Source organism: Kitasatospora sp. NPDC058046, from assembly GCF_042885595.1.
GTDB lineage: Bacteria > Actinomycetota > Actinomycetes > Streptomycetales > Streptomycetaceae > Kitasatospora.
Window position 1 is genome coordinate 111731 of record NZ_JBHVRS010000018.1, and the last position, 56066, is coordinate 167796.

The 56066-nt window shown below is 74.3% G+C and carries 50 protein-coding genes (1 of these 50 cut by a window edge); 28 read left to right on the forward strand and 22 right to left on the reverse strand.

Annotation, left to right across the window (positions count from 1 at the left end; translation table 11 throughout):
* The first annotated feature begins 59 nt into the window (after window positions 1-59).
* The 3 genes from ACFVU7_RS30655 to ACFVU7_RS30665 all read left to right on the forward strand — a co-directional run bounded on the left by ACFVU7_RS30655 (window position 60) and on the right by ACFVU7_RS30665 (window position 4128).
* Window positions 60-650 (forward strand): lytic polysaccharide monooxygenase, encoded by a 591-nt coding sequence (locus tag ACFVU7_RS30655; RefSeq protein WP_117485023.1) that lies wholly within the window; start codon window positions 60-62, stop codon window positions 648-650.
* A gap of 227 nt (window positions 651-877) precedes the next feature.
* The gene (locus ACFVU7_RS30660; protein ID WP_049659082.1) at window positions 878-1975 is read left to right on the forward strand and encodes a hypothetical protein; all 1098 of its coding nucleotides are present in this window, start codon (window positions 878-880) and stop codon (window positions 1973-1975) included.
* A gap of 209 nt (window positions 1976-2184) precedes the next feature.
* Window positions 2185-4128 (forward strand): glycerophosphodiester phosphodiesterase, encoded by a 1944-nt coding sequence (locus ACFVU7_RS30665; RefSeq protein ID WP_388048304.1) that lies wholly within the window; start codon window positions 2185-2187, stop codon window positions 4126-4128.
* Window positions 4129-4281: 153 nt separating this feature from the next.
* On the opposite strand, the gene ACFVU7_RS30670 is transcribed toward ACFVU7_RS30665, so the two are convergent.
* Window positions 4282-6594, reverse strand: a complete 2313-nt coding sequence (locus ACFVU7_RS30670; protein WP_388048306.1) for an LPXTG cell wall anchor domain-containing protein — start codon at window positions 6592-6594, stop codon at window positions 4282-4284.
* Between the two features lie 296 nt (window positions 6595-6890).
* Here ACFVU7_RS30670 and ACFVU7_RS30675 point away from each other — a divergent pair, with 296 nt between their 5' ends.
* Window positions 6891-7064 (forward strand): hypothetical protein, encoded by a 174-nt coding sequence (locus ACFVU7_RS30675; RefSeq protein ID WP_158077773.1) that lies wholly within the window; start codon window positions 6891-6893, stop codon window positions 7062-7064.
* Between the two features lie 84 nt (window positions 7065-7148).
* On the opposite strand, the gene ACFVU7_RS30680 is transcribed toward ACFVU7_RS30675, so the two are convergent.
* The gene (locus ACFVU7_RS30680; RefSeq protein WP_388048308.1) at window positions 7149-9995 is read right to left on the reverse strand and encodes an ATP-binding protein; all 2847 of its coding nucleotides are present in this window, start codon (window positions 9993-9995) and stop codon (window positions 7149-7151) included.
* A gap of 341 nt (window positions 9996-10336) precedes the next feature.
* Between ACFVU7_RS30680 and ACFVU7_RS30685 the strand changes: the two genes are divergently transcribed.
* The gene (locus ACFVU7_RS30685) at window positions 10337-11404 is read left to right on the forward strand and encodes an alpha/beta fold hydrolase (RefSeq protein WP_388048310.1); all 1068 of its coding nucleotides are present in this window, start codon (window positions 10337-10339) and stop codon (window positions 11402-11404) included.
* 120 nt (window positions 11405-11524) lie between these two features.
* On the opposite strand, the gene ACFVU7_RS30690 is transcribed toward ACFVU7_RS30685, so the two are convergent.
* Window positions 11525-12124 carry an RICIN domain-containing protein gene (locus ACFVU7_RS30690; RefSeq protein ID WP_380779403.1) on the reverse strand — a complete coding sequence of 200 codons (600 nt, stop codon included), beginning with the start codon at window positions 12122-12124 and terminating at the stop codon, window positions 11525-11527.
* Between the two features lie 23 nt (window positions 12125-12147).
* The gene (locus ACFVU7_RS30695) at window positions 12148-12765 is read right to left on the reverse strand and encodes an RICIN domain-containing protein (protein ID WP_388048312.1); all 618 of its coding nucleotides are present in this window, start codon (window positions 12763-12765) and stop codon (window positions 12148-12150) included.
* Window positions 12766-12878: 113 nt separating this feature from the next.
* On the opposite strand from ACFVU7_RS30695, the gene ACFVU7_RS30700 reads away from it, so the two are divergent.
* The gene (locus tag ACFVU7_RS30700) at window positions 12879-13859 is read left to right on the forward strand and encodes a helix-turn-helix domain-containing protein (RefSeq protein WP_388048314.1); all 981 of its coding nucleotides are present in this window, start codon (window positions 12879-12881) and stop codon (window positions 13857-13859) included.
* Window positions 13860-13957: 98 nt separating this feature from the next.
* Here the strand turns inward: ACFVU7_RS30700 and ACFVU7_RS30705 are convergent, their stop codons facing one another.
* The 3 genes from ACFVU7_RS30705 to ACFVU7_RS30715 form a co-directional block, all read right to left on the reverse strand.
* Window positions 13958-15130: a methyltransferase domain-containing protein gene (locus tag ACFVU7_RS30705; protein ID WP_388048316.1), complete on the reverse strand. Its 1173-nt coding sequence runs from the start codon at window positions 15128-15130 to the stop codon at window positions 13958-13960.
* A gap of 3 nt (window positions 15131-15133) precedes the next feature.
* Complete coding sequence (locus ACFVU7_RS30710) at window positions 15134-15292, reverse strand: hypothetical protein (protein ID WP_181970350.1); 159 nt, start codon at window positions 15290-15292, stop codon at window positions 15134-15136.
* 122 nt (window positions 15293-15414) lie between these two features.
* Window positions 15415-16134, reverse strand: coding sequence for a DUF5753 domain-containing protein (locus tag ACFVU7_RS30715; RefSeq protein WP_388048318.1), 720 nt, complete (start codon window positions 16132-16134; stop codon window positions 15415-15417).
* Between the two features lie 262 nt (window positions 16135-16396).
* Between ACFVU7_RS30715 and ACFVU7_RS30720 the strand changes: the two genes are divergently transcribed.
* Both ACFVU7_RS30720 and ACFVU7_RS30725 read left to right on the forward strand, forming a co-directional pair.
* Complete coding sequence (locus tag ACFVU7_RS30720; RefSeq protein ID WP_388048320.1) at window positions 16397-17152, forward strand: DUF6879 family protein; 756 nt, start codon at window positions 16397-16399, stop codon at window positions 17150-17152.
* Window positions 17149-17994, forward strand: a complete 846-nt coding sequence (locus ACFVU7_RS30725; protein ID WP_388048322.1) for a helix-turn-helix domain-containing protein — start codon at window positions 17149-17151, stop codon at window positions 17992-17994. The genes ACFVU7_RS30720 and ACFVU7_RS30725 overlap by 4 nt, the downstream gene beginning before the upstream one ends.
* A 156-nt stretch (window positions 17995-18150) precedes the next feature.
* Here the strand turns inward: ACFVU7_RS30725 and ACFVU7_RS30730 are convergent, their stop codons facing one another.
* Both ACFVU7_RS30730 and ACFVU7_RS30735 read right to left on the reverse strand, forming a co-directional pair.
* Entirely contained in the window at window positions 18151-18342 is a 192-nt protein-coding gene (locus tag ACFVU7_RS30730) for a DUF397 domain-containing protein (protein WP_388048323.1), read from the reverse strand.
* Window positions 18335-19198 carry a helix-turn-helix transcriptional regulator gene (locus ACFVU7_RS30735; protein ID WP_074005365.1) on the reverse strand — a complete coding sequence of 288 codons (864 nt, stop codon included), beginning with the start codon at window positions 19196-19198 and terminating at the stop codon, window positions 18335-18337. Before ACFVU7_RS30735 ends, ACFVU7_RS30730 begins: the two co-directional genes overlap by 8 nt.
* A 264-nt stretch (window positions 19199-19462) precedes the next feature.
* Between ACFVU7_RS30735 and ACFVU7_RS30740 the strand changes: the two genes are divergently transcribed.
* The 4 genes from ACFVU7_RS30740 (at window position 19463) to ACFVU7_RS30755 (ending at window position 21883) form a co-directional block, all read left to right on the forward strand.
* Window positions 19463-19828 carry an ATP-binding protein gene (locus ACFVU7_RS30740; RefSeq protein WP_117484996.1) on the forward strand — a complete coding sequence of 122 codons (366 nt, stop codon included), beginning with the start codon at window positions 19463-19465 and terminating at the stop codon, window positions 19826-19828.
* The gene (locus ACFVU7_RS30745) at window positions 19828-20088 is read left to right on the forward strand and encodes a hypothetical protein (RefSeq protein ID WP_049649547.1); all 261 of its coding nucleotides are present in this window, start codon (window positions 19828-19830) and stop codon (window positions 20086-20088) included. The genes ACFVU7_RS30740 and ACFVU7_RS30745 overlap by 1 nt, the downstream gene beginning before the upstream one ends.
* A 215-nt stretch (window positions 20089-20303) precedes the next feature.
* Window positions 20304-20825, forward strand: coding sequence for a DUF6879 family protein (locus ACFVU7_RS30750; protein WP_388048325.1), 522 nt, complete (start codon window positions 20304-20306; stop codon window positions 20823-20825).
* 353 nt (window positions 20826-21178) lie between these two features.
* Window positions 21179-21883: a DUF1062 domain-containing protein gene (locus ACFVU7_RS30755; RefSeq protein WP_388048327.1), complete on the forward strand. Its 705-nt coding sequence runs from the start codon at window positions 21179-21181 to the stop codon at window positions 21881-21883.
* Window positions 21884-22050: 167 nt separating this feature from the next.
* Here the strand turns inward: ACFVU7_RS30755 and guaD are convergent, their stop codons facing one another.
* A complete protein-coding gene (guaD, locus tag ACFVU7_RS30760; RefSeq protein ID WP_388048329.1) occupies window positions 22051-24498 on the reverse strand; it encodes a guanine deaminase in 2448 nt (815 codons plus the stop codon).
* A 719-nt stretch (window positions 24499-25217) separates the two neighbouring features.
* On the opposite strand from guaD, the gene ACFVU7_RS30765 reads away from it, so the two are divergent.
* Window positions 25218-25559 (forward strand): hypothetical protein, encoded by a 342-nt coding sequence (locus tag ACFVU7_RS30765; protein ID WP_143204695.1) that lies wholly within the window; start codon window positions 25218-25220, stop codon window positions 25557-25559.
* Between the two features lie 204 nt (window positions 25560-25763).
* A complete protein-coding gene (locus ACFVU7_RS30770) occupies window positions 25764-26630 on the forward strand; it encodes a hypothetical protein (protein WP_388048331.1) in 867 nt (288 codons plus the stop codon).
* On the opposite strand, the gene ACFVU7_RS30775 is transcribed toward ACFVU7_RS30770, so the two are convergent.
* The 3 genes from ACFVU7_RS30775 to ACFVU7_RS30785 form a co-directional block, all read right to left on the reverse strand.
* On the reverse strand, window positions 26618-27046 hold the full coding sequence (locus tag ACFVU7_RS30775; protein WP_117484976.1) for a nuclear transport factor 2 family protein: 429 nt from the start codon (window positions 27044-27046) through the stop codon (window positions 26618-26620). The two genes, ACFVU7_RS30770 and ACFVU7_RS30775, sit on opposite strands and share 13 nt — an antisense overlap.
* Before the next feature lie 99 nt (window positions 27047-27145).
* Window positions 27146-27775, reverse strand: a complete 630-nt coding sequence (locus tag ACFVU7_RS30780; RefSeq protein WP_388048332.1) for an isochorismatase family protein — start codon at window positions 27773-27775, stop codon at window positions 27146-27148.
* A 282-nt stretch (window positions 27776-28057) separates the two neighbouring features.
* Window positions 28058-28273, reverse strand: a complete 216-nt coding sequence (locus ACFVU7_RS30785; protein WP_074005380.1) for a hypothetical protein — start codon at window positions 28271-28273, stop codon at window positions 28058-28060.
* A gap of 211 nt (window positions 28274-28484) precedes the next feature.
* Here ACFVU7_RS30785 and ACFVU7_RS30790 point away from each other — a divergent pair, with 211 nt between their 5' ends.
* Both ACFVU7_RS30790 and ACFVU7_RS30795 read left to right on the forward strand, forming a co-directional pair.
* Complete coding sequence (locus ACFVU7_RS30790) at window positions 28485-30485, forward strand: ricin-type beta-trefoil lectin domain protein (protein WP_388048334.1); 2001 nt, start codon at window positions 28485-28487, stop codon at window positions 30483-30485.
* Between the two features lie 154 nt (window positions 30486-30639).
* Entirely contained in the window at window positions 30640-31680 is a 1041-nt protein-coding gene (locus ACFVU7_RS30795) for a DUF4232 domain-containing protein (RefSeq protein ID WP_388048336.1), read from the forward strand.
* A 436-nt stretch (window positions 31681-32116) separates the two neighbouring features.
* Here ACFVU7_RS30795 and ACFVU7_RS30800 read toward each other — a convergent pair whose 3' ends face one another.
* The gene (locus ACFVU7_RS30800; protein WP_388048338.1) at window positions 32117-33133 is read right to left on the reverse strand and encodes a helix-turn-helix domain-containing protein; all 1017 of its coding nucleotides are present in this window, start codon (window positions 33131-33133) and stop codon (window positions 32117-32119) included.
* Window positions 33134-33482: 349 nt separating this feature from the next.
* On the opposite strand from ACFVU7_RS30800, the gene ACFVU7_RS30805 reads away from it, so the two are divergent.
* Window positions 33483-33998, forward strand: coding sequence for a hypothetical protein (locus ACFVU7_RS30805; RefSeq protein WP_074005383.1), 516 nt, complete (start codon window positions 33483-33485; stop codon window positions 33996-33998).
* A gap of 95 nt (window positions 33999-34093) precedes the next feature.
* Here the strand turns inward: ACFVU7_RS30805 and ACFVU7_RS30810 are convergent, their stop codons facing one another.
* Window positions 34094-34906: a GntR family transcriptional regulator gene (locus ACFVU7_RS30810; RefSeq protein WP_375876341.1), complete on the reverse strand. Its 813-nt coding sequence runs from the start codon at window positions 34904-34906 to the stop codon at window positions 34094-34096.
* A gap of 217 nt (window positions 34907-35123) precedes the next feature.
* Here ACFVU7_RS30810 and ACFVU7_RS30815 point away from each other — a divergent pair, with 217 nt between their 5' ends.
* The 4 genes from ACFVU7_RS30815 to ACFVU7_RS30830 all read left to right on the forward strand — a co-directional run bounded on the left by ACFVU7_RS30815 (window position 35124) and on the right by ACFVU7_RS30830 (window position 39294).
* The gene (locus ACFVU7_RS30815; protein WP_388048340.1) at window positions 35124-36680 is read left to right on the forward strand and encodes an alkaline phosphatase family protein; all 1557 of its coding nucleotides are present in this window, start codon (window positions 35124-35126) and stop codon (window positions 36678-36680) included.
* Window positions 36681-36887: 207 nt separating this feature from the next.
* Window positions 36888-37898 carry an aldo/keto reductase gene (locus tag ACFVU7_RS30820; protein ID WP_074005386.1) on the forward strand — a complete coding sequence of 337 codons (1011 nt, stop codon included), beginning with the start codon at window positions 36888-36890 and terminating at the stop codon, window positions 37896-37898.
* A gap of 39 nt (window positions 37899-37937) precedes the next feature.
* Entirely contained in the window at window positions 37938-38357 is a 420-nt protein-coding gene (locus tag ACFVU7_RS30825; protein ID WP_074005387.1) for an SRPBCC family protein, read from the forward strand.
* 157 nt (window positions 38358-38514) lie between these two features.
* Window positions 38515-39294: a hypothetical protein gene (locus ACFVU7_RS30830; RefSeq protein ID WP_388048342.1), complete on the forward strand. Its 780-nt coding sequence runs from the start codon at window positions 38515-38517 to the stop codon at window positions 39292-39294.
* Window positions 39295-39339: 45 nt separating this feature from the next.
* Here ACFVU7_RS30830 and ACFVU7_RS30835 read toward each other — a convergent pair whose 3' ends face one another.
* On the reverse strand, window positions 39340-39981 hold the full coding sequence (locus tag ACFVU7_RS30835; protein WP_117484956.1) for a hypothetical protein: 642 nt from the start codon (window positions 39979-39981) through the stop codon (window positions 39340-39342).
* Window positions 39982-40376: 395 nt separating this feature from the next.
* Between ACFVU7_RS30835 and ACFVU7_RS30840 the strand changes: the two genes are divergently transcribed.
* The 3 genes from ACFVU7_RS30840 to ligA all read left to right on the forward strand — a co-directional run bounded on the left by ACFVU7_RS30840 (window position 40377) and on the right by ligA (window position 45049).
* Window positions 40377-41879: a phenylacetate--CoA ligase family protein gene (locus tag ACFVU7_RS30840; RefSeq protein ID WP_388048344.1), complete on the forward strand. Its 1503-nt coding sequence runs from the start codon at window positions 40377-40379 to the stop codon at window positions 41877-41879.
* On the forward strand, window positions 41880-42923 hold the full coding sequence (locus ACFVU7_RS30845; RefSeq protein ID WP_388048346.1) for a hypothetical protein: 1044 nt from the start codon (window positions 41880-41882) through the stop codon (window positions 42921-42923).
* A 65-nt stretch (window positions 42924-42988) separates the two neighbouring features.
* Entirely contained in the window at window positions 42989-45049 is a 2061-nt protein-coding gene (ligA, locus tag ACFVU7_RS30850) for an NAD-dependent DNA ligase LigA (RefSeq protein WP_388048348.1), read from the forward strand.
* Between the two features lie 129 nt (window positions 45050-45178).
* Here the strand turns inward: ligA and ACFVU7_RS30855 are convergent, their stop codons facing one another.
* From ACFVU7_RS30855 to ACFVU7_RS30865, 3 genes are read right to left on the reverse strand one after another with little or no spacing between them, the layout of a single operon-like run.
* The gene (locus tag ACFVU7_RS30855; protein ID WP_375876349.1) at window positions 45179-46495 is read right to left on the reverse strand and encodes an ATP-binding protein; all 1317 of its coding nucleotides are present in this window, start codon (window positions 46493-46495) and stop codon (window positions 45179-45181) included.
* On the reverse strand, window positions 46495-47208 hold the full coding sequence (locus ACFVU7_RS30860; protein ID WP_388048350.1) for a response regulator transcription factor: 714 nt from the start codon (window positions 47206-47208) through the stop codon (window positions 46495-46497). The genes ACFVU7_RS30855 and ACFVU7_RS30860 overlap by 1 nt, the downstream gene beginning before the upstream one ends.
* Before the next feature lie 59 nt (window positions 47209-47267).
* Complete coding sequence (locus ACFVU7_RS30865; RefSeq protein WP_388048352.1) at window positions 47268-48884, reverse strand: alpha/beta fold hydrolase; 1617 nt, start codon at window positions 48882-48884, stop codon at window positions 47268-47270.
* 191 nt (window positions 48885-49075) lie between these two features.
* Between ACFVU7_RS30865 and ACFVU7_RS30870 the strand changes: the two genes are divergently transcribed.
* Window positions 49076-49909 carry an arylamine N-acetyltransferase gene (locus tag ACFVU7_RS30870; protein WP_388048354.1) on the forward strand — a complete coding sequence of 278 codons (834 nt, stop codon included), beginning with the start codon at window positions 49076-49078 and terminating at the stop codon, window positions 49907-49909.
* A 157-nt stretch (window positions 49910-50066) separates the two neighbouring features.
* A complete protein-coding gene (locus ACFVU7_RS30875; RefSeq protein WP_388048356.1) occupies window positions 50067-51077 on the forward strand; it encodes an LD-carboxypeptidase in 1011 nt (336 codons plus the stop codon).
* Window positions 51078-51094: 17 nt separating this feature from the next.
* Here ACFVU7_RS30875 and ACFVU7_RS30880 read toward each other — a convergent pair whose 3' ends face one another.
* Both ACFVU7_RS30880 and ACFVU7_RS30885 read right to left on the reverse strand, forming a co-directional pair.
* A complete protein-coding gene (locus tag ACFVU7_RS30880) occupies window positions 51095-51514 on the reverse strand; it encodes a helix-turn-helix domain-containing protein (RefSeq protein WP_388048357.1) in 420 nt (139 codons plus the stop codon).
* Between the two features lie 84 nt (window positions 51515-51598).
* A complete protein-coding gene (locus tag ACFVU7_RS30885) occupies window positions 51599-52135 on the reverse strand; it encodes an AAA family ATPase (protein WP_388048359.1) in 537 nt (178 codons plus the stop codon).
* A gap of 238 nt (window positions 52136-52373) precedes the next feature.
* Between ACFVU7_RS30885 and ACFVU7_RS30890 the strand changes: the two genes are divergently transcribed.
* The gene (locus tag ACFVU7_RS30890) at window positions 52374-53438 is read left to right on the forward strand and encodes a DUF4190 domain-containing protein (protein WP_388048360.1); all 1065 of its coding nucleotides are present in this window, start codon (window positions 52374-52376) and stop codon (window positions 53436-53438) included.
* Window positions 53439-53583: 145 nt separating this feature from the next.
* A complete protein-coding gene (locus tag ACFVU7_RS30895) occupies window positions 53584-53811 on the forward strand; it encodes a hypothetical protein (protein ID WP_074005396.1) in 228 nt (75 codons plus the stop codon).
* Window positions 53812-53864: 53 nt separating this feature from the next.
* Here ACFVU7_RS30895 and ACFVU7_RS30900 read toward each other — a convergent pair whose 3' ends face one another.
* Window positions 53865-56066, reverse strand: the 3' end of a protein-coding gene (locus ACFVU7_RS30900; RefSeq protein WP_388048362.1) for an amino acid adenylation domain-containing protein. The gene runs 2757 nt beyond the window's last position; 2202 of the gene's 4959 nt are visible here — the last part of the coding sequence; its start codon lies beyond the right edge, outside the window — the gene reads right to left on this strand; its stop codon occupies window positions 53865-53867.

A 56066-nucleotide genomic window follows, 5' to 3' on the forward strand; every position in this document is an offset into this window, starting at 1 on the left:
CGCGCACGCGCACGCCCCGCGCCGGGCGCACACTCCATCCACCCCCACGGAGGAGCACCATGCGCAAGCGCCACCTGATCGCCGCCGCCGCGGCCGCGATCGCCCTGCCGATCGCGGCGGCCCTGCCGGCCCAGTCGCACGGCTTCATCAACCTGCCGCCGAGCCGCTCCGCGCTCTGCGGGGCCAACGCCGTCCCGTGGGACTGCGGCGACATCCAGTGGGAGCCGCAGAGCGTCGAGGGCCCCAAGGGCTTCCCGACCCGCGGCCCGGCGGACGGCACCATCTGCGCCGGCGCGGACGCCCGCTGGGCCCCGCTGGACAACCCCCGGGGCGGCAGCTGGCCCACCACCAAGGTGACGGCGGGCCAGCAGCTCACCTTCACCTGGGAGATCGAGGCCCGGCACTCCACCAGCAGCTTCAGGTACTTCCTGACCAAGCCCGGCTACGACGCCAGCCAGCCGATCACCCGGGCCGCCCTGGACCTGACCCCGTTCCTGACCGTCCCCTACAACGGCCGCCAGCCCGCCGCCACCACCACCCACACCGCGACCCTGCCCACCGGCCGCACCGGCCACCAGGTGGTCGTCGCCGTCTGGGACGTCGCCGACACCGGCAACGCCTTCTACTCCTGCACCGACGTCCAGTTCTGACCGCTCCCCGCCCGCCCCGACGGCCCCCGGCCGTCGCGTGCCCGCCGACGCCGCCGCCCGAACCCGGACGGCGCCGGCGGGCCGCCCGCCCCCGTGCTGAAGGCCCCTCCCCGTCCGTGCTCGCGCGCCGTATAAGCCGCAAATAGGTACATTGGCGACATTTGGCAGCAGTGCCAAGGCTCCGCGCGTCCACGCAAGAAGGCCGACCGCCTTCGGAAAGGGTCTCCATGCGCCCCGACCTCAGCCCCGCCGTCCTCGCCGAGCTGCGCCGGCCGCGGCCCTACCCGGCGGTGTCGATCCTGATGCCCACCCACCGCCGCGAGCCGGACAACACCCAGGACCCGGTCCGGCTGCGCAACCTGCTGGCCGAGGCGAAGGAACGCGTCCAGGCCGACCCGGAGGTCTCCCGCGCCGACCGGATCGACGTGCTGGAGCAGCTCGACCGGGCCCTGACGGAGGTCGACCTGGTGCACGCCGAGGACGGCCTGGCGGTCTTCGCCGCGCCCGGCGAGCACCAGGTCTGGTCACTCGGGCGCACCGCCCCCGCCCGGGTGGTCCTGTCCGACACCTTCCTCACCCGCAACCTGGTCGCCTCGCACGCCGCCGAGCGCCCGCACTGGGTGCTCGCGGTGGCCGCCGACAAGGTGGTGCTGTGGGGCGGCACCGAGGAGCGGGTCACCGAGGACAAGGGGCACGGCTTCCCGCTGACGCGCGTCTTCGACAACCCCGACCCCGAGCGGCAGGAGCAGATCGGCGACACCCCCAGCACCTTCCGCGACGAGGCGACCAAGACCTTCCTGCGCCAGGCCGACACCGAGGTGGGCAGGCTGCTGGCCGCCGCGCCCCGCCCGCTGTACGTGGTCGGCGAGGCCGCCGCGCTCGCCCTGCTGGACGCCGTCGGCCCGATCGCCAAGGAGGCCGCCGCCCAGCTGCCGCACGGCGGCCTGGCCCAGGCCGACGCGGAGACCGTCCGCAAGGTGGTCGAGCCCGCCGTGCGCGCCCACGCCGACCAGGAGGTCGCCGAGCACCTCGCCCAGCTCGACAAGGCCCGCGGCGCCCAGCAGTTCGCGGCCGGCCTGGACGAGGTCTGGCAGGCCGTCGGCCAGGGCCGGATCGCCCGCCTGGTGGTCGAGGAGAACTTCCGCGCCACCGTGCGCGACGACGGCGAGCACCTCGTGCCCGCCGAGGCCGGCGAGAGCGGGGCCCGCGAGGACATCGTCGACGAGGTGATCGAGCGCGCCCTGGACACCGGCGGAAAGGTCGGCTTCGTCCCCGACGACACCCTCGCCGACGCCGGCCGGATCGCCGCCGTCCTGCGCTACTGACCCGCCCCCGAGCCGCCCCGCCACCGCAGCCGCCCCGGCGGGCGGCTGCGGCGCACCCGGCCCGCCGCGCGTCCGCCGCGCTCGTACGGAAACGAACCGGCCAACCGGCGCACGGAATCCGCCATCTTCGCGCACCGCACGTGCAACGGCCACGAACGGTTCCCGGAATCGTGGCGCCCGGTTCGGCAATCGCCCCTAACCTGCGGCGCATGACACAGAGTCACCGCCCCCGCTCGGCCCGCCGCACCGGCCTGCTCGCCGCCGCCGTCGCCGCCTCGCTCGGCCTCGCCGCCGTCGCCCTGAACGTCCCCAGCGCCGTCTCCGCCGAAGCCGCCCCCGCGGCCGCCGCGGCTGGCGCCGCCCCGGCCCCCGGCGAGGTCGTCCTCGACGAGCACTTCTCCGGCCCCGCCCTGCCGGCCGGCTTCACCGCCGTCGAGGGCGACTGGAAGGTCGAGGGCGGCCGCCTGGTCGGCACCTCCGCCAACTCCGGGCAGCAGAGCCGGATCACCTTCGGCCGCCACCTGGACGACTTCCGCATCGAGGCCACCGCCCGCTTCGAGAGCGTCCAGGACAGCGCCCGCTGGACCGCCCTCGGCCTGGACGTCCCCGCGTCCGGCGTCACCCCCTGGTCGATCGCCACCATGCGCACCGGCACCACCGCCGCCAACGGCCTGGAATTCGCCCAGCGCACCCCCGCCAACGTCTGGAACGTCACCAACACCGCCGCGGCCCCCACCGCCGCCGGCACCGGCCGCGACGTGCGCATCGCCGTCGAGGTCCACGGCACCACCGCCCTCTGGATATTCGACGGCAAGGAGGCCCTGCGCACCACCCTGGTCGCCCGCAGCGCCGACGGCGGCCAGGCCCTGGTGGTCAACGGCTCCACCGTCTCCTTCGACGACCTCAAGGTCACCGCGCTCGCCCCCGGCGGCTGGCTGCGCCCGGCCGGCGCGCCGCTGACCGTCTTCGCCCACCGCGGCGCCTCCTCCGCCGCCCCCGAGAACACCCTGCTCTCCGACGAGATCGCCCGCCGCGGCGGCGCCGAGTGGATCGAGAACGACGTCCAGCCCAGCAAGGACGGCGTCCCCTACGTCCTGCACGACGACACCGTCGACCGCACCACCAACGGCAAGGGCCGCATCCGCGACCTGACCGCCGCCCAGATCGACTCCCTGGACGCCGGCTCCTGGTTCGGCCCCGCCTACGCCGGCGCCCGCGTCCCCACCCTGGCCGCCCAGCTGGAGGACCTGCGCACCCGCGGCGGCAACCTGCTGCTGGAGATCAAGGGCCAGCACAGCCGCGACGAGGTCGCCCGGATCGTCAAGGAGGTCCGCGACCACGGCATGACCGGCCGGGTCTTCGTCCAGAGCTTCGAGGTCGACGCCCTGCGCTACACCCGCGAGCTGGCCCCCGAGCTGCCTCTCGGCCTGCTGCGCGGCGACTTCGACGCCGACCCGGTGGCGGTCGCCCGCGACCTCGGCCTGTCCGCCTACAACCCGTCCGACGCCGGCCTCGCCGCGCGCCCGAACGTGGTGAAGGACCTGCACGCGGCCGGCGTCGCGGTCAACGTCTGGACGGTCGACTCGGCCGCCCGCTGGAAGGCCCTGGACGCCGCCGGCGTCGACGGCGTCATCACCAACCGCCCGGCGGAGCTCGCCGGTTGGAACAGCGCCTGGCTCCAGGGCGGCACCCCCGTCCGGCCCGCCGCGCCCACCGTGGCGATCACCTCCCCGGCCGCCGGCGCCACCCTGGACCGCGCCGCGCGGCCGGTGACCGCCGTCCAGTCCACCGGCGCCGACACCGTCCGCCTCACCCTGGACGGCAAGGAGCTGGCGCCCGGCACCGCCCTGGACGCCACCGCCCTCCCGCTCGGCGGGCACACCCTGCGCGCCGAGGCCACCGGCCCCGGCGGCCGCGCCGAGACCACCACCGGGTTCACCGTCGCCGCCACCCCCACCGGCCTGGCCGCCCTGGTGCTGACCTCCGGCGCCGACCGCAACGCCGTCGCCACCCTGACCACGATGCTCGGCCAGGGCCAGTACCAGCCGCTCGCCGCCTGGGCCGAGGACCAGGCCGGCCGCGGCGTCGTCGCCGACCGGGCCGGCCTGATCGCCGCCGACGCCCGCGCCCTGGACACCGCCCCGCGCGGCTGACCGGCGCCCCGGCCCCGTACCGCCCCGGCCCCGCACCGCCCCCGTCGGCGGTGCGGGGCCGCGGCGTGCCCGGTGGCGGACGACAGCACGGGGCCGCGCCCACGCGGGGGGCGTGGGCGCGGCCGTGGGGTCGTGTGGGTGCGGGTGCGGGGCTCAGCGGGTGCGGCGGCTCCTGCGCAGCAGGAGCAGGCCCGCCGCGACGGCGCCGAGCGCGGCGAGGCCGACGAAGGGCAGGACCGTGGCCGCGTTGCTCCCGGTCTCGGGCAGCTCGCCGCCGTGGCCGGGCGGCGGAGCGTGGGTCGGGCTCGGGCTCGGCTGCGGCGAGGTCGTCGGGCCGGGGCTCGGCGAGGACGTCGGGCTCGGGCTGGGCGACGGGCTCGGCGACGGGCTCGGGCTGGGCACGGTGACCGGGACCTCGGTGCGGCAGCGCGCGTCGGTCGAGCCCTGCGCGCAGTTGTTCGCGTAGGTGGTGGAGGTGACGGCGTTGCGCAGCACGGCGTCGGCGGTCAGCGTGGAGCGCACGGTGACGGAGTAGGTGATGGTCGCGGTGGCCCCGACCGGCAGGTCCCCGCTCCAGGTCAGCGTGGTCCCGGAGACCTGGACCTGGCCGCGGTCGGCGGCGGCGTCGTTGCCGTAGGCGGCGGAGTTCAGCACGCCGGCCAGGTCGTCGGTGAGGGTGACGCCGGGGGCGTCGACCTGGCTGGTGTTGGTGACCTGGATCCGGTAGCGGACGGTGTCACCGGGCTTGGCGGTGGTGGGGGTGGCCGTCTTGAGGACGGTGTAGCCGGGCACCGCGGCCACGGTGTTGCGCACGGTGTTGCTGGTGCGCTCCTGGGCCCGCCGGGTCTGGCTGCCCTCGAAGCGCAGGGTGGCGGTGTCGTCGAGGTGGGTGCCGACGGCGGTCGAGGCGTCGACGGTGACCTGGAAGGCGACGTTGGCCTCGGCGCCCGGGGGCAGGTCGGGGACGGTGCAGGTGACGGTCTGTCCGCCGGCCTGGCAGGCCGGGTTGGAGGCGGGGACGAAGGTGGTGCCGGCCGGGATCGTGTCGGTCAGGGTGACGCCGGTGGCGGTGTCGAGGTCCGTGCTGCTGCCGTCCTGGCGGCGGTTGGCCACCGAGAAGGTGTAGGTGATGGTCTCGCCGGGGCCGACCAGGCCGGGCGGGTTGTCGTCGGGGCTGCCCGGCGGGGTGTTGGCCTTGGTGATCCGCAGGTCGGGTTCGAGGGCGTCGAGGGCGAGCCAGGCGGCCTGCGGCTCCAGGGCGTCGCCGGCGCCGCTGATCCGGACCAGGGCCTGCTCGCTGCCGGCCGGGATCTTGCCGGTGACGTCGATCATCCGGGCGTCGTAGCCGTAGTTGTTGACCGGGTCGGGGTCGCGGGTGGTGATGTTGGTGCCGGTGCCGTCCGCGGCGACGTGGTCGATCCGGCTGGTGAACGCGTTGTCGGTGCCGACCCCGTTGGGGCCGGGCATCGGCAGGAGGGTCAGGTTCTCCGGCGTGGAGCCGACCGCCAGGGTGTCCCCGGCGATCGGCGCGTCGCCGTCGCCCACGGTGATCCCCATGGTGGCCCGCGGGGCCGTGGTGGCGGGGGTGCGGATGCCGCCGAGCGTCAGCGTGGTCGAGTTGTCGGGGTCGCGCAGCAGCTGGTAGCCGTCCCAGACCTGGAGGTAGCGCAGCGGCTCGGCCTGGTCCTCGTACGCGACGACCAGCGACCAGCCGCCCCAGCAGCCGACGTTGTTGCCGCCGTAGTTCTGCGCGGAGGAGCGGCCGGCGCACGCCTGGATGTCGGCGACGGTGTAGCTGCCCGGGCCGGCGGCCCGGACCTCGGCCGTCACGTCCTTGACCGCCCCGCCGGCCAGCAGGGGCTCCGGCGGGTTCCCGCCGACCTTCTGGTCGAACCAGTCGTAGGTGTCCGCGGTCACCTGCTGGTAGCCGCTCGCGCCCGGGACCTTCCAGGACACCTGGTTGCCCTTGTTGATGTCCCCGGAGGTGCCGCCCGCGGTGCTGGTGTTGGTCGGGTTGAACTGCCAGTACAGGCGGGCGGACAGCACGTTCGCCCCGGCCGGCAGCAGCAGCTGCGCGGAGGCGGCGTTGGGGCCCGGGGCGTTCGGGTCGACCTTGATGAACTTGGTCCGGCCGTTGTTCGAGCCCTCGGTGTCCGAGCAGACCGTGCCGTCGCTGTCGTCGCAGGTCAGCACCGAGTTGGAGGCCATCGTGAGGTTGCCGTGCGCCAGCAGGTCGACCACCGGGTCCGGGCCGATCGGACGCTGCGTCCCGGCCCCGCGCGGCTTCGGCGCGGCGGCCTCGGCGGCCCTGGCCGCCGGTTTCGCGGCCGCCCGGGCGTGCCCGGTGTGCGGCGCCCCCGCGGCGAGCGGCGGCGCCAGGGCCGCGGCGCCCGCACCGAGCACCACCGCCAGCAGCGCGGACAGGACGTGCGGTGGACGCGGCCGCAGCCGTCGGACAGGTGACACGGGAACCTCGCTGTCGGGAGGCGACACGGACAGCAGAACCTCGTACCTGCGCCGGCGGGAATCGAAGCCTGACGGGTGGTTTCTTCACCCGCCCGGGTCAGCACCGGTGGCCGGACGGCCCGGGGTGTGCCGTCCGCCGCTCCGGGGTGTGCCGTCCGCCGCTCCGGGGGAGCGGTGGGTACCCAGGATTCGGTACGGGGGATTGGGTAGCGGTACGCATTGTTCCCGCCCCGGCCCAGCCGGTTTCCTGGAACCCGCCCAAGCCGACGACCCCTCACCCCCCGGAGGTCGCCCCCATGACCCGTCGCGAACGCCTGCGGCTCTACGCCGACGCGCACTTCACCGCCCCGGACCCCGGACTGGTCCTGCCCGCCCGCCGCAGCGGCAGCGGCCTGCGCCGCCCGGGCCTGGCCCGCCTGGCCCGGCTCTCCCGGCTCGTCGAGCGCGCCGGCCACCACCGGCACGGCTGACCGGCCACCCACCCACCACCGGCACGGCCGACACCACGGACAGGGTCCCGCCTCTTGAGGGAGCGGGCGGGACCCCCTTTTTCCTCAGGAGGCCCCGTCCTCCGCGGCCAGCGCCTCGCCCAGCCCCGCCCGGCCCACCCCCAGCTTGCGCAGCGCGCTCGCCACGTGGTGCTCGACCGTACGGGTCGACAGGAACAGCGCCCGGGCGATGTCCTGGTTCGCCGCGCCCTGCGCCGCCAGCGCCGCGACCTGCCGCTCGCGCGGCGACAGCCGCTCGCCGTAGCCGCGCCGCCCCGGCGAGGCCGCCCGCCCCAGGCCCAGCTCGCGCCGCAGCCGCTGGCAGCGGGCCGCGTCCCAGGCCGCGCCCAGCGCCAGGTAGGCCCGCTCGGCGGCGCCGATCAGCTCCCCGGCCGCCGCCCGGTCGACCCCCGCCGACACCGCGGCGCCCCGCTCCTCCGCCCGCGCCGCCTCGTACGGGCGCCCGATCTCCCGCCACAGCCCGGCGCAGCGCACGAACTCCGCGCCCGCGCCCGCCGGGTCGCCCCCGTCGGCCAGCAGCAGGCCCCGGGCGAAGGCCAGCGCCGCCAGGGGGGCCGGGGCGTCCCGGCCCTCCAGGCCCGCCCCCGCCTGCCCGGCCAGCTCCGCCGCGCCCGCCCGGTCGCCCCCGGCCAGCAGCACCTCCACCGCCACCGGCAGCAGCTCCGCCGCCCGCGGCCAGGCCCCCGCCGCGCGCAGGGTGTCCAACGCCGGCGCGACCACCGCCGCCGCCCGCGCGACGTCGCCCTCCGCCAGCAGCAGCGCCGCCGGCCCGGCCGCCACCCGCAGCGCCCCGGTCACCTGCGACTCCCGCTCCCCGTACGGCTCCGCCTCCGCGAACCGGGCGTACGCCACCGCGAGCTGCCCGCGCGCGGCCGCCAGCCGGCCCAGCAGCAGCGCCTGCTCGATGCCGGCCATCGCGAGGTCCGGGAACTCGGCGCCCAGCGCGGCCAGCCGCTCCTCCAGCCCCTCCCACCGCCCGGCCAGCCCGTCCAGCCGCGCCAGCGCGATCCGGCTGTAGCACTCCAGGTACGGGATCGCCGCCTGCCGGGCCAGCCGCCGGCTCTCCTCCAACAGCCGCGCGGCCCGCCGGTCGTGGCCCAGCTCGACGGCGATCTCGCCCACGTTGTACAGCGCGCGGGTGGTCTGCCGGACGATCTCCGGCCGCTCCGAGCTGCGCGGCAGCGCCTCCAGCCGCTCCCACACCGACGGGTCGCCCTCGCGGGCCAGGAAGGTCAGCCGGGTGGCCCGTACGGCCGCCGCGACCTCCTCGTCCGGGCTCGCCGCCAGGACCCGCTCGGCCCGCTCCAGCCACTGCCAGGCGCGCTCCCCGGCGCCGTCGCGCTCGTTCATGGCCAGCGCCACCATCGCCCGGGCCGCCCGGTCCGGGCGCTGCTCCAGCTCCTCCAAGGACTCCTCGATCCGGTCGAAACCGGCCCGGTCCCCGCCGTGCACGGCCATCAGGAAGCCCAGCGACAGCCGGATCTCGCCCCGGTCGGGCACCGGCAGCCGCGGATCGGCGATGATCGCGGTCAGCGTCGCGGCGCTCGCCAGCGAGTCCACCCCGTCGGCGGCGATCCGCGCCAGCGCCAGCGCCGCCCGCCCGCGCCGGCGCGGGTCCAGGTCCGGCTCGTCCAGCAGCCGGCGCAGCAGCGGCCCGGCACTGCCGCTGTCCCCGAGCGCCACCGCCTGGTCGGCGGCGGCCTCCGCCACCTCCTGCCAGGCCGCCCGGTCGCCCAGCGCCAGGGTGTGATGGGCGATCTGCACCAGCGGCCTCGGCTCGCGCGCGCCCAGCGCCGCCACCGCGCGCCGGTGCAGGGCGCCGCGCCGCGGCCCCGGCAGCCGCCGGTAGGCCACCTGCTGCGCCAGGACGTGCCGGAAGCCGTACCGGGCCAGCGGCTTCTCGTTGAGCACCGCCGCCCGCAGCGCCTCGGTCAGGCCGTCCGCTGCGGCCTGCGCGTCGAGGCCGGCCACGGCGGCGAGCAGCTCCTCCCCGGCCGGCACGCCGAGCACCGCGGCCGCGCAGGCGATCGCGGCCGCGTCCGGGGACAGCACGGCCAGCCGCTCGGTGACGGCGTCGCGCAGGCCGCGCGGCACCTCGGACTGCTCCAGGTCGGCGGCCAGGTCCGCGGCGGTGGTCAGCGCGTCCGCGCCGCGCCGCTCGCCCAGCGTGATCAGGTCCTCCTCGGCGACCAGCGGCAGGCCCTCGCTGCGCTCGAACAGCACCCGGGTGAGGGCCGCGGTCGCGCGCGGGCCGAGCGCGGCCCGCGCCAGTTCGTGCACCTCGGCCTCGGCGAGCGGGGACAGCCGCAGCAGCGCGCCGCCCACCCCGGCCGGGCGCCGGTAGGCGGCGCCGAGCACGGGGGTGTCCGGCGGCAGGTCCTCGGCCCGGTAGGTGAGCACCAGGGCCAGGCCGGGCGGCACGTCCCGGGCCAGCAGCAGGAGCAGCTCGCGGGTCGCGTCGTCCACCCAGTGCAGGTCCTCGACGACCAGGACGGTCTCACCGAGCGCGCCCAGCAGCGCCCGCACCGCCTGCACCAGCAGCCGCAGCCCCGGCGGGCCCTCGCCGGGGGCGCCCGGGGGAGGGGGCGGGAGCCGGTCGGCGAGGTCCGGCAGCAGCGGGCGCAGCGCCCCGGCACTCGCCGGGATGCGGTCCGCGGGCGGCAGGAACGGGCCGACGCCGCGCAGCGCGTCCACCACCGGGCCGAAGGGCAGCGGCTCGCGCAGCGGGTGGCAGAAGCCGGTCAGCACCCGGCGGCCCGCGGCGGCGGCCCGGGCCGCGGCCTCGGCCACCAGGCGGGACTTGCCCAGGCCGGCCTCGCCCTCGATCAGGACGACGGCGGGCGGGCGGAGCATGGAGTCGGTGAGACGGTCCAGTTCAGGTTGACGTCCCACGAACGCGAATCCGGCGCCGGGCGATCCCGGCTCGACCGGCCGGCTCACGGCCGTCCGGCGAGTTCACGTGCGCGGCGCTCGCCGAGGAGGGTTGCGAAGGCCATGGGCACATCATGCCGTGGCCGCGCCCGGGGCTCGCCGCCGGGGCGCCGTCGCCGCCGCCTGCCTCCCACCCCGGCCCCCACCCGCAACCCAGGCCCCCTCGCCCCCACCCGGTCCTGTCCGGCCCGCTCCGGCGGGGCCCCGGGCGCCACCCACGGCAGCCGGAGGCGGTCCGGTACGTTGACGAACCGTCAGTTCGTGCTCCCGGACGGCACGTTCGCGAAGGCGGAGGAACCGGAATGATCGACAGGCGCACCTTCACCAGGGCCGTCGGACTCGGCGCGGGCACCACCGCGCTGTCCCTGGCCGCCCCGCCGCCGGCCGCCGGGGTTGCCGGGGCCGCCGGGGTTGCCGGGGTTGCCGCCCCCGCTGGTCCGGCCGGGTCCCCCGTGCCCGGCCGGACCGGTTTCTCCCGCCTGGCCCGGGTCCGGGCAGGCGTGCTCGATGTCGGCTACGCCGAGGACGGGCCGGCCGACGGCCCCGCCGTGATCTGCCTGCACGGCTGGCCGTACGACATCCACAGCTACGTCGACGTCGCCCCGCTGCTCGCCGCCCGGGGCTACCGCGTGATCGTCCCCTACCTGCGCGGCCACGGCAGCACCCGCTTCCTGTCCGACCGCACGGTGCGCAACGCCCAGCAGTCCGCCGTCGCCCTCGACGTGCTCGCCCTGATGGACGCGCTGGGCGTCCGGCGGGCCGTGCTGGCCGGCTTCGACTGGGGCTCGCGCACCGCCGACGTCATCGCCGCGCTGTGGCCCGAGCGGGTCAGGGCCCTGGTCTCGGTCGGCGGCTACCTGATCACCGACGTCGAGGCGCAGAAGGAGCCGCTGGCACCCGCCGCCGAGCACACCTGGTGGTACCAGTTCTACTTCGCCACCGAACGCGGGCGCCTCGCCATGGAGGACCGGGACAGGCGCCGCGAGCTGTGTCGCCTGGTGTGGCGGCAGGTCTCGCCGACCTGGGCCTTCGACGACGCCGTCTTCGAGCGCACCGCCGCCGCCTTCGACAACCCCGACTACGCGGCGATCGTCATCCACAACTACCGCTGGCGCCTGGGCCTGGCCGACGGCGAGCGCCGCTACGACCAGCTGGAGCACCGGCTCGCCGCCCGCCCCCGGATCGCCGTGCCCACCGTCACCCTCGACCCCGGCCGCGACCCCTTCACCGCCCCCGGCGACGGCGCCTCCTACCGCGACCTCTTCACCGGGCCGTACCTCCACCGCACCCTGCCCGAGGTCGGCCACAACGTCCCCCAGGAGGCACCCGAGGCCTTCGCCCGGGCCGTCCTGGACGCCGACCGCCTCTGACGGACGGGCAGCCGCCCGCCGGGGCTGCGTCGGGCCGGGCTGCGTCGGGCCGGGTCTCGCGGCTTCGTGGGGGAGAAGCCGCGAGACCCGGTCACCGGCGGCCGTCCGGTCGTCCGGCCGTCAACCGGACGTCGTCCACCGCTGCTCGGAGCCGCCGGTGCAGGGCCACTGGACGACCGGGGCGCCCGGCGTCGTGCTCGAACCGCCGACCGCGGCGCACAGGCCGCTCGCCCGGTTGCTGATCTGCGCGAAGCCCGTGTCCGGGTTCGAGCCGAAGTACCAGGTCTGCTCCGGCCCCTTGTCGCAGCCGTACTGGATCAGCTGGACGCCGGCGTTCGGTGAACTCGCCGGATCGGCCAGGCACTTGCCGCTGTTCTTGTTCACGATCTCGTAGCCGCCACCGGAGTTCGGCATCGGGTAGAGGCCCCAGTACTGCTCGGCGCCGCCGTAGCAGGACCACTGGATGATCCCGGCCCCGCCCGCCGTACTCCCGGCCCCGACCGACAGGCAGTGCTGGCTGTTGTAGTTCCAGAGCTCCACGATCTCCCCGTCCCTGACCGAGGGGGACGAGGCTCCGCCGCCCTGCCCCGTCGCGGTCGGCGCCGACGCCGAGGCCGGCGTCGCCCCGACGGCGAACGCGAGCGCGGCGAGGAGCCCGAGGGCCCCCGTGCCGAGCCTCGTCCGGGGGCGGGCCGCTGTGCTGTGGCCGGTGGTTGGCATGGGTGGTCTCCTCCGGGTCGGCGTCACGCGGTGCGGATGTCCCACCACTGCTGGGACTGGAAGTTCTTGACCCACAGCTGGGTCTGGGCGCCGTTGCCGGCGACGTTGATGTCGCGGTCCAGCACGGTGTTGTTGCCGTTGTTGTAGCGGACGTTGTAGATGGCCAGGTCCCCGGACGGGTGGTACCACTTCTGCTGGGTGGTGCCGTTGCACTGCCACAGCTGCACCCGGGTGCCGTTGCCGCCGCCGCCGTTGGTGTCGGCGTCCAGGCACATGCCCGGGAACCGCACGTTCTCCAGGCTGCCGTCGGTGGACAGGAACCACTCCTGCTGGGCGGTGCCGTTGCACCCCCACACCTGCACCCGGGTGCCGTTGCCGCCGTTGGTGGCGTCGGCGTCCAGGCACTGGCCGGTGGTCCCCCGGTACAGGCTGTAGATCCGGACGTAGAGGCCGGCGGTGAGCGCGCCGGCCTGGGCGCCCGCCTGGGTGCCGGGCGCCTGGCCCTGGCTCCAGACCACGTGACCGGCACCACCGGTACCACCGGCGGACCCGGCGCCCTGGGCGGACGCCGCGCCGGTGGCGCCGACGACGAGGGCTGCCGTGGCGACGGCGACGGCGGCCAGCTTCTTGTGAACGATCACGGGTCCTGTTCCTCTCGGGGCTGGACTGTGCGGTGAATCCAGCAAACGCCAAGCCGATCGACCGATCGAATGATTCGATTTCTTTCGAAGGGGCTGGCGAAGGGGGAGCGCGCGTGATCCGGATCCGCCTGGGGGCCCGGGGGTTGGGGGGCGTCAGGTTCGCGGTCTCACCGGTGGGCGCGGCGAAGGACCTGCTGCGCCTCGTCGGCTTCAGCCCGGGCACGCTCACCCCGCAGTGGCGGGCCAGGGCGACGGAGGCGCTGTCCCGCAACCGGCTGGGGCTGCTGGCCGTGGTCGGCGGGGGCGGTCCGCTCGGGTACGCGCCGGACTTCATCCGGCCGGAGCCCCCGGCGTTCCTGACCGACATCGACACGGCGCTGCACCAGATCGCGACGACCCCGCGGGAGCGGGTCCACTACGAACTGGCGGGAGCCGTCAACGGGCACGCGTGGGACCGGGGTTCCGGCCACCCGCCGCCGCGGCAGCTGCTGCGGGCCCTGGAGCGGGGGGAGGAGTACGTCGCGCGCCGCCTCGCCGACGAGATGGCGCGGTTCTGGCACGGGGCACTGGCGACGTCGTGGCCGGGGATCCGGGCCAGGCTGGAGGCCGACGTCACCGCGCGGGCGTCGGAGATCGCCCGGTCCGGGCTCGCCGAGGCGCTCAACCACCTGGCGCCGAACCTGGAGTGGCGCGAGGGCGAGCTGATCGTGCACCTGCGGACGGGCAGCATCCACCGGCTGACGGTGGACGCGGACGGGGTGATCCTGACACCGAGCGTCTTCGTCGACTGGGCGCTGTTCTGCGCGGGCGAGCCGCCCGGCGTGCCGGCCCCGCGCACCCCGCTGATCGTCTACCCGGCCGGGCCGGCGGACTGCCTGGCGCCCGAGCGGGACCACCCGCTGATCGGCGCGATGCGGCGCAGGCTGCTGGCGGAGCTGAGCCAGCCGCGTTCCACGACGGAGCTCGCGCAGCGGCTGTACCTGAGCCCGGCCACGGCCTCCTACCATCTGCAGATCCTCCACCGGGCCGGCCTCGTGAGCCGCACCCGGCAGTCCCGGCACGTCCTCTACCAGCGGCTCGGCGGAGCGGTGTAGACGTACGCCCGGTCGCGCCCCCGCCCGGTCGCGCCCCCGCCCGGGGGAGGGCGAGGGGCGCGGAGTGGGAAGTCGGCCGGGCCGACTTCCCACTCCGGTCAGTGCGGCGCCGGTACGGGGTTGTCCGGCCTGTCCAGCCACACCGTCTGCCCCTCGGGCGTGGCGGTGAGCCCGAACCGGTCGAAGCCGGGCTGCCCCCGGCGACGCCACCAGCGCCAGGCCGCCTCCACCTCGTCCCACAGGCCGCGGGGGCCGGACTGCACCACCTCGTAGGCGGTCCGGCCGGGCTCCCAGTCGGCGGTGGCCCAGGACGTGACGGCCGTGTCGTGGAGCCACAGCGTGTACGTGCCGTCGGCGTACCGCTCGGTCAGCGGGAACGCGCCGGGCACCTGCACGCCGATGGCGAACATGGCCGGCCACCCGCCGACGGCGTCGGGGGAGAGGGCCGTCGACGAGACCGCCCCGTCGGCCGGCCACGGCCCGGACAGGTACTCCAGGCTGCCGGGCCGAACGGTCCGCTGCCGGCGCAGCCGCATGAAGGCGGACGACCTGACGAACCGGCCGCTCGCCGTGCCGTCGTCACCGACCGTGAGCCGGACGACGGCCTCCCCGCCGTACTCGGGCGCCCACGGGGCGACGATCACGGCGCCGGGCCGGGACTGCTCGATCCAGGCGTACGGAATCCGGTGGACCGAACAGGTGGCGATCATCCGGTCGAACGGCGGGCCGTCGGCGAAGCCCTCCGAGCCGTCGCCCACCACGAGCCGGGGCCGGTACCCGGCGCGGGCGAGCCGGTGCCGTGCGGCGGCCGCGCTGTCCTCGTCCACCTCGACCGAGACGACGTTCCCGGCCCCCGCGCGGTGGGAGAGCAGAGCGGCGTTCCACCCGGTGCCGGTGCCGATCTCCAGCACCCGGTCGCCGTCCGCCACGCCCAGGGCGGCGAGCATGGAGAACACCATGGTCGGCATGGAGCTGGAGGAGGTGGGCACGGTGCCGCGGTCGAACCCGCTGTGCTCGCCGTCGTCCCACTGCGTGGTGAGCGGCGCGTCGGAGTAGACGGCGCCCAACCACCCGTCCGGATCGGCGAAGCGGTGCACGGACTCGCCCTGGCGCACCCCGTCCGCCCGGCCCGGCCAGATCAGGTCAGGGACGAACCAGTGGCGCGGAACGGCGTGGTACGACGCCAGCCAGTCGGGGGCGAGGGACCCGTTCGCGATGAGCGCGGAGGCCAGCCTGGCCCGGCCGGCCTCCGCTTCGTGTCGGTCGCTCATGCCTCAGTGCCCGGACGCCGGGCCGCTGCCGTCCGAGGTGTTCCCGCCCTCGTCGCTGCCGCCGCCACCGTGCTTGTTGCCGCTGCTGGAGTCGTCCTGCTGACCGCCGCCCTGGCCGTTGCCCTGGCCGCCACCGTGCTTGCCACCGTCGAACTCGGGCATGCGCTTCCCCTTTTTGCTGTCGGTCAACTCCCGTGCTGATCACGGGTGTCAGTGAGCACGTTAGGCGTGTCCGATTCGAGGGCGGGCGCGTGATTCTCGGGTATTCGAGCCGCTGGGATTCCTCACCCGTCCCCGAGAGCCCGGCGGCACCGCGCGACGACCCGGTGGGCGTCGGCGCCGTAGACGGCGGAGTCGGCCAGCGTGTCCCAGACGCGCCGGTACAGCGCCACGTTGTCCGGCTGGTCGAGCCAGAGCTCGGCGTGCCAGTCCTCGACGACGACGAGCCGGTCGTCGTGGATCCAGAAGCCGTTGGCCGGCGGCAAGGTGAGCGAGGCCTCGAACGGGACGATGCCCAGGGAGACGGTGTCCAGCCCGATCACGCCGCTGAGCCGGTCGAGTTGGGCGGCCATCACGGCCGGGGGGCAGATCAGACCGCGCAGCGCGGATTCCCACATGACGATGTGGTACTTCCGGCCCGGCCGGTACAGGCTCTCCTGCCTCTGGACGCGGGCGCGTACGGCTTCCTCGACGTCGCGCGGTGACCGGTGGAGGTCGACGAATGCGCTGAAGACGTGCCGGGCGTAGTCGGGCGTCTGGAGCATGCCGGCGACCATGGCGCCCTCCCACGCGCGCATGACCGTCGAGCGGTCGTGCTCGGCGGTCAGCGTGTCCTGCACCGGCTTGTGCCCGGCGGCCAACTGCCGCCGCCAGGAGCGGGTCCCTGACTCGAAGGCGCGCAACCTCGCCGACAGCTCGGCCGCCGCTCCGGGTTGCCCGACGCCTTCGGCCCCGGCTTCGATCTCGTCGTAGCCGACCGGCGCACGCTCCTGGTTCAGGCTCACAGTCGTCCCCCTTAAGGTCGGTCGGTCTTACCCGGAACGCCCGGGTAACCATGTTGAGCGAGTATCGGATTCGTGATTCTCGACTATGTGGACCACGAGAGTGAGGCACTGTCAGAAGAATCGGCGAGTCTCGCGAGGGTGCCGCGATGCGAGGAGCCATGGCGGTTCGGAGACGTCTGAGAATAATCGAGAATCATCCATGATGCAGAGCAAGTTGGCGTAGATCATGAGGTCTTCCGAGCTCTCGGACAGGAGAAGGACCATGGCAAGGCGGCTGCAAGTAGTGGGTAGCACCTCTGGTGTCGGGGACTGTCCGACGCTGTACGAGGACATGGACACCGGCGAGGTGCTGGTGCAGGGATACGCGGTGACGGACCCGGAGGATGTGGCGCAACTCAAGTACGTGAAGGAGGATGAAGGCTTCGTAGTCGTGCCTCGCGAACTGCTCGTGAGGTTCGCGCCGAGGGAGTCGACGACCGTGCCGGAGTTCGTGCCGCAGCAGAGGATCACCGAGTTCATCAACGATGGCTTCGAGCACACCGCGTGGCGGCTGGAGACGAGGACCGGCTATCTGTCCGACAAGCAGATGCCCTCCTACTCCGAGTTCCTCCGCAGCGGAGACACCGATGGCGAGGTCGGGCACCCCTGGTTCGAGAACGTGCGCCGCATGGTCGACAAGGGCAAGCGGTTCGAGCGGGTCCGGCTGGTGGACAACCCGCCGACCGAAGGGCAGCGGTACCTGCTGGCGTGCGCCCGAACCAACGTGGCGGCCGGTGAGGACATCCGGTACATGTGGCGCTCGGACGCCGACGCCGCCGGGCTGGCCGGGCTATCGGACTTCTGGCTCTTCGACTCCCGCACGGTCGCGCGCTTTCACTTCGAAGGGGAGCGCACCGTCGGCATGGAACTGGTCACCGACCCGTTGGAGGTCCTTCGCGCCTGCCAGGCCCGTGACGCCGCCTGGCACCACGCGGTGCGCTACGCGGAGTTCCGGGCTCAGGTAGTTTCCGCTATGTGAGCACCGACTTTCAGCAGGCACGGGTTGCTCTCGGTGCCCGGATGCGTGAACTCCGCACCGAGAGCGGCTTGTCCGGCCGCGCCCTGGCCGCGCTGTTGGGTTGGCCGCAGTCCAAGGTCAGCAAGTTGGAGAATGGAAGGCAGTCGCCCGGCACAGTGGATCTGGTCGCGTGGGCGGAGGCCGTCGGCAGGCCTGACGCCGCTGCCGAACTCGTGGGCCGACTACGGACGCTGGAGACGCAGTACCGGTCGTGGAGGCGCCAGCTCGCGGGTGGCGCGCGACCCGTGCAGGAGGCGCATGCCGCGCAGGGAAAGAAGACCGGGCATCGTCAGTCGTTCGATCCGACTCTCATTCCCGGCCTGCTGCAGACGGCTGAGTACGCTCGGGCGGTCCTCGCCCGGTACACCAGGGTTCATCCCTCGATCCGTGATGTCGAGGCGGCGGTGGCGGCTCGGATGGAGCGCCAGAGGGTGCTCGCCGATCGCTCGCGTTCGTTCCACTTCCTGGTGTGGGAAGGGGCGCTCCTGTCCCGTCTCTGCTCGCCGGCCGTGATGGCCGCCCAGATGAAGGCTTTGATGCCGTGGCTGGCGGGTGGGAACGTTCGGTTGGGAATCGTTCCTTTCGAAGCCGATCTGCAAGTGCCTGCGGGAGTCGGGTTCTCGATCCATGACGGCACGTTGGTGATCACCGAGTCCTGGCACGCGGAGATGTGGCTGGACGATCCGGCGGACGTCGCGCTCCACATCCGGGCATGGGACGCGCTGGCGGAGAGCGCCGTGTACGGTCCGGCGGCACACCGGGTGATCGTCAGGTCCTGGCGGGTGCCGCGTGATGATCACTGAGGAAGCAGGGGCCCTCTGTCGGCGGGCCCTTGCGGAGCGCAAGGATCCGCCGGGCGGCGAACAACGGTCCCCGGCGCCGGGGACGACGGCGTCGGAGCGGTTCCGGTGGGGTGTCTGCGCAGGAAGTCGGGCGGGCCGACTTCCTGCGCACAGGGTTCAGGCGTGGTGGTCGAACTCGCCGGCCTTGATGCCGTGGAGGAGAGAGGCGAGGGCGATGGGGGTGGTACGGAGGGTGAGGTGGCCCTCGTCGGACTCGCGGAGTTCGACAGCGCCGCTCACCGTACGGACCTCCACACACTCATTGGTCGCGCCGCTGTAGCTGGACTTCTGCCAGTGGGACTCAGGCATTGCTGTTCTCCGCTTCCTTCCTGGCAGATTGAATGAGGTCCCGCGACTTCTCCTGGGAGAGTGCCAGGTCGTCCAAGCGATCGAAGATGGTTCGATGCATGGCCAGGTCTGCTGGGGAGTCGAAGAACAGGACGCCTTGGGCAACATCCATCTGGACAGTGTCCAGCTCGGGAATCGGCCCTCTGGCGAACGTGAGGTTCTCGGAAGCGCCTGGGAATGTGGCGACAGCGAATGGCACTACACGGATCAAGATCCCCGGGTGCTCGGAGTCTTTGAGGAGCGCATCGAGCTGCTCGGCAAGGACCTTGGGACCACCAAACTGCATCCGCAGCGCGGCTTCATGGACGAACGCCTGGAGTCGAGTCTTGCCCGAGCGAACTATCTGCTGCCGTTGCACGCGGAAGGCGGTGCGGAGGTCGATCTCCGCATGGGACAGCGGGGGACAGACCCGCGTGAAGACTGCGGAGGCATAGGCGCCGGTCTGCAGCAAGCCCGGGATGTAGGTGGTCGTGCAGGTGGAGAGTGCCGTGGCATAGCTCTCGATCTCTGCGACTTCGAGGAAGTCTCCCGTCAGGACTTCGCGATACTCCTCCCACCAACCTCGCCCACGCTCGCCGATCATCTCGGCGAGGGCGTCGACCAGCGGGGGATTGGCGCAATGGCATGCAGTGGCGATGGTGCGGAGACGGTCGACACTGATGCCGATTCGTCCTGATTCCATCTGAGTGACCTGAGCCGGACTCATTCCGACAATACGGCCCAACTCTGAGCCACCGTAGCCAGCCCGTTCGCGCATTCTCCGCAGCTCAGTGCCAAGCCTGCGTTGACGGAGCGTTGGGTTCGATCGTGGCGGCATGGCTTCCTTCCAGGCGTGCGTGTGGCCAGTGTGCCGCGCGCGTCGAGCGGCGGTCCACCAGTTACCACCCTAGGGTGAACTTCCCCCAAGAGTGGAAAATTGGATACTGGCCTGCGCTAGGGTCGATCTCACATCGATCCGACGGATCGTCAGTAACGCCTGCTAGCAAGCACCGCAGAGCAGCCATGTCCTTCTCCACCGGCCTGGCTCACGGCGACACATGTTCCGCCGGTTCCCCCTCACTCACGCCTCGGGAGAACTCCCATGCGTCACATCAATACCCCCACCATCGCGGTCGCGCGGCAGACGCTCCGCAACACCATGACCCGCGTCGGCTGGCCCGCCTCCCCGATCTTCGACGCGCAGCTCGCGCTCTGCGAGCTGCTCGTCAACGCCTGGCGGCACACCGAAACCCCCGCGCCGCTGGTCGAGATCATCTCCGAGGGGGACGTCCTCCGGGTCTCCGTCACGGACGAGAGCCCCGTCCTGCCCTCCAGCCCGCCGCTGTCCCTGCTCGCCGAGTCCGGCCGGGGCCTCCAGCTCGTCGCCGCCCTCACCCACGGCTGGGGCGTCGACCCGCACGAGCGTGCCAAATCCGTCTGGTTCGAGCTGCGGAAGGGCGCCGTCTGATGATCTACCGTCCCGGCCGTCACCCGATGCTGCCGACCGACCCCCGGATCCGCTACTACACCGAGGACCACATCAGCGCCCTCCTGGACGAAGTCGTGGAGCGGGGACGCGAGTTCGGCCTGATCTTCCCCTCGATCGGCACCGACCGGACCATGGACGGCCGCGTCCTCGTCCGCTTCAACACGGCGCCGGCGTCGACCCTCCTGAACCTCCTCACCCTGCTCCTCGACGCCGAGCGCAGGACCTCGTGCGATACCTGATCGGGACGGCCTTCGCCGTCCTCCTCGCCCTCGCGACCGCCATCGTCGCCCTGGGCGTCGTCACCACCCTCCGCGCGGCCCCGCCGCCCGACGAGGACGCCTGACCCCGCCAGCCCCCGCCGCCCACGCGCCGGGGGCTGCGGCACTGCTTCCTTCACGCCCTTGGCGGCCCTTCACCGGAGGGCCGTGATCCAGTTCATCCCCCCGGCCGGACAGTGAGGTCAACGGCGGTTCGTGAGCAGTCGGCCAGGGCGCGGTGCTCGGCGGTGCATCCGGAGATGCGCGACGGCTGCACGCTGGACGACCCCGAGTTCATCGCCTGGCAGCAGGGCAGGTGGCTCGATCCGGCGGACCGCGAGTCCTGGTGGCGGTCGCGGCTGGACGTGGTGGCCGAGGCGACCGGCCGTGGGGTCGCCGTGCGCCGACTGCGTGTCGTCCCCGAGCCGGTGGCCGACTACATCCGGTACGAGTACGCCGTGACGTTCCCGAACATCGCGGCGGGGGAGGACGTGTGGTGGCTGCCGCGTTCCCGCGCCGGCGACCTGCTCCTGCCCGGCCTGGACGGCTGGGTCATGGACGACGAGGTGGTGATCCTGCACCACTTCGCCGGGAACGGGCAGTGGGCCGAGGCCGGTATGGAGGTCCGGACCGATCCGGACCTGGCCCAGCGGTACCTGGCGGCCTACGAGGTCGCATGGGAACGGGCGACGCCGCACGCGGACTACCGTCCCGCCTGACCGACCGACCGTCCATGGCCGTCCCGGCATCAGCCCCTGCCACCCCGGTAGCGACTCGCACGGACCGGGAAGATCCAAGCGCCCGCCCGGTGGAGGTGGCGCGGGAGGTGGGCGGGGCCGGCCGAGGGCGGGGGGAAATCCGGTTGCCGCGGGGCGCCGTCCCGATCATGATCTCCCGCATGGACTTTTGATGACTGCCACGTAGTACGTACCTGTCGCGCGATCGACCTCGGAGCCTGACGAACCGGCCCCGGGGCGATCGGTCGCGCCCCTCGTGAGCATCCGTCAGAGAGCGGGAGCCGCCGACTGAGTTCGGCATGCCCTCCTGCTGAGTCCTGAAAGACCCCACACACATGAATACCGACCGCAAGGCCCTGTGGGCCGTGCGTCAGTCCGCCCTGCCCACCGTCGTCCGGCCCTGCCCGGACTGCCCCGGCACGCGGCACCGCGCCTCGGGGAAGATCCGCGTCAACGCGAACGGCAAGCTGCTCGACGTCTGGCTGCTGCTGAGCTGCGCGACGTGCGACCGGACCTCGAAGGCGCCCGTCCACGAGCGCGCCCACGTCTCGATGCTGGAGCCGGCCCGGCTGGTGGCGTACGAGACCAACGACCCGGCAGCGGTACGGGAGTTGGTGATGAGCGCGTCGCTCGCGGCGAAGAACCGGTACCGGCTCGACTGGACCGGGACGTGGGAGCTGGAGACCCGCATGCCGCTGTACGCGCTCGACGACCCGAACCCGCTCCCGGTGCGGGTGCGCTTCGAGCTGCCCGCGCCGGTCCGGGTGGAGCGGCTGCTCCAGCTCGGTCTCGGCCTGAGCCGGGCCGAGGTGCGCCGCCTGGTCGCGGACGGCCGGATCCGCCTGCCGTTCGCGCCGGACGCCAAGGCGCACCAGGACTTCGAACTCACCATCCACGGCCCCGGTTCCGTCGACGCGGCCAAACACGCGAAGTCCCCCGACGCGCCCGCCGCCGAACCCACCGCCCCGGCCCGGACCGGGCTGCCGCCCGCACCCGGCAGGGAGTTCCCACGCCGGGCCGCGGCGGCCGGCAGTATCTGATAGGTCGGGCGGACGGCCTGCTCGCGATGGACGAGGAGGCCGCCGACACCGTCCGCGTCCCCGATCCGGCCCGCCCGCGTCCCGCGCGGGCGGGCCGGCCGCGGCAGCGGTCAAGGCCGCGGGATTCTTCCTCGGCTGATCGTCGGGGACGGGCAGCGCGGGCCGGCTCAGAACCGGTGCATGCAGTACAGGCCGCCGTAGTAGGGCGTGAGGTCGAGCCCGGAGCTCGAGTAGACGTCGGGGATGTGTTCCGGGACGCTCCACTCGTCGCCGAGTTCGTGGAGCCGGGTCCACCAGAGCGATCCGTAGTAGGCGTTCTCGTAGACGAAGTAGACGCAGTACAGGTAGTCGTTGAACCGGGCGATGGCGGGCCGGTAGCCGGTGCGGATCGGGTTCCCGTCGGTGTCCACCATGGGCTCGTCGGAACTCCACTCGTCCGTCTCGCTGTTGTAGGTGATGAGGTACAGCTCGTCCCCGCCGCGGTCGTGCACGCAGTACAGGTCGTTCTTGAAGCGTTCGACGACGGGTGCCCGGGCGACCTCGATGTCGCCGGGGACCAGCCGGTCGGTGCCCCAGGTCGCGGTGGCGGTGTCGTGGGTGATCCACCGCAGGAAGCCGTCCTCGTCGTCGTGCACGCAGTACAGGAGGCCGTCGTAGACGGTGGTCGCGGCCGGGTTGGTCGACCGGACCGCGACGTCCCGGTCGTCCTCCACCGGCCGGTGCGGGGACCAACCATGCTCGGGGCCCTCCGAGTTGTAGCGCGTCCACCACAGGCGGGCGTCGTCCTCGGTGCGGTGGTTCACGCAGTACAGGAAGTCGTTGGCGTGCTGCACCGCGACCTGGTCGGACGCGAGCACGTAGTTGCCCTCGACGTCGTTGACGAAGAGCCTGGTGTACCAGGTGTCGTCCTCCTTCTGGTAGCGGTTGCACATCATCTGGAAGGGTTTCCAGCCGCCCGTGCCGAGGGACCAGAGCGAGTCCTTGTACACGTCGATGCCGGGACCGAAGGGGACGCTGCTGGTGGTGCCCCGTTCCTTCGACCAGCCGGTCTCGGGGTCGTAGACCGTCCACCGCATGTAGTTGCGCTCAGAGGTCCGTTGCCACCGCTTCCCCCCGCCGGCGTCGAACCGGCGGACGGGCTCGCGCCCGGACCCGGTGGGCGCGTCGTCGGCGTCCCGCTCGTGGGCGAGCCGGCCGTTGAGGTAGGTGGCCAGGACGGCGCGGTCGTCCCCCATCAGCGCGAAGGTGAACAGGAGTTCGCCGAGGGAGCCGGCGTTGGAGGTGCGGGCGGAGAGCAGCGGGGTGGCGTCCGGGTCGAGGACGATGAAGTCGGCCTCGTGCCCCGGTTCCAGCGAGCCGACGAGGTGGTCGAGGCGCATCGCCGAGGCCGAGCCGACGGTCGCCAGGTAGAACAGCTTGACCCCGGTCATCGGGAAGTCCCGCAGGGCGCCGACCTTGTAGGCCTCGCCCGCGGTCTGGAGCAGGGAGAGGCTGGTGCCGCCGCCGACGTCGGAGCCGAGTCCGACCAGTACCCGCCGGAGGGGGTCGGTGGCGCGGGGCATGTCGAACAGGCCGGAGCCCAGGAAGAGGTTGGACGTCGGGCAGTGCGCGACGCCGCTGCCGGTCTCGTACAGGCGCTTCCACTCGCGCTCGGACAGGTGCACGGCGTGGGCGAAGACCGCGCCGGGGCCGAGCAGGCCGTACGTCTCGTAGACGTCGACGTAGTCCTCGCACTCCGGGAACAGCTGGTGGACCTTCGCCACCTCGGCCTGGTTCTCCGCCAGGTGGGTCTGCAGGAGCGTGCCGGGGTACTCCCGCCAGAGCTCCCCGGCCGCGCGCAGCATCCCGGGGGTGCAGGCGACGGCGAACCGCGGGGTGACGGCGTAGATGCTGCGGCCGACCCCGTGCCACCGTTCGATCAGCTCCCTGGACTGCTCGTAGCCCACCTCGGGGGAGGCGTCGAGCAGTTCGGGCGGGGCCGCGCACTCCTCGCTGTCCATCAGCACCTTGCCGGCCGCGAGCCGCATCCCGCGACCGACGCTCTCCGCGAACAGCGCGTCGACCGACTCCGGGTAGGTGGCGCAGTTGACCAGGGCCGTGGTCGTGCCGTTGCGCAGCAGCTCGTCGCAGAACAGGGCCGCGACGTCGCGGGCGTAGTCCGGGTCGGAGAACCGGGCCTCCTCCGGGAAGACGTCCGCTCTGAGCCAGTCCAGCAGTTGGTTGCCGTAGGCGGCGATGATCCGGGTCTGAACGTAGTGGACGTGGGTGCTGACGAGGCCCGGGAGGATCAGCTTGTCGCGGTAGTGGACGATCTTCGTGTCGGGTGGGAGGCCGCGCACGAGGTCGCCGTAGTCCCCGGCCGCGACGATCTTCCCGTCCTCGCAGACCAGCAGCCCATCCTCCACGTAGACGAGCGCGTCCCCGTCGTCCTCGCCCTCGGGCGTCAGGAACGGGTCGTCGCGGAACCACACCAGGCCGCCCCGGACGGCCGTCACCGCCGGGCGGCACCGGCCGGCCGCCCCGGCGGACGGTTCGCCGCCCGCTCGGGTGTCGCGGGTGTCGCCGAGGCGGTCGGGTCCGCCGGGTCCGTCGTCGGAGAACGCAGAGGTTCGCATGGGGCTCACTCCCAAGGGGGGTTGAGGCGGCCGCGAGGCCCGTCCGAGGCTCCGGACTCCCTGTGCTCCCCACCGGACAGCAGGCCGGACGTGTGCGGACCGATCGGCCGCGAGGCGACTGCGCTCCCAGTCTCACGAGGGGCCGACCGGCGCTGCGCGCCGGATTCCGCCGGTCGAGTGGTCTTCGGCGGGACTGGCATAGGTGGGCGCCGGGCGGCCGACGCGCCCGGCCCCGCCGGTGCGGGGGAGCACCTTCCCGGGGCGACAGGGTCGTCGGACAGAAGGAGCGCGAGCTCGACACCCGGCACCGGGACGTGGAGGAGAAGGGCCCCGGGTGAGCCCGGTCCGCTGCGACGTCCTCGCCCTGCGGCTCCTGCGCTAGACGGCGGCCGGAGGGCGGCCCGAAGGCCACTTGACGATGTACGTACATCAACCTGTTTCCGGCGGCCGTGAATTCCCGGCATATCCGCAGGCAGAAGCGAATCGGACGATCGTCTTCGGGATTACTCCCCGCCATCCGTCAGGGCACCTTTGTCCGCTTTATTCCGTCGGCCCTCGGCAAGGGGTGGTCGATCCCGGCGGCGAGTGACACTCTCTTCCGTTGTCGGCGATACGGGGCCACGAGGGCCGTGGAAAACAGCCCGGCGCGGGCCGGTCATTTCGCATCGCCAGGTCGCAATGATCCGTCAGTCGAATAGGACAGGGAGAGCGGTACTTCCATGAATCTTCGTATCAGCAAGCGAATCGCCGCGGTGACACTCGCCGCCGCCACCGTGGTCGGCGGAGGCGTCGTCGCCGCCTCGCCCGCCAGCGCCATCGGCCCCGTGCAGTGCCCCGGCGGCGGGGCGAAGGCCTACGGCATCGAGCTGTGGATGTCGGGCTGGCAGCTCTGCTACGCGGGCAGCGTGGGGGCCATCTACCCCAACGTCGACGGCGTGAACCTGGTGACCTCGCAGTGGAACAACGGCATCATCACGGCGAACGGCACGCCGTACAACCTCTACGCCGGCGGAAGCCTCAGCTTCACCAGCGCGCACGTTTCCGAAGTGCAGATCGTGTGATTCCGCCGGCGGCGGCGGGCGTCCTCCGGATGCCCGCCGCCCGCTTTTCTCCGTCTTTCTCCAGGGAGGAGAAGAATTCCTATGCCGATGCCACCGCGGGGACGCGCCCCGCTCGCGTTCACCGTTCTGGCCGTGGCCGTGAGTTCCCTTTCCGCCTGCTCCGGTGGAGGCCAGGCGAATTCCGGCCCGCCGCCGACAGGGCAGGTGCCGGTCATCGACCGGCCGGAGCAGATCACCCTGCCCCTCGACGGCTACAAGCCGACCGCCGAACAGGCCGTGACGATCAGCCGGGCCTCGCACCTCGTCACGGCCCGCTGCATGAAGGACTTCGGCCTCCAGGCCCCGGAGCAGACCTACGACGCCTTCACCCAGGCGGCGACGGCGGCCCGGGAACGGACCCAGCTCTACGGGTACTTCGCCCCGGCGAAGGCGGCCGAGAAGGGGTACGACCGCAACCAGGTCATCCCCGATTCCACCCTCTCCCCGGACGTCACCTCGGTGCTCTACGGAGCGGACCCCTCGGGGAAGCCGGTCACGAGCTTCAACGGCAGGCCGGTGCCCAAGGGCGGCTGCTGGCAGGCCGGCGCGGACGCGCTCGGCGGGCCGCCGCCGGTGCCGGGCACCGCGCAGGGCCTGCCCGACAAGGGCCCCCGGATCCCCCTCACCGACCCGCGCCTGACCGCCGCGTACGCGGAGTGGAGCGCGTGCATGAAGGGGAAGGGCTACAGCTACGCCAACCCGGCGGACGCCTACAGCGACCGCAAGTGGGGCGCGGCGGGCGCCACCCCTGCGGCGGGCACCACCCCCGCCGCCGGGACGCCGCCCCCGCGCAGCCCCGACGAGGTGCCGACGGCCGAGGCCGACATCGCCTGCAAGATCTCCCTGAACACGGTCGGCCGGCTCGTCGCGGTGGAGACCGCCTACGACAACCAGTACATCGCGAGGAACGCCGACTCCCTGCGGAGCTTCGCCCAGCAGTTGAGCGCGCGGACGCAGCGGGCCCAGGCCGTCATCGCGCAGGACGGCGCCACCGGTCAGGGAGCGCCGCCCGCGGCGGTTCAGCCCGGGTAGTCGATGGCGTTCAGGGCGAGGTCGTCCATCAGGCGCTCCCTGAAGAGCCACCCGCCGTCGACGCGGACCACCGTGTCGTTGAACCGGCCGTAGGCCGCGACGTGCGGCGTCTGGGTCCGCGGCTCGAAGGCGGCGATGACGACCATGTAGCTCCAGACCGTCGCGGTGTCCGCGTCGACCTCGGTGACGGTCGTGTTGGTGCTCATGTGCCGGTTGCCGGCGCGGCTCGGGCCGTAGTCGTCGAGCCACTGGGCGAGCGCCTCGCGGCCGGTCGTCGTCCCCGTGTAGTTGGTGAGGCTGCCGTCCTCGGTGAAGGTGTCGGCAAAGCCCTTGAGGTCGCCCTCGTCGACGGTCTTCCAGTAGCGGGCCAGCAGTTCGTGGATCTCGAAGCGGTCGGCTGCGGTGATGCCGGACATGCGGGTGCTCCCTATCCGAGGTCGGTGCGAGGTTGGTTCGACGTTGGTGCGAGGTTGGTTCGAGGCCGGTGCGGGACCGGTTCGAGGTCGGTGCGGGGTCTACCTGAGGTTTCCGCGGGCGAAGGCGGCGAAGACGCCCTCGCCGCCCATCGCGTCGAAGAACGCGGCGGCGTGCTCGCTCTGCCAGCTGCCGAGCAGCCGCGTCAGCGCCGGGACGACGGTGAGCAGCTCTGCCCCGGCGGCCCGCAGGGTGTCGCGGCTGTTGGCGGCGGAGGTGCGCGTGCCGGCCGCCGACACGTCGAGCAGGACGGCGACGCCGAAGCCGTCCTCGATCGCGGACAGGACCGGCGGCACCAGGCACACCTCGGTGGTCAGGCCGCCGACGAGGAGGTTCTCCCGGCCGGTCGCACGGACGGCCTCGACGAACGCCGGGTCGTCCCACGCGTTGATGACGCCCGCGCGCTGCACCCGGGCGGCGTACGCGGCGGGCACGAGGGTCTCGAGGTCGGGCAGCAGCGGGCCCTGCTGCCGGTCCTCGAGGCTGCTGGTCAGGACGACGGGGACGCCGACCGCCGCCGCGAAGCGCACGATCGTGCGCACCCACATCGTCAGCTGGTCGCGTTCGTCCTCGCCGGCCAGCTCGCCGGCCCACCCGATCGTGCCGACCTGGTGGTCGATCAGGACCAGCGCGGTGTTGTCGATGGTGAGGGGGATCCGGGGTGCGGTCATGACGCCCTCACCCGCCGGGGCGATCCGTGTCGAACCGGGTCGAATCGGCCCGGACACGCCTATCTGCACTCATGTGCCTACAGTAAGTGACGCCTCGGCGTCTGCGGCCCGATCCACGAGCGGGGCGGGGGTGTCGCCGCCGGGACGGTGGCGGACCCCGCGGTGGACGAGGCGTTCGGGGCGTTCGGGGCGTTCGAGGCGGCGCTGACCGTGTCGGGCCGTTGCGCGGGAAGTCGGCCGGTCCGACTTCCCACGCCGAGCCCGCCGAGTGGGGTCGTGGGGTTACGCCCTGCCGCCCCTGTTGCCCCCACCGCGCAGCAGGTCCGCGATGCGCGCGTCGACCTGCTCGCGGTCGTAGCCCCGCCACCTGATCTCGAACGCCGGCACGGGCGGCAGTGAAACGGCCCCGGACAGGGCCCTGAGGTAGTGGTCGACCTGCTCGCGGTCGTAGCCGCGCCGGACCAGGTCGAAGCCGCGGAACTCCGGTGATGTGGACACCTCGCGGGTCCTCCAATCTCTGACGACTCCCTGACGGCCGCTCGCCCGGGCCGCAGGGATCGAGGCCGGTCCGCGGGGCTCGCCGACCGGGGTGGCGCGTGAAAGGCGTCAGGCTTCTTGATCTTGTCATATGGATCGCGTCAGGAGCCGCGGGACGGCGGACTTCCGGTGCCACCATCCAACTTCCCCGAGAAGAAAGACGGTTCCGACCTTGCACCTCCTCTCCCGCCTGAAACGCGCCCTGGCCTGCGGGGTCGCCGCCGTCGCCGTGGTCTCCGGCCTGACCGCGCAGGCCCAGGCCGCGCCCGCGGCAGCCGCCGCGGCGGCCCCGGTGGACAAGACCTGCGGAACCCCGGCCTCGCCGGGCGGCGGCAACTGCATGACGGCGCTGATCAGTTCCGCCTTCGACACGATCAGGCTGATGCACGACGCCGCCAACCTCAACAAGCTGGACAACGCGGAGTTCACCCAGAACACCGCGACGAAGTTGAGCGCGAAGTTCCCGGGGTTCAACGTCATGGTGTTCAAGACCGTGGGCACCGACCTGTACGACACCGAGTGGTTCCGGAACGAGTACAAGTCCGACATGCGGGGGGTGCTGCTCGACACCACCTACAAGCTCAACCACTTCCTGGACAAGGAGAAGAAGGAGCCGTCCGGCTACGACGTCTTCCGGATCTGGGTCTTCCAGGGGGACTCGACCTTCCGCAACCGGGGCGACGGCGGCTACCTGAACTGGGCGTTCACCGGCAACGACGGCGACACCGTCAAGAAGGAGCCGTGGACCTGCCGCTCGGGCACCGCGCGGCCCTACAAGTGCGACGGCGACGTGCGCACCGTCCACTTCCCCGCGCGGTCCGGCTACGGCACCAGGACCGGCAGCCTGACCCCCGACTCCAGCGGCCCCGGCTATCACGCCTGCCTGGACGTCAGCGGCAACGGCACCGCGAACGGCACCCCCGTCCAGATGTGGGAATGCAACGGTGGCGACGCCCAGAAATGGACGTACAACGGCTACAAGCTCCAGGCGGCCAACGGCAAGTGCCTCGACCTGGAGGCCAACAAGACCGCGAACGGGACCAAGCTGCAGGTGTGGGACTGCCTGGAGATCCCCGGACAACGCTGGAACATGTCGGCCGGCGGCGGTTTCCGGCACATGACCGACCAGGACGACCGCTCCAAGGACGTCTGCGTCGACGACTTCAGCGGCCGGACCGCCAACGGCAGCACGGTGGCGGCCTGGGCCTGCGGCTCCGAGGACCGGCGGGACGCGCCCAACCAGAACTGGGCCTGGGGCGGCACCCCGCCGACCACCACCCCGCCCACGCCCGGCGGCGGCACCGGCGCCGGCGCCGAGGTGTACCTGAAGCTCGACAACGGCCTGGGCGCCGTGCCGGTCAACGGATCGGCCGGAGCGTCGGTCGTCGCCGGGCTCCGGGGCGGCAACGAGTCCAAGTGGAAGCTCGCCCCGGCGGGCGGCGGCCGCTACCGGATCACCAGCTCGTACGGGCTGGAACTCACCGAGAACGGCGGCTACCTGGCCGAACTCCAGCCGTGGAGCAACTCCTCCCGGCAGAAGTGGGAGCTCGCCGCGATCGGCAACGGCAAGTACCAGATCCGGATCTCCGGCGACGACTGCCTCGCCCACGACGCCGACTTCAAGCAGCTCGGCGTGTGGACGTGCAAGCAGGACTGGCACCAGGGGTGGGTGCTCGAATCCACGTCCGGCGGCGTGATCACGCCGACCGACCCGACCACCCCGACGAAGCCGGACCCGAAGCCGAACCCGGACCCCAAGCCGAAGCCGTCCTCCGACATCCCGACCGAGCGGCCGCTGTTCCTGAAGCTCGCCAACGGGCTGGGCGCGACGGCCCCCAACGAGACCGCGAGCTGGGGTTCGCCGATCGTGGGCGGGATCCTGGGGGCGAAGGGGTCCCGCTGGACCATCAAGCCGCTGGGCGGGGACCGCTACCGGATCGTCAACGACCTCGGGTTCAACCTCACCGAGAACCCCGAGACCTACGTCGCCGAGCAGCAGGCGTGGGGCGACACCGCCAACCAGAAGTGGGAGTTCGTCGGCCTCGGCAACGGCAGGTACCGGGTCCAGATCGGCGACGACGACTGCCTCGCCCACGACTCCGACTTCAAGCAGCTCGGGGTGTGGAGCTGCGAGGGCGGCTGGAAGCAGGAGTGGTCCTTCCAGCTGCTCTGACCGGAGCCACCTGCCGGAGTCATGTCCCCGGGCGCCGGCCGTACGGGTCGGCGCCCGAGGCCCGTCCGCCAGGGGCGCGGACCGTGGCAGGACTGTTGCCCGTGAAGTGGCGCAGGTCACTGCCGTCCGGTGCGGGGCGTGATCGACTCGACCGATGCGCCAGCCCTCCCCGCCCCGCCGCCCGTTGACGGCCCGGCACCCTGCCGCGTCCGCCGCGTCTGCCGTGGCCGTCGCCACCGCCGCGTTCCTGCTCGCGGGTTGCGGCACCGCGACGACCGCGGCCTCCGGCGGCGGTCCGGAGGGCTCCGGCAGCCCCCGGCCGTGCGGCAGCGCGCCGCCGAGCGCGCCCGGCGTGCCGCAGCCGACCGCGCTCGCCCAGGGCGGGGCGCGGATCACCGCCGTCGGCCGCACCTGCTTCGAGTACGAGGTGACCAACCCGAACGCCGAACCGTACGACTACACCGTGGTGTTCAACGGTCCCGATCCGGACCGGGGCGCGGCGGTGTTCGGCGGCCCGGGCGGGGGAGGGAACCTCACCCGGACCGTCACCGGGCTCGCCCCCGGCGCCACCGAGAAGGGGCGGATCGACCTGACCGCGCCCGGCGCGACCGGGCCGGGCTCCCGCCCGGGCGCGCCCACCCTGGGACGGTCCGACAACCCCCGCCCGCCGAAGCCGGAGCTGCTCCAGGTCCGCAGCGTGCCCACCGCCGAGGCGCCCAGTGCCGGCGGCCCCTGCCCGCCCTCCGGCCTGCGGCTGTACGCCGACGAGGGCAGCGCCGCGATGGGCCTGCGCGCGGTCGGCCTGCACCTGCGCAACTGCGGGACGGCCACCGTCACCCTCGACGGCTACCCGCAGGTGCAGCCGCTCGACCCCGACCACAAGCCCCTCGACGGCGTGCGGATCCTGCGCGGCGGCGCCGAGATCGCCTCCGGCACCGGCGCGGACAACCCGCCGCAGAAGATCGCCCTGGGGCCGGGGGAGGGCGCCCGCGCCACCCTGGTGTGGCGCAACACCACCGAGGCCGGGGCCGGGGACCCGCAGAACGCCCCGTACGTCCGGGTGCGCGCCACCGCCGACGCGGCCCCCGTGATGGTCGTCCCGGAACTCGACCTCGGCACCACCGGCCGCCTCGGCGCCGGCGCCTGGGCCCGGGAGGACGCGAACGACAAGCCGTCGCCGGATCCGAGGCCCTGAGGTCCTGAGGTCCTGGAGAGGGAAGGACGGCCCGGCACGCTCCCCCGTGGCGTGCCGGGCCGTCGGCGCGGAAACGGAACAAGATGTTCCGCCGCGCGGTGTTCACTCGTGGAGGATGCCAGGGAGGCACCCCCGCCGTGTTGGCACCGAGTCGACAGTCCTTGGCACTGGGTGGACAGGTGCGGCCTTCCGGCCCGTCCGTGCGCGCCGGGTGCTCGCGGTACGGGGTTCTCGCGCCCGTACGCTTCGAGGACGGGTGTCAGTCGAGGGCGAGGCGTTTGTTGAGGGCCTCGCCCGAGGGGAGGGGGTCGATGAAGTTGTGCAGGAACCGGAGCATCGCGTCGGTGTCCAGGCCCTCGCAGGCGGCGTCCATCGCGGCGTAGAGGGACTCCTCGATCCCGGCGGCCCCGTCGGCGGGGCCGTGCCGCCCGTACGGCTAACCGCCGGCGCCCCCGGCCAGGGCCCGCTGGCGGTGCTCACTGGGGGAGAGGCCGTACGCGGTCTTGAAGGCGCGGCTGAACTCGGCGGCGCGGGGCAGGCCGCAGCGGGTGGCGACGGCGTGGACGGGCAGGTCGCGCAGCGCGGGGTCGGCCAGGTCGCGGCGGGCCCGCTCCAGCCGGCGGCGGCGGACGAAGGCGGCGACGGTCTCGCCGCCGGACTGCCGGGTGAACAGGCGGTGCAGGTAGCTGACCGAGATGTGGTGGGCGGCCGCGATCACGGCGGGGGTCAGCTCCGGGTCGCGCAGGTTGCGTCCGACGAAGGCCCGGACGTTCTCGACCAGGGCCCGCTGCCGGGTGTCGTCGGGTACGGCGGCCTCGGCGTCCAGTTCCCGGGCGAGCCAGGCGGCCACCAGGTCGACCACGATGCCGCCCAGCCGGGGGGTCTCGACCGGGCCCAGGACGGCGGCCTGCCGGTCCAGGCCGACGAGGAACTCCGAGAGCAGCGCGCAGGCGCCCTCCCGGGAGGAGAAGCCGCGGCCCAGCAGCTCGTGCACCCGGTGCGGCGGCAGCGGCAGCAGGGCGGTGGGGAAGTCGACGCCGACGGCCTCGATCCGGCGCTCCGCGGGCGCCTGGGCGCGGGAGCCGAAGGCCCGCAGGTCGAAGGAGTGGGAGCTGTCGAGCATGTGCAGGTTGCCGGGCCCGAAGGTCTCGGTGCGCCCGCTGCCGGGGGTCAGGACGAAGCCGCCGTCGAGCAGCAGGGTCAGGTGGAACACCCCGAGGTCCGAGCGGCGCACCCGGCGCTCGGTGCGCTGGAAGCGGGTCGGCGGGAAGGAGGTCCGCAGGAGGGTCACCGGCCCGAGCTCCAGGCGCCGCATCTCCGCCCGGAAGTCGTCGGAGTGGTCGCTGGTCACCTCGCTGTCCCGGGTGCGGCTGACCAACTCCCGCCAGCACTCGAACCGTTCCCTCTCGGGTACGCCCTCGCCGCGGAACACGCTCGCCGTGCTCGTCGCCACTGTCCGCCCTTCCCGTCCGGGGTCCGTCCCCTTCCCTGCCTGGTCGGGCTCCCCTTCCCCACCAGGTGTCACCGGCCCCTCGCAGCCGGTGACACCGAAACCTACAAGGTCAGGCCCGGTGTCCTCCGCCCGGGGGCCCGGGGCCCGGCCGCGCTCCGCCCGGGGCGGCCGTCGCCCGCCGGGAAATCCGGTGAACCGGCCGTCCGCCACTGCCCGTTGGCATGAACGCAGGGGCCCGACAGGCCCTGCTCCCATCGGAGGGCGGCGTACGGGGCGCGTCCCGTACCGCCGTCGACGAGACCGTGCCGCGGCCGGCCAGGAACCGCGCCGCAGCGGAAAGAGGGGAACGATGAGGAACACCGGAAGGACCAGGCGCACGCTCGCCTTCGCCGGCGCCGCCCTGGCGCTGGCCTCGCTCACCGGGCTGACGACGGCCACCAGCGCGTCCGCCGACGTCAACAGCGAGTGGAACTGTTCGCGCAACCCGAGCGGCTGGGACCACATGAACTGGGGCAGCTGCCTGCTGCCCGGTGACTCGCTCGTCTCCGCCAACGGCGCCTACCGGCTGACCTACCAGACCGACGGCAACCTCGTGGAGTACGACCGCTACGGCACCGCGATGTGGAACACCGCCACCTTCGGCGGCGCGGGCAAGGCGATCATGCAGTACGACGGCAACTTCGTCGTCTACGACACCTTCAAGAACGCCAAGTGGGCCACCGGCAGCGGCTTCGGCTGCAACCCCAGCGCCAACTGGGTGCGCATGCAGAACGACGCCAACATCGTCGTCTACCGCCCGCACGACAACAGCAGCCCCTGGGTCCCGGTCTGGTCCTCGCAGTCCGGCCGCGTCGGCACCTGCTGACACCCGCCCGGCCCGTGCCCGGCGCCTGCTGACACCGCCGGGCCCGTGATACCCGGCACCGGCGGCCGCACCCCCTGCGGCCGCCGGTGCCGGCGTCAGTTCCCCCGCGGTCGCTCCGCCTCCGTGGCGCCGCCCACCCGGGGGGCGCCGTCCGGGGCGCCGAGGGCGAGGGTGAAGCTGAACCGGTCGCCGCGGTACAGGGAGCGCACCTGCTCCAGCGGGCGCCCGGCGGCGTCCAGGCTGCGGCGGTGCAGCAGCAGCATCGGCAGTGCCGGCGGGGTGCCGATCAGCAGCGCCTCGCGCGGGGTGGCCAGCACCGTCTCGATCCGCTCCTCGGCGGCGCCCAGGCGCACCCCGTGCTCGCGCAGGTAGCCGTAGAAGGACCCCTCGGGGTCGAAGTCCCGGTCCAGCGCGGGCACCCGGGCCACCGGCACGTACGTGGACTCCAGCCCGACGCGCTCCTCGTCCGCGCGCAGCACCCGCTCCAGGTGCCACAGCGGCTCGCCCTCGGGGACCTCCAGCAGCCGGGCCACCGCCGCGTCGGCGGGCAGCCGGTCCAGGCCGATCAGGGTGCGCCCGGGGCGCAGGCCCTGGCGCGAGACGCCCTCGGTGTAGCTGCTCAGGGACAGCGGCTGCTCGATCTTCGGCCCGGCCACCACCGTGCCCCGGCCCTGCCGGCGCAGCCGGCCCTCCAGCAGCAGCTCGCGCAGCGCCTGGCGCACGGTGGCCCGGGCGACGCCGTGACGCTGCGCCAGATCGGCCTCGGTGGGCAGCCGCCCGCCCGGGCCGAGCTCGGCGACCAGCTCCTCCAGCCGCGCCTTGACCAGGTAGTACTTGGGCACCCGGCCGTGCTCGGGGACGCCGGCGCGGGCCGCTTCGGGGCCGGCCCGGGAGATGGGGTGGTTCACCGCGCAAGCCTACCGAGCGCCGCCCGGGCCGCACCGGGCCGTACGGGCCGTGCCCGGCTCCCCGGGGTCGATGATCACGGAAGCGTAACGGGTCTGGTCTGAATTTCCGCGGTTGTTCATACAACCGTGGATCCGGCGAGGGCCCGTCCTCGCCCGCCCGGCGCATCCTCACTCCCGGTGCAACTGCACCGCACTGACGACCAGTTGGGAGCCCTCGATGCGCACCTCCCGCACCGCCGCCCTCGCCGCCGCCACGGCCCTCGCCGCCACCGCCGCCGCGCTGATCGCACCGACCACCGCCGCCACGGCCGCCGCCCCCGCCGCGCCCGGGGTCACCACCGGGGCCGCCGCCGGCCCCTACCAGGGCCTGCCGAACGGGACCAAGCAGGCCAAGACCCTGGTCATCGGCGTCGACGGCACCCGCTACGACAAGCTGCTCACCGCCGACGCCCCCGCCCTCAAGGCCCTGATGGCCGGCGGCATGACCGCCACCAGCAACCTCTACGCCAACCCGCTGGCCCCCACCCTCTCCGGCCCCGGCTGGTCGACCATCGCCACCGGCGCGTGGCCCGACAAGCACCAGGTGAAGGACAACAGCTTCACCGGCTCCCGCTTCGACCTGTTCCCCGACTTCGCCACCCGCCTGGAGAACGCCGACCCCACCACCTCCACCCTGGTGATCGGCTCCTGGAACCCCATCGCCGGCAACGTCTTCAACGGCCGCGCCGACCTGCGCCTCCAGGAGAGCGAGAACGACACCAAGACCGCCGCCGACGCCGTCGACTACCTCGCCCACGGCAACCCCGACACCACCTTCCTGCACTTCGACCAGGTCGACGAGGCCGGCCACAACCACGGCGGCACCAGCCCCGAGTACGCGGCCGCCCTGCACTCCGCCGACGCCCTGGTCGGCCAGGTCCTCCAGGCCGTCAAGTCCCGCCCCACGTACGCCTCGGAGGACTGGCTGATCGTCGTCACCACCGACCACGGCCACACCGACGCCGGCGGCCACGGCGGCAACAGCGCCAACGAGCGCCAGACCTTCCTGATCGCCAACGGCACCGGCTACGCCCCCGGCTCCCGCCGCTACGACGTCAAGCCCGTCGACATCGCCCCCACCGTCCTCAAGCACGAGGGCGTCGCCCTCGACCCCGCCTGGAAGCTCGACGGCCGCCCGATCGACGAGATCGCCCCCGACGCCTTCGACGCGCTGCGCCCGAGCCTTCAGGCCCGCGCCGACGAGAGCGGCATCCCGGCCGGGGTGAAGGGCTGGACCCACACCCCGCCGGCCGGCTGGAGCATCGACAACTCCCGCATGCCCAGCGGCGGCGTCACCGAGTGGCGCGGCTGGACCTTCGCCACCGACGAGTTCTGGACGGCCGCCCAGCTCGGCCAGTCCCGCGAGACCAACGTGCGCGCCCGCAACGTGTTCGCCGTCGCCGACTCCGACGAGTGGGACGACAAGGCGCACGGCGCCGGCCAGTTCGACTCCACCCTGGTCGGCCCCGCCTACCCGGTCTCCGGCGCGAGCCGCGGCGTGCTGTCCTTCGCGACCAACTACAAGGTCGACGGGCCGCAGACCGGCGACGTCTACGTGGTCTTCGACAACGGCGCCCCGCAGCTGGTGAAGTCCTACCGCAGCGACCTCAACACCGTCGAGAACCTCCCCGTCACCGTCCCCGCCGGCGCCACCACCGCCCGCTTCCAGTTCCGCTACACCGGCACCAACAGCGCCTTCTGGACCGTCGACCAGGTCTCCTTCACCGCCTCCTGATCCGGGCGGCGGCGTGGGCGGGGGAGGGGCACCGGGCCCCGCCCCCGCCCGCGGCCGTAGACGGCGGGATCGGCCCACCCCTTGCATTGCCACGCGTATGCAACTATTGTTCCTGCATGTAAGGCGCGTTTGCACTAATCCTTCGGTGCGGACGCAACCCCCGGCGGGTCCCCCCATGACGCCCGCCCGCTCCGCAAAGGCACTGACATGTCCCTGAAGAACATCCTCCCCGGCAAGCTCGGCTTCGGCACCGCCCCGCTCGGCAACATGTTCCGCGCGATCCCCGACGCCGAGGCCCTGGCCACCGTCGAAGCCGCCTGGGACCAGGGCGTCCGCTACTTCGACACCGCCCCCTTCTACGGCGCCGGCCTCTCCGAGGAGCGCCTGGGCGAGGTGCTGTCCACCAAGCCGCGCGACGAGTACGTCCTGTCCACCAAGGTCGGCCGCGTCATCCTCGACGAGCTGGAGGAGGGCGCCCGCGACCTCGGCGAGAAGGGCGGCCTCTTCGAGCACGGCAACCCGAACAAGATGCTCCACGTGTGGACCGCCGAGGCCACCGAGCGCTCCGTCGAGGACAGCCTCAAGCGCCTGGGCACCGACCGCCTGGACATCGTCTGGGTCCACGACATCGCCCAGGACTTCCACGGCGACCAGTGGCTCGCCAAGTTCGAGGAGGCCCGCACCGGCGCCTTCCGCGTCCTGTCCCGCCTGCGCGACGAGGGCGTCATCAAGGCCTGGGGCCTGGGCGTCAACAAGACCGAGCCGATCGAGCTGACCCTCGCCCTGGACGAGCCGCAGCCCGACGGCTTCCTCCTCGCCGGCCGCTACACCCTGCTCGACCACGACCACGCCCTCCAGCGGCTGCTGCCGATGGCGCAGGAGCAGGGCGTCGACATGGTCGTCGGCGGCCCCTACAGCTCCGGGATCCTCGCCGGCGGCACCCACTTCGAGTACCAGCAGGCCCCCGCCCACATCATCGAGCGCGTCACCGAGCTCAAGGCCCTGGCCGCCAAGCACGGCGTCTCCATCAAGGCCGCCGCCCTGCAGTTCTCCCTCGCCCACCCGGTGACCGCCGCCGCCGTCCCCGGCGCCACCAAGCCCGGCCGCATCGCCGAGGACGTCGCCGCCCTCAACGAGACCGTCCCGGCCGCGTTCTGGCAGGAGCTGCGCGCCGCCGGCCTGGTCAGCCCGGCCGCCCCGCTGCCGAACAACGCCTGACCACCCGCACACCCCACCGCAGTGACAGGAGAAACGACCATGGCCTCCACCTCCGTCAGCCGTACCGTCCCCGCCACCCCCGAGAAGGTCTGGAGCCTCATCGGCGGCTTCGACGCCCTGCCCGACTGGCTGCCCTACATCCCCGAGAGCACCGCCTCCGAGGGCGGCCGCGTGCGCAGCCTGAAGAACCCCGAGGGCGACGTCATCGTCGAGCGCCTCGTCGACTTCAACGAGACCGAGCGGCAGTACAGCTACGCCATCCTCCAGGCCCCCTTCCCGGTCGACGGCTACGTCTCCACCCTCCGCGTCCACGCCGTCCCCGGCCGCGCCGACCTCGCCGAGGTCCAGTGGTCCGGCCGCTTCAACCCCGTCGGCGCCACCGAGCAGGAGGTCGTCGACCTGTTCACCGGCATCTACGCCGACGGCCTCGACGCCCTGGCCCGCACCCTCGCGGGCTGACCCGGGGCACCGCGCACCGGCGGCGCGGCGGTCCGGACACCTGGGGGATCGGGTGTCCGGGCCGCCGCGCCGCCGGCGTTTGCGCCTGTTCCCGCCACTCCGACCTGCCCGGCCCCGCCCCGCGGGCCGTACGGGCGGCGGGCGTAGGCTCCCGCCGGTGACACCAGCACCGACACCCCCTGCCGAGGCCGGACAGCCCGTCGAGCCCGCCGAGCCCGGCCCCGTCTGGACCCCGCTGACCCGCGCCACCGCCGTCGACCGCGCGACCGGCCTCGCCTGGCTGTCCGGGCTCGGCCACAACCGCGCGGCCCCCGCCGACCTGCTCCTGCGCCTCCTGGACACCGCCGAGCACCACTTCCTGGACCGCGACGACCTGCCCGACGGAGTCCTGGACGCCGCGATCGCCCACCCCGACCGGCGCGTGCGGATGGGCGCCGCGGAGAGCGGCCGGCTGTCACCGGCCCAGTGGGAGCGGCTGATCGCCGCCACGCCCGGGGCGGCGCTGCGCGAGCTGTTCGCGGAACTGGCCGAGGGGCCGGGCCGCCCGCGCAACCACCCCCGCTTCCCCCGCCAGGGCCTGCTGCGCCTGGCCGCCGACCCGAACCCGCGCCTGCGGGCCCTGGCCCTCGACGACCCCGCCGCCACCGCCGCCCACGTCGAACGGGCCGCCGCCGACCCCGACCCGGCCGTCCGCCGGGCCGCCGCCGCCGACCGTCGGCTCGCCCCCGCCACCGCCTCCGCGCTCGCGGCCGACCCCGACAGCGGCGTGCGGCACTTCGCCCGCGTCAACCCGGCCCTGCCCCCGGAGGAGCTGGTGGTGCTGCTGCTCGACCCGTGCCGGGCCGACACCGCCGCCAGGAACCCCGCGATCCCCGCCGCCGTCCTGCACCGCATGGCCGACCTCGCCATCCCGCACACCGCCGTACCCCGGCGCTGACCCGCCCGGGGCCGGTCCTGGGCACGGACCGGCCCCGGGCGGGGCTCAGTGGCAGACGAGAAGGTTGCGGGCCAGCTCCTGGATGGTGCCGGGGTTGACCGGGGTGTCGCAGGAGACGATTCCCTCCATCTCGGCGTCGAAGGTGCTGTAGGTGGGGTGGGAACCGAAGGCATAGGCCCAGTACCCGTCGCCGGGGTCGCTCCAGGGGCGGTTCACGCAGACGTACTCGTCGGCCTTGCCCTGGATGCGATGGGTGCCCTTGAACACCATGTAGTCGCCGGGGCGGTTGACGTTGTAGGTGACCTTCTGGGACCAGGTGCTGGTGGTGGACTTGCTGGTCTGGACGGAGAAGCCGACCTTGATGGAGACCTTCGCGAAGAACGCGCCAGCCTCGGCGTTGATCTCGGTCGAGGCGTTGAAGGTCGTGCTGACGTTCTCGACCTCGGTCACGGTGGTCTCGACGGAGCCGGTGGTGCCCGGTGCGATGGTGATGCCCTTCCGGTGGGTGAGCACCGGTTCGACGACGGCGGTCGAGACCTCGTACAGCCCGGTCCGGGAGACGCGGGGGTCGCACGGCCCGCCCGGCTCGGCCGCGTGGGCCGTACCGGTGGAGAAGGCCGACGCCGCGACCGTCAGGACGGCGAGCGCGGCGGGTAAGGACAGCCGCCGCAGGAACGTGTTCGTCAAGGGGACTCCTCGGGGGAGGGGGTGTCGGACCGTCACGCGGCCGGCACCCGGCATGGATTCGTCAGATCGTGCCCAGAACACCCCCACCGCACACCCACAACCCCGAACTCCCCTGCACAAATGGAAGGTTGGCCGTGCACATAGCCTGTTGCACACCGCCGGACCGTCCCTATACTGCCGTTGCCCGCAGGCCGGAACCCGGCCCCGGGCATCCGCCGCTGCGCCCGGCCAGGGCGGCCGGCCGCCCGTACGAGGGAGAACCGATCATGGTCAAGCACTACCTCAAGTACGCCTTCAGCACCCTCACCGCCGCGATGTTCCTGCACATGGTCTGATCCGACCGACCCCGGCCGGGGCCGGGTGGCCCATCGTCCGACCCTGGCCTGGGAGTCCGCTTGTTCGCGACCGCGCTGAGCCAACTGCGCTACGGCGCAGCGATCCTGACGAACCGTCGCATCCGCCCCCGCGACCTGGAGCGCCTCGCCCGGGACCTGGTCGCCACCATCGCCGAGTTCGGCGAGCCCGGCGAGGACTCCGCCCTGTTGCCCGGCCGCGCCGGACACGTCGACCCGCAGGTCCGGCGCGAGGTGGCCCGCCGCAGCCTGCGCGCCACCGCCCGAACGGCGGCCCGGCACACCGCCTACTACCGCCGCACCTTCGCCGAACTCGGCCTCGACCCCGACCGGTTGGAGCCCGAGGACTGGTCACGCGTCCCCGTCACCCCCAAACAGGCGCTGCGCGCCCTGCCCGCCGCCTTCGTCTCCGACACCGCCCGCCCCGCCCTGCAGGCGCTCACCACCGGCACCAGCGGCACCCCCACCGCCGTGTGGTTCTCCCGCGCCGAACTCGAGTGCGCCATCGCCTTCAGCACCATCTCCGCCGTGCTCGGCCTCGGCCTGCGCCCCCGCCACACCGTCGCCTACGCCGGCTGCTCCCGCGCCACCCTGTCCCTGGTCAACGCCGAGGAGTCGGCCACCCGCGCCGGCGCCGGCTTCGTCCAACTCGGCACCGTGGCCCCCGCCGTGGCCCTCGACCGCCTCGCCGCCCCGCTCGGCCTGCCCGGCAAGGACCCCCAGGTCACCCACCTCACCACCTCCGCCTCCTACCTGGCCGCCCTCGTCCAGGAGGCCGAACAGCACAAGTGGCGCGACGCCGACTTCGGCCTGGAGTCGATCAGCGTCGGCGGCGAGGTGCTCTCCGCGCCGCTGCGCCGCCGCGCCGAGGCCGTGTTCGGCGCCACCGCCACCTCCGCCTACCTGATGACCGAGATCCTGCCCTCCGGCGCCACCCCCTGCACCCGGGGCCACCTCCACCACACCACCGAGTTCGGACACCTCGAAGTCCTCGACCCGCTCACCTGGGAACCCACCGCCCCCGGCGGCACCGGCACCGTCGTGCACACCCCCTACGTGCCCTACCGCGAGTGCACCCTGCTGCTGCGCTACGCCACCGGCGACCTCGTACGCCTCCCCGCCGAGCCGCCCGACTGCGAACTCGCCCACCTGCCCGCCACCTCCGAGATCCTCGGCCGCTGGAACGGCCCGCTCAGCCGCACCGTCACCACCCGCGAGGTGCTCGACCTGGTCGAAGCCGAACCCGAGGTCCCGCTGCCCGCCCGCCACGCCCTCACCGAAGGCCCCGACGGCCCCGACGGACCGGCCCGCCTGCACCTGCTGGTCGACCGCCTGCCCGCCACCGCCCTGCACGGCCGCCTGGAGGACCGCGCCCACGCCGCCGGCCTGCGCCTGGCCGACATCCTGCTGTACGAGGACCGCGCCGCCATGCCGCCGACCGCACCCCTGCGCGCCGACCTGCGCGAGCACACCTTCGACACCTTCGACGTCCCCGCCGCCCCCGGCACCCCCGCCGCCCCCGACCGTGTCCCCGGAAGGCGCTGAATGACCGTCGACCCCGCCGCCCTGGCCGCCCTCAGCGCCGCCGTCGCCGCCGAGACCGCCCTGGCCGCCTGGTACCTCGCCCGCGTCCGGATGCCCCGCCCCCCGGTCGGCGTCTACACCGGCGGCGACATCGCCGTCCTGTGCGCCGGAGTCGTCCTCGCCCCGCTGCTCTACACCGCCCTGCCCGCGGCCGCCGTCTCCGCCGTCTTCGGCCTCGTCGCCTGCCTCGCCGTCCAGTTCACCCTCGCCCCGCTGCTCGCCGCCACCCCGCTGCGCGCCACCCCCTGGTCCTGGGCCGCCGCCCTCACCGCCACCGCCGCCACCGCGCTCGCCGCCCTCACCGGCCACCCCGCCGCCGCCCGCGCCGGCAGCGACCTGATGATCGCCACCGCCGTCGTCGGCGTCGCCAACCTCTGGACCCAGAGCGGCCTGCGCTCCGGCCACACCGCCGCCCTGGCCGCCGTCCTCACCGGCTACGACCTGGCCGCCACCACCCTCACCGACACCACCACCCGCTTCTTCGAACAGGTCCAGGACCGGCCCTTCGCCCCCCTGCTCGCCCTCACCGGCGGCCCGGCCCCCGTCGCCGTCGGCCTCGGCGACCTCCTGCTGCTCGTCCTCTACCCGCTCGTCGCCGCCAAGGCCCACGGCCGCACCGCCGCCACCGTCGCCGCCCTCGTCGGCCTGCTCACCACCAGCGCGGTCAGCGCCTGCTTCGCCGCCGGCTGGCTCACCAGCGGATTCCCGCTGCTCACCGCCCTGGGCCCGCTGATCGTCGCCCAGCACCTGTACTGGCGGCGCCGCACCGGCGGCGAGCGCACCACCGCCCAGTGGCGCGAGAACCGTCCGCTCCCGCTGCCGTCCTCCGTCGGCCACGAACCCGCCGCCGCCCTCGCCGCCCCCGTCCCCGACGGCACACCCCCGGGCACCTGGCTCGCCCTCGCCGACGGCCGCGTCCTCGGCACCGGCCCCACCCCCGGCCACGCCCGCCGCGACGCCCGCCGCCACGGCACCGACACCCCCACCACCGCCCGGCTGGTCTGACACCTCCAGGGCTCCGCCGGCGCGCGTCCCGGGGCCCTGTCAGTGCCGACCGCCATGATTCCCGCATGACCGCCACCGCAGCACCGCTGTCCTCCCCGTCCGCGTACGCCGACGCCGTCGCCACCGCCGTCCGGGCCGCCGCCGCGTACTACACCGACGGCTCCACCCCGCTCGGCGACGACGAGTACGACACCCTGCTGCGGGCCATCGCCGCCTACGAGAGCGCCCACCCCGGCGAGACGCTGCCCGACTCGCCGACCGGCAAGGTGGCCGGCGGCGCCGCGAACGGCGACGTCCCGCACAGCGCCCCGATGCTCTCCCTGGACAACGTGTTCTCCGCCGAGGAACTCGACGCCTGGGCCGCCGGCCTCGAACGGCGCCTGGGCCGCCCCGTCACCGCCTGGTGCGTGGAGCCCAAGCTCGACGGCCTCGCCATCGCCGCCCGCTACCGCGCCGGCCGCCTCCAGCAGGTCGTCACCCGCGGCGACGGCCTCGCCGGCGAGGACATCACCCACGCCGCCGACGCCGTCCTCGGCCTGCCCGCCGAACTCACCGAACCCGCCGACATCGAACTGCGCGGCGAAGTCCTCCTCACCCGGGACCAGTTCGACCACGCCAACCGGATACGCGCCGACCACGGCGCCACCCCCTTCGCCAACCCGCGCAACGGCGCCGCCGGCACCCTGCGGGCCAAGGACCGCCCCTACCGGATCGAACTCACCTTCTTCGCCTACGACGCCATCGGCCCCGACGGCCTCGCCCACAGCGCCCTGCTGGACCACCTCGCTGCCCTCGGCGCCCACACCGCCGCCACCACCGCCGCCAGCCCCCGGCGCTGCGCCGACACCGCCGAGGTCCAGCGGCGCGTCGAGGAGATCGCCGCACTGCGCGCCGAACTGCCCTTCGGGATCGACGGCGTGGTCGTCAAGGCCGACCTGGCCGCCGACCGCGCCGAGGCCGGCTCCGGCTCGCGCGCACCGCGCTGGGCCGTGGCCCGCAAACTGGCCGCGCAGCACCAGGTCACCCGGCTGCTCGCGGTGGAGTGGAACGTCGGGCGCACCGGCGTCATCGCCCCGCGCGCCGTCCTCGAACCCGTCGTCATCGACGGTGTCACCGTCACCTTCGCCACCCTCCACAACCCCGCCGACATCGAACGGCGCGGCCTGATGATCGGCGACCAGGTCTTCGTCTACCGCGCAGGCGACGTGATCCCCCGGGTCGAGGCCCCGGTGCTCGACGCCCGCACCGGCGCCGAGCAGCCGATCGCCTTCCCCGAGACCTGCCCGCGCTGCGGCGACGCCATCGACACCACCGAACAGCGCTGGCGCTGCGTCCGCGGCCGTGACTGCCAGGCCGTCGCCTCCGTCCTCTACGCGGCCGGCCGCGACCAGCTCGACATCGAGGGCCTCGGCGGCACCCGCGCCGTCCAGCTCGTCGAAACCGGCCTGGTCACCGACCTCGCCGACCTGTTCACCCTCACCCGTGAGCAGCTGCTCACCCTGGACCGGATGGGGGAGACCAGCGCCGACAACCTGCTCGCCGCGATCGCCACCGCCCGCACCCGGCCGCTCAACCGGGTCTTCTGCGCCCTCGGCATCCGCGGTACCGGACGGACCATGTCCCGCCGGATCGCCGCGCACTTCGGCTCCATGACGGCGATCCGGGCCGCCGACGCCGAGACCCTGGCCGGTGTCGACGGCATCGGCACCGAGAAGGCCCGCGTCGTCGCCGCCGAACTCGCCGAACTCGCCCCGCTGCTGGACCGCCTCGCCGCCCTCGGCGTGGGCACCGCCGTCACCGCCCCCACCGCCCCCACCGCTCCCGCCGCCACACCGACGGCGGGGGAAGGCGACACCGCCGACGACCGGGGCCCGCTCGCCGGCGAGGCCGTCGTCGTCACCGGCAGCATGACCGGCGCCCTCGCCGACCTCTCCCGCAACCAGATGAACGAACTGGTCGAACGCGCCGGCGGCAAGGCCTCCTCCTCGGTCTCCAAGCGCACCACCCTCCTGGTCGCGGGCGAGAAGGCCGGCTCCAAGCGCGCCAAGGCCGAGGAGCTCGGCATCCGCATCCTCACCCCCGAGGACTTCGCCACCCTGGTGGCCGCCCACCTCCTCCCGGCCTGACGGGCCCCGTCCCGCGCGGGGGTCCGAGTCCCTCCGGGCGGTCCGGTACGCCCCACGGGCCGGAACACCGCGGCCTCCCGGCCGGACCCGACCACCGGACGGTCCGCCGGGGCGCCGTCCGGCGGACCGTCAGCCGCCCGGGGCCGGCGGCAGCCGGAAGCCGACCTCGGCACCGCCGCCGGGAGCGGCGGCGGCGAAGACGGTGCCGCCGTCCGCGACGACCAGGTCGTGGACGATGGCCAGGCCCAGCCCCGAACCCGGGGTCGACTGGGTGCCGGCGGCACGGTAGAAGCGCCCGAAGACGGCCTGCCGGTCGCCGGCGGCGATCCCGGGCCCGCGGTCGCGCACGGCCAGCCGGGTGCCGGTGACGCGGACCTGGACCAGGGTGCCGTCCGGACTGAACTTGACGGCGTTGCCCACCAGGTTGTCCACGCAGCGCTGCAGCGCCCGCGGACGGGCCAGCACCGGGACGGGCCCCTCGGTGACGACGGCGATCTCCCGGCCGGTACGGCGGCGGAAGCGCCGCGCGCTGTCCTCGGCGGCGGCCGGCAGGTCGAGCGGCTCCGGCTCCTCCGCGCTCTGCTGGTCGGTGGCCAACTCGACCAGCTCACGCACGAGTTCGTCGAGCGCGACGGTCTCGGTGACCAGGGTCGCGAGGATCTGCTCCTCGTCCTCGGGAGCGAGCCGGCCGCGGGCGCGCTGGAGGAGCTCGGCACACCCGCGCACCGAGGTCAGCGGGGTGCGCAGCTCGTGGCTGGCGTCCTGGACCAGGCGCTGCTGCTGCTCGCGGGAGCGGCGCAGCGCGCCGACCATCGACTCGAAGGCCCGGGTGAGGCCGCCGACCTCGTCGCGCCCGGCGGCGGGCAGCGGGGTGGCCAGGTCACGGGTGGTGGTGATGTGCTCGGCGGCGCGGGCCAGGCGCCGCACCGGGCGCAGGATGCGGCCGAGGACGAGCCAGCTGAGCAGGGCGCAGGCGGCGGCGGCCGCCACGCTGGTGACGGTGATCCGCCGCAGGAACGCGTCGTCGACCTCGGTGACCCCGGCGTAGGTCTGGCCGACCATCACCGCGCCCTGCCCGTCGGGGCGGGCCTGGGTGAGGACGCCGTAGGGGGTGCCGTCGACGGTGGCGTCCTCCTGGTGGGAGCCCTGCCCGGTGCGGGCCACCTCCAGGGCCCGCTCGGAGACCGGCAGCGCCGGCCCGCCGCCCGGGGCCAGCGGCCGGGCGGTGCCGTCGGCGGGCAGCAGCTGTTCGACGGTGTCGGGCCGGGCGGGCGGCAGCCGGCCGAGGTCCAGGGCGGCGAGCACGGTCTCGGCCCGGTCCCGCAGGCTCCGGTCGAGCTGGTCGGAGACCAGGGTGCTGACGCCGCGGTAGGCGGCGGTGACGGGCACGGCGATCGCCAGCAGGACGGAGGCGAGGACCACCAGGCCGATGCGGGTGCGCAGCATCAGGCGGTCCGGGCGGTGTAGCCGACGTTGCGCACGGTGTGGATCAGCCGGGGCGCGCCGTGCTCCTCGGTCTTGCGGCGCAGGTAGCCGACGTACACGTCGAGCGAGCGCGAGTCGGTGTCGAAGTCGTAGCCCCAGATGCGCTCGTAGATCCGGTGGCGGGTCAGGACGGTGCCCTGGTTGCGCAGCAGCAGCTCCAGCAGGTCGAACTCGGTCTTGGTCAGGTCGAGCCGGCGCCCGCCGCGGTGGGCCAGCCGGGCGGCCGGGTCCAGGGCGAGGTCGGCGAGGACGAGCCCGGTGTCCTCGCCGTCCCCGGCGTCGAGCGGCTCGGTGCGGCGCAGCAGGGCGCGGATGCGGGCCAGCAGCTCCTCGGTGGCGAAGGGCTTGGCGAGGTAGTCGTCGGCGCCCGCGTCCAGCCCGGCGACCCGGTCGCCGAGCTGGACGCGGGCGGTGAGGACGAGGACGGGCAGGCGGTCGCCGCGCCGGCGCAGCATCCGGCACAGCGCGAGGCCGTCGAGGCGGGGCATGACCACGTCCACCACCGCGAGGTCGGGGCGCCGGTGCTCCAGGAGCTCCAGCGCCTCCTGGCCGTCGGCGGTGGTGAGCACCCGGTAGCCCTCGAAGCGCAGCAGGTGGTCGAGGGTGGCGCGGACACCGGGGTCGTCCTCGACGACCAGGACGGTGCGCCGGGCGTCGGCGGTGGGATCTGTCATGGTGTCATCCTCGCTGGTGGCGGGCGTGGTCAGGCCGGTCGGGGGCTGCCGACGACGCGTCAGCGGGGGACCGGGACGACCTCGACCGGCGGGATCCGCACCAGGCAGGAGGTGTCGCCGACCTCGCCGGTGCGGATGAAGCCGCTGGAGATCTCCAGGGCGCAGCCCGTGGACTCCATCTCCGGGAGGTGTCCGCTGTTGGGTACCGAGACGAACGCGCTGTGGCGGAACTGGGCCGCCGACAGGCGGGAGTTGACCTCGGGGGTGTTGGTGTCGAGGTCCCCGGAGAGCACCAGGACGGGCACGTCGGGCAGGTTCCCCAGGTCGGTCGGCTGCGGGCGGGCGGTACCCCGGCGCGGCCAGTTCAGGCAGTTGTCCCCGCCGTCGGTCTGGCCCGCGGCCCAGCCCTCGGGGCTGAAGGCCCCGAAGTCGGCCGGGTCGGCGGCGGCCAGGGCGGCGCGGTACTGGCGGCGGCGCTCCGACACCGGGGCCTCCGGGTCCCAGGCGCGGACGTAGTCGTTGCAGGTGACGGCCAGGAAGGAGGCCTGGTCCTCGGTGCCGGTGCCCTCCATCTCGCCGCGCACCAGGGCGGACAGCGGCCCCTCGTCGCCCGCGGCGAAGGCGTGCAGGGCGGCGGGCAGGGCGCCGAGCAGCCCGGACTCCCCGGGGTGCAGGCCGATGCCGCGGGTGGCCGGCTCGTACATCAGGTCGGCGAGCTTGTCCTCGGTGAACAGCACGGTGCGCCGCTCGCCGCCGGCCTCGGCGGTCACCTTCAGCGGGCGGGCGCGCAGCCGCTCGGCGACGGCGGCGAGGTCGTGCACCGCGGTGTCCGGGTCGCAGGCGCCGCTGCGCTCGCAGATCCGGCGCAGCGTCAGGGAGACCTGCTGGGCGCCGGGCCGGGCCAGGGAGTCGAAGGCGACCGGGTAGGCGCCGGACAGCACCATCTTCTCGACCCGCTCGGGATGGCGGTCGGCGTAGACCGGCATCAGGTAGGTGCCGTAGGACATGCCGTACAGCACCAGCCGGGGGGCGCCCAGGCGCTCGCGGGCGGCGTCGATGTCGTCGGCGGTGGCGGCGCTGGTGTAGCCGCGGGCACGCGGGCCGAGTTCCTCGGCGCACTCGGCGACGAGCTCGCGCTGTTCGGGGCGCGGGGCCCAGCGGTACTCGGCCTCGGTGACGTCGCAGGGCAGCCGGCCGGAGCGGCCGGTGCCACGCGGGTCCAGCAGGAGCAGGTCGTAGTCGTCCAGCACCCCCCGCAGCGCACCGGCCACCTGCTCGGCGCGGTCGATCAGGGTCTCGCCGGGGCCGCCGGGGTTGAGGGCGACGGTGCCCAGGGCCGGACCGGGGCGGCTGTGGCGCACCACCGCGTAGCTCACGTCGACGCCGCCCAGGCGCGGCTCGCCCGTCACCAGGGGCCGGCGCATGGTCGTGCAGTCGACCCGGTGGCCGGGGACGGCCGGGCACCACGCGGGCCGGCCCTGCGCCCCGGCAGCGGAGGCCTGCGCGGGCGGGGCGGCGGCGAGCGGCAGCGCCGTCGCCAGTACCGCCAGGGCCGCGGCGGCCAGGGCGCCCCGCCGGGCCCGCCGCCCCGCGCCGCCCGTGTCCGCGCCGTTCGCGCCGTTCGCGCTCGCGCCGTTCGCCCCGGTGGCCGTGCCCCTCGCCGTGCTCGTCGTCATCGCGGTGTCCTCCGTACGTCCTGCGGTCGGTGTGGGCACGACTCTGCCGGGCGCCCGTCAGCCGTTCGGCAGAGTGACGGCAAAGGCGTGTAAGAACCCCGGGCGCGTACGGACCCGGGCGCGCGGGAACCCGGGGGCGTAGGACCAAAAGCCGATGGCCCCGCGCCCGGCCTCCCGGGTGGAATGGCCCGATGGATCACGTGCCACACCCCGAGCAGCCGTCCGACGGCCCCGCCGACGGCCTCACCGCCGCCCAGCGGGACGCCTACCTCGACCGCATCGGCCTGCCCGACCCCGGCGCCCCCTCCCCGCGCGCGCTCGCCCGGCTCCAGCTCGCGCACCTGCGCACCGTCCCGTTCGAGAACCTGGACATCCACCTCGGCGAGAGCATCGTCCTCGACCCCGCCGCCCTGCTGGCCAAGGTCGTGACCCGCCGCCGCGGCGGCTTCTGCTACGAACTCAACGGCGCCTTCGCGCAGTTGCTCACCTCGCTCGGCTACCGGGTCGGCCTGCTCGCCGCCCGCGTCTTCGACGGCGAACGGCTCGGCCCGCCCTTCGACCACCTCGCCCTGCGGGTGGACCTCGACGAACCGTGGCTGGCCGACGTCGGCTTCGGCCGCTTCAGCCACCACCCGCTGCGCCTCGACGAGCGCGGCGAACAGGCCGACGCCGAGGGCGCGTTCACCCTCACCCCGACCGGCACGGACGGCGACCTGGACGTCCTGCGGGACGGCACGCCCCAGTACCGCCTGGGCTCGCGCCCGTACGAACTCGCCGACTTCGCCCCGACCTGCCGGTGGCAGACCACCTCACCGGACTCCCACTTCACCCGCTCCACGACCTGCACACTGCTCACCGCGGACGGCGGCCGGGCGACCCTCAGCGGCAACCGCCTCATCACCACCACCCCGGCCGGCGAACGCACCGAACGGACCCTCACCGACGACGAGGCCCTCGCCGCGTACCGCACCCGCTTCGGCATCACCCTGGACCGCCTGCCGAGCCTGCCGGCCCTCCCCGGCTGAGCGCCCGGCGACCGCCCGCCCGGGCGAAAACCGGTTGCCGCCGCGCAGGCCGACGGCGAGACTGCGGTCCGACCCGCCCGGCCGGTGCGGCCGCCGGGGGGTGTCCCGCCCGTCCGGCCCGGCCGGATCCGCCCACCTGTGAAACCGGGGTCGCCCCATGCCCACCGCGCCGACCGCCCTGCTCCGCCCGCGTGCCCTGCGCCCCGGTGACCTGGTGGCGGTGGCCGCGCCGTCCGGTCCGCTGGAGGACGGGGACCGGCACCTCCTGGCCCGCGGCACGGCCGTACTGGAGGAACTCGGCTTCCGGGTACGGGTGTGCCCGTCGGTCGCCGAGGGGCGCCGGCACTGGTGGGCCGCGGGCCGTCCCGCCGAGCAGGCGGCGGAGTTCAACGCGCTGCTGCGCGACCCCGAGGTGCGGGCGATCGTCGCGCACACCGGCGGGCAGGCGGTGACGGGCTGGCTGGACCAGCTGGACCTGGACGCCGTACGCGCCGACCCGAAGCCGGTGCTGGGCTGCAGCGACGTCTCCCAGCTGCTGCTGGCCCTGCACGCCCGCACCGGACTGGTCGGCGTGCACGCCGACATGGCCACCTACGGCTTCGGCGAGTGGAGCGGGCGCTTCGCGGACGGGCCCGAGGAGGACGGCGCGCACCGGGCGCTGCGCGAGGCGTACCTACGGGTGCTCACCGTGCCGGCCCCGCCCGGGCCGTTGCCGGCGCTCTCCCCGTGGCAGTGCTGGCGCGACGGCCGCGCCCGGGGCCCGCTGGTCGGCGGCCTGCTCAACCGGCTCGTCGCCCTCCAGGCCACCCCGTACGCCGTCCCCGCGCGGTCCTTCGACGGCGCGGTGCTCTTCTGGGAGGAGGTGGACCGGCCGCTGTCCGCGGTCTGGAAGGACCTGCACGTGCTGCGGCTGTCCGGCGTCCTGGACCGGATCGCGGCGATGGTGGTCGGCACCCCGCACCGGGTCGGCTCCGACGGGCCCGCCGGCGTGGGAGAGCCGTCGCTGCGCGAGGTGGTCCTGGACGTGCTCGGCGACCGCCCGCTGCCCGTCCTCGCCGGCGTGGACTTCGGCCACGCCGGCCCCAACCTCCCGCTGCCCCTCGGCGTGCGGGCCGAGGCCGACGCCACCGCCCGCACCCTCACCCTGCTCACCCCGGCGGTCTCCTGACCCCTCCGCGGAAGCCGTCAGGCGACGAGGCAGAGCCCGTCGTACCGGCCCGTGGACGGGGCGCGGCCCCGGCCGGTGCGGCTCGGGACGGCGGCGTAGCGGGCCAGCTCGTCCTGGGCGAGCGAGAGCAGGTCGCCGAGGCCGAGGCCCAGCGCCCGGGCGGCGGCCGCGAGCACCTCGGAGGAGGCCTCCTTGCGTCCGCGCTCCAGCTCCGACAGGTACGGCATCGAGATCCGGGCCGCCTCCGCGACGTCCTTCAACGTGCGTTCCTGGGCGAGCCGTTCGCGCCGCAGCACGTCGCCGACGACGTCGCGCCACAGCGGCTCCCGCTGTACGGGCGCCGGGTGCGGGGGACGGGACGGCCCGCCGGACGCGGGCGGCTGCGCCTGCGGGCGCAGGGGGATGACGCGGGCTTCGTTCGGCGCATGGGTGCTCACCCCTCACACCCTAGGGATCCGGCGCCCCGGGGGAAGAGCACGGGGTTCCGCCCTGGGTGAAGCCCGCGCGCCGGCCGCGGCCCCTCAGGGCCGGGGCGTCCAACCGGCCGGGGCGAGGCCGGTGTCGGCGAGGATCCGCCCGACCGTCTCCTCCAGGCCGCTGTGCCGGCCGACGACCTGTTCGAGACCGTCGGGGAGCAGGTCGTGGGGCCGGTACCAGTCGGCCATGTCCTCGGGGGAGAACTCGGCGGCCTGGGGGCGGGTGGCGTGCCGGCGCACGGTCTCGGCGAAGTCCACGTCGAGGTAGTACAGGAAGCTGCGGCCCCGGTGGTCGGCGACGAGCCGGGCCAGCATCGGCCCGTAGCGCTCGGCGGCGAGGATGCCCTCGACGACCGTGTGGAAGCCGTGGTCGAGGGCGTGCCGCGCGACCAGGTCGATCAGCCCGATGTTCGCCCCGCCCGGGACGTCCCGCTCCCGCAGCACGGTACGCCGCAGCAGGTCCTGCCCGACGACGGCGAGGCCCCGCCCGTACGCGGCCCGCAGCCGAGCGGCGACGCTGGACTTCCCGGCGCCGCTCGGACCCCGCACCACGACCAACACGCTCTCCGGACTGCCCGTCACACCGCGACCGTCCCCGCGCCGCGCCCCGCCCACACCACCGGGCGCCCACCGGGTACCCGGGGGGAGGCCGTGGCCCGGCACCTGTATATCTTGATCACTCGCCGGTCCGGCCGGCGTCCCGTCCCAGGGGGTGACGCGTGGGGCCGGGCCGCTGCCGTCGGGGAGCCGGGCAGGAGGCCCCCGACCCGGGGCCGAGCAGCGGCCCGCCCGACATCCCACCGTTCCCGAAGGATTCCGCATGACCGTTCCCGTCCCGCCCGACAGCAGCCCGCGGCCTGCCGAGGAGCCGGCCGCCGCCGACCCGTGGGCGCCGCCGGGCCAGGGCCAGGACGCGGCCCCCACGGTCCCCGGCCCCGGCTTCGGCCCCGCCCCCGCTCACGCCCCCGCCGCGGGCCCCGGGCAGATACCGGGTCAGGCCCCCGGCCAGGCCCCCGGCGCCCCGTACTGGCCGCCCTACGCGATGCCGGCGCCCGCGCCGCAGCCCCGCAACGGCCTGGGCATCGCGGCCATGGTGCTCGGGATCGTCGGCGTCGTGCTCGGCCTGACCATCATCCTGTTCTGGCTGTCCTGGCTGCCCGCCCTGCTGGCCGTGGTCTTCGGCGTGATCGCCCTGGGCCACGTGCGCAAGGGCCTGGCGGCCAACCGGGCGATGGCCCTGGCGGGCGTGGTCCTGGGCGTCACCGGCCTGCTGGTCTCGGTCGGCACCGGCGTGTTCGTCGTGAACCGGGTGCAGGAGGTCCACCGGGAGCAGAAGGCGCAGGCGGAGGCCGCGCGCATCCGCTTCGAGACCGCGACCAAGGCCGCCGAGGAGCGGGCGGCCAAGGAGAAGGCGCGGATCGAGGCCGAGCGCCAGCGGCTCGCGGCCGAGCAGGAGAAGCGGGCCGCGGACGAGCGGGCCCGGCGCCTGTCGTTCGGCCAGTCCTACACCTACCCGGACGGACTGAAGGTCACGATGGCCGCGCCGGAGCCGTACGTCCCGCGCGGGGGCGTGGGCGAGACCCCCAAGGACGCCACGATCGTCCAGGTGAGGATCACCGTCGTCAACACCGGGCCCGCGGAGGTCTCGCTCCTCGGTTCGGGGCTGCCCACCGTCCGGGACGCCAAGGGCAACCTCGTCTTCACCCTGATCGACGGCAGCGGACGGATGAAGATCCTCACCAAGTCCCTGGCCCCGGGCGAGGAGGCCACCGGGCTGACCGCGTACGCCCTGCCGGCCGGCGCGGGCGACCCGTTCTCCGTCCGGTTCGACCACACCATGGGCACGGAGTACAAGGACGTCATCTGGACCGGCCCGGCCGGCTGACCCCCGACCGGCCCCCACCACCCGAGGCCGCCCGACCGCCCCCCGCAGCAACTCTGACGGCACGTCACGAATCGGCAACCGAGGCCCCGTCTCGGTCACCACCGCCGTCGCCGGCATCCGCAACCAGACCACGGACAAGGTGGCGATGCCCTCGACGGACGACGTCACCGAGGGCTGGAGGCGGATGCACGGCAGTAACCGGGTCAACGGCGCGAGCGGCTGGATCTGCCTCGACCCGCAGGGCAACGCCTACAACAAGGCCGTGCCCGTCGTCGAACTCGACCCGAAGATCAAGAACGCCGTCCTGGTCGGCCTCGCCTGGCCCCTCGGCCACGCCCCCGACGCGACCTGCCCGATCGGCAGCGACGGCTGACCCCCGGGCAGGGGCCGCGCCCACCGGGGCCGCGACCCCTGCCCGCCGCCGCCTCAGCCGCCGTCCTTCTCGCCGTCCTTCGCGCCGTCCCCGCCGCCGAAGGCGGACTCGAACTCGTCGATGTCCTCCTGGCCCAGCGAGATCAGCGAGAAGTCCGACGGGGTGTGGCCGCCGGAGCCCTCGTCGGCGTGCCGCACCAGGCCCTCCAGCACCGCCCGCCAGCGCTCGGCGAGGTCCGCCAGCTCCGCCCCGCCGAGCAGCCCGGCCGGCGACTCCAGGACGAAGGACAGCTCGGGGCCCTCGGGCAGGTCCCGCGCCCGGCCGTTGATCTCCAGCACGTGCCGCAGCGGCATCGCCGGGTCGACACCGCCGGGCATCACGTGCTCGCCCGCCGACGTCCACGGCCGCCCACCGGCCGCGGAGCCCACCCCGGCGTCCGCGTCCGCGGAGCCCGCCTCCTCACCGGAACCGCCGAACCGGCCCAGGTAGTTGAACCCGATCTGCGGCGCCGCCAACGGCGCGAGCACCGACCGCGTGGCCGGGTTGGCGTACCTCAGCAGCCCGTACCCCAGACCGTCGCCCGGCCGCTGCCGCAACTGCTCCTTGACCCGCTTGATCAGCCGCGCCACGTCCTCCCCGCCCGCCCGGACCTCGGCCGGGTCGATCGGCCCGGTCTCCAGCCACACCGGGTGGACGGCGGTGAACCAGCCGAGCGTGCGCGTCAGGTCCATGTCCTCCGACAGCGGCACCCGGCCGTGCGCCTCCCGGTCGATGAGGAAGCCCTCCGGCACCGGCCTGCCCCGGGCGCGCAGCCACTCGCCGAGCGCCGCGGCCAGACCGGACAGCAGCACGTCGTCCACGCCCGCGTGGAAGGCGGCGGGCAGGGCCGCCAGCAGCGGCCCCGCGGTGCGCGCCGGGACGGTCAGCTCGGCGCGCGAGCGGCCGCCGCCCGCGGTGTCCACGCGCGGGTCGAGCGGCCGGTCGGCGAGCGGGTCCTCGACCCGGTCCACCACCCGCCGCCAGTCCGGCAGTTCGTCCACCGTCCGCTGCGCCCGGGCCCGCTCCGCCAGGGCGACCGCCCAGCGGCGGAACGACGTCGCCTCGGCGGCGACCGCCGCCCCGGCCGCGTCCGCGCCGCCGGCGGCCAGGGCCGCGTGGGCCAGGGCCAGGTCGGGCACCAGCACCCGCCAGGAGACGCCGTCGATCACCAGGTGGTGGGCCGTCAGCAGCACCAGGCCGCTGCGCCCGGCGCCGCGCTCCAGGAGCACGGCGCGCAGCATCACGCCGTCGCGCGGCGCGAGCGCGGCCTCGGCGGCGGTGGCCTGCTCGTCGACCAGCGCGTCCAGCCGCTCCCCGTCGAGGCCGGCCGCGTCCACCCGGCTCACCAGGTCCGCCGCGGCGACCGCCCAGGACGTGCCCGGCTCGGGCACCACCAGCTGCTCCTCGTCCTCCTCCAGCCGCGCCCGCAGCACCTCGTGCCGGTCGAGGACCGCCTGCAGCGCGTCCGTCAGCTGCCCGGTGGTCAGGCCGGGCGGCGCGGTCAGCAGCATCGCCTGGCTGCCCGCGCGGGCCACCGAGCCCGCCCGCCGCGCGACCTCGCGCATCACCGGGGTCAGCGGGACCGGGCCGTAGGGGACGTCCTCGGCGTGCTGCGCCTTCGTCCCGTCGACCGGCCCGGCCACCCGTGCGAGCTCCGCGGGCGTGCACAGTTCGAAGACCTGGCGCGGGGAGATCGCCAGGCCGGCCTGGCCGGCCCGCCCGGCCAGCAGCATCGAGGTGATCGAGTCGCCGCCGAGGACGAAGAAGTCGTCCTCCGGGCCGACCTGTTCGAGGTTCAGCACCTCGGCGAACAGCCGGCACAGCAGCTCCTCCGCGTCGGTGGCCGCCTCGCGTCCGGCCGACCGGCCGGCGAAGACGGGCCGGGGCAGGGCGGCCCGGTCGAGCTTGCCGTTCGCCGTCACGGGCAGGGCCCCGAGGACGGTCACCGAGGCCGGGACCAGGTAGTCGGGCAGCTTCCCGGCGAGGTGCTCCCGCAGCGCCTCCGGGTCGAGGGCGGACTCGTCGCCGTCGGTCGGCACGGCGTAGCCGGCCAGCCGCTTGTGGCCGTCCTCGTCCTCGACCGCGACGACGAGCGCCTGGGCGACGCCGGGGTGCGCGGCGAGCACGGCCTCGATCTCGGCCGGCTCGACGCGGAAGCCGCGGATCTTGAGCTGCTCGTCGGCGCGGCCGAGGAAGAGCAGCTGCCCGTCCGGGGT

Excerpts from the sequence above, each read along its gene's own strand:
- ACFVU7_RS30655 (WP_117485023.1), top strand. The coding sequence starts at position 60 with ATGCGCAAGCGCCACCTGATCGCCGCCGCCGCGGCCGCGATCGCCCTG.
- ACFVU7_RS30660 (WP_049659082.1), top strand. The coding sequence starts at position 878 with ATGCGCCCCGACCTCAGCCCCGCCGTCCTCGCCGAGCTGCGCCGGCCG.
- ACFVU7_RS30665 (WP_388048304.1), top strand. The coding sequence starts at position 2,185 with ATGACACAGAGTCACCGCCCCCGCTCGGCCCGCCGCACCGGCCTGCTC.
- ACFVU7_RS30675 (WP_158077773.1), top strand. The coding sequence starts at position 6,891 with ATGACCCGTCGCGAACGCCTGCGGCTCTACGCCGACGCGCACTTCACC.
- ACFVU7_RS30685 (WP_388048310.1), top strand. The coding sequence starts at position 10,337 with ATGATCGACAGGCGCACCTTCACCAGGGCCGTCGGACTCGGCGCGGGC.
- ACFVU7_RS30690 (WP_380779403.1), bottom strand. The coding sequence starts at position 12,124 with ATGCCAACCACCGGCCACAGCACAGCGGCCCGCCCCCGGACGAGGCTC.
- ACFVU7_RS30705 (WP_388048316.1), bottom strand. The coding sequence starts at position 15,130 with ATGAGCGACCGACACGAAGCGGAGGCCGGCCGGGCCAGGCTGGCCTCC.
- ACFVU7_RS30710 (WP_181970350.1), bottom strand. The coding sequence starts at position 15,292 with ATGCCCGAGTTCGACGGTGGCAAGCACGGTGGCGGCCAGGGCAACGGC.
- ACFVU7_RS30720 (WP_388048320.1), top strand. The coding sequence starts at position 16,397 with ATGGCAAGGCGGCTGCAAGTAGTGGGTAGCACCTCTGGTGTCGGGGAC.
- ACFVU7_RS30730 (WP_388048323.1), bottom strand. The coding sequence starts at position 18,342 with ATGCCTGAGTCCCACTGGCAGAAGTCCAGCTACAGCGGCGCGACCAAT.
- ACFVU7_RS30735 (WP_074005365.1), bottom strand. The coding sequence starts at position 19,198 with ATGCCGCCACGATCGAACCCAACGCTCCGTCAACGCAGGCTTGGCACT.
- ACFVU7_RS30740 (WP_117484996.1), top strand. The coding sequence starts at position 19,463 with ATGCGTCACATCAATACCCCCACCATCGCGGTCGCGCGGCAGACGCTC.
- ACFVU7_RS30745 (WP_049649547.1), top strand. The coding sequence starts at position 19,828 with ATGATCTACCGTCCCGGCCGTCACCCGATGCTGCCGACCGACCCCCGG.
- ACFVU7_RS30755 (WP_388048327.1), top strand. The coding sequence starts at position 21,179 with ATGAATACCGACCGCAAGGCCCTGTGGGCCGTGCGTCAGTCCGCCCTG.
- guaD (WP_388048329.1), bottom strand. The coding sequence starts at position 24,498 with ATGCGAACCTCTGCGTTCTCCGACGACGGACCCGGCGGACCCGACCGC.
- ACFVU7_RS30765 (WP_143204695.1), top strand. The coding sequence starts at position 25,218 with ATGAATCTTCGTATCAGCAAGCGAATCGCCGCGGTGACACTCGCCGCC.
- ACFVU7_RS30775 (WP_117484976.1), bottom strand. The coding sequence starts at position 27,046 with ATGTCCGGCATCACCGCAGCCGACCGCTTCGAGATCCACGAACTGCTG.
- ACFVU7_RS30780 (WP_388048332.1), bottom strand. The coding sequence starts at position 27,775 with ATGACCGCACCCCGGATCCCCCTCACCATCGACAACACCGCGCTGGTC.
- ACFVU7_RS30795 (WP_388048336.1), top strand. The coding sequence starts at position 30,640 with ATGCGCCAGCCCTCCCCGCCCCGCCGCCCGTTGACGGCCCGGCACCCT.
- ACFVU7_RS30805 (WP_074005383.1), top strand. The coding sequence starts at position 33,483 with ATGAGGAACACCGGAAGGACCAGGCGCACGCTCGCCTTCGCCGGCGCC.
- ACFVU7_RS30815 (WP_388048340.1), top strand. The coding sequence starts at position 35,124 with ATGCGCACCTCCCGCACCGCCGCCCTCGCCGCCGCCACGGCCCTCGCC.
- ACFVU7_RS30820 (WP_074005386.1), top strand. The coding sequence starts at position 36,888 with ATGTCCCTGAAGAACATCCTCCCCGGCAAGCTCGGCTTCGGCACCGCC.
- ACFVU7_RS30825 (WP_074005387.1), top strand. The coding sequence starts at position 37,938 with ATGGCCTCCACCTCCGTCAGCCGTACCGTCCCCGCCACCCCCGAGAAG.
- ACFVU7_RS30845 (WP_388048346.1), top strand. The coding sequence starts at position 41,880 with ATGACCGTCGACCCCGCCGCCCTGGCCGCCCTCAGCGCCGCCGTCGCC.
- ligA (WP_388048348.1), top strand. The coding sequence starts at position 42,989 with ATGACCGCCACCGCAGCACCGCTGTCCTCCCCGTCCGCGTACGCCGAC.
- ACFVU7_RS30855 (WP_375876349.1), bottom strand. The coding sequence starts at position 46,495 with ATGCTGCGCACCCGCATCGGCCTGGTGGTCCTCGCCTCCGTCCTGCTG.
- ACFVU7_RS30860 (WP_388048350.1), bottom strand. The coding sequence starts at position 47,208 with ATGACAGATCCCACCGCCGACGCCCGGCGCACCGTCCTGGTCGTCGAG.
- ACFVU7_RS30865 (WP_388048352.1), bottom strand. The coding sequence starts at position 48,884 with ATGACGACGAGCACGGCGAGGGGCACGGCCACCGGGGCGAACGGCGCG.
- ACFVU7_RS30870 (WP_388048354.1), top strand. The coding sequence starts at position 49,076 with ATGGATCACGTGCCACACCCCGAGCAGCCGTCCGACGGCCCCGCCGAC.
- ACFVU7_RS30875 (WP_388048356.1), top strand. The coding sequence starts at position 50,067 with ATGCCCACCGCGCCGACCGCCCTGCTCCGCCCGCGTGCCCTGCGCCCC.
- ACFVU7_RS30890 (WP_388048360.1), top strand. The coding sequence starts at position 52,374 with ATGACCGTTCCCGTCCCGCCCGACAGCAGCCCGCGGCCTGCCGAGGAG.
- ACFVU7_RS30895 (WP_074005396.1), top strand. The coding sequence starts at position 53,584 with ATGCCCTCGACGGACGACGTCACCGAGGGCTGGAGGCGGATGCACGGC.